This is a genomic window from Campylobacter sp. IFREMER_LSEM_CL2090 (assembly GCF_025771865.1).
Taxonomy (GTDB): domain Bacteria; phylum Campylobacterota; class Campylobacteria; order Campylobacterales; family Campylobacteraceae; genus Campylobacter_D; species Campylobacter_D lari_D.
On record NZ_JAKMRA010000003.1, the window covers coordinates 1 to 57148 of the forward strand.

Genomic DNA, 57148 nt, shown 5'->3' on the forward strand with positions numbered 1-57148 from the left:
CGACAGCGCTATAGTTGCAGACAATGTCAATCAAATAGCTAATGATATCTTAGAAGATGCTAGGAAGAAAAAGTTTTAAATAATTAAACTAAACCCTTAATGGGTTTAGTTTGAGTGATATAAGATTTTAAGTGTTAAGATGATAGCTTATAATCAAATTACCTGAAAAATCATACCCATTACAATCATAACTTCAACAAATACTTCAAAAAAATATACAAAAAATAAATATAATTAATATCATTATAAATAAAATTATTCATAAAATATCCACTATTTAGAAAATGAATATCAATACTTTATATTATTTTATATATTTTTATTAAAATTAGAAAAAATTGGAAAATTTTATGAAACTTTTATAAAAAATTGTTATATAATACCTATTAAGTTCATAAACGAAACTTAAATAAAACCCACAAGGAGTACATCATGGGAACAAGAAAAGAACACGACTTTATTGGTGAGTTAGAAATTTCTGATGAAGTTTATTATGGAGTGCAAACTTTTAGAGCACTAGAAAACTTCAATATGAGTGGTAGAAGACTGCAAGATTATCCTTATTTTGTAAAAGCTTTTGCTCAAGTTAAAAAAGCAGCTGCTCTAGCTAACAAAGAAGTTGGAGTTCTTGATGCAGATAAAGCTGATGCTATTGCTAAAGCTTGCGATAGATTGATTGCTGGTGAATTTTTAGATCAATTTGTTGTGGATATGATCCAAGGTGGTGCTGGTACTAGCACAAATATGAACACTAACGAAGTTATCACAAATATTGCTCTTGAAAGTATGGGTCATAAAAAAGGAGAATATCAATACCTTCACCCAAATGATCATACAAATTTAGGTCAATCTACAAACGATACCTATCCAAGCTCAATCAAAGTAGCAACCTATGCAAAACTTAGTGATCTTTTAAAAGCTATGGAAGACTTAAAAGCTGAATTAGAAGCTAAAGCTAAAGAATACAAAGATATCATCAAAATGGGTAGAACAGAACTTGAAGATGCGGTTCCTACAACCTTAGGAAACACTTTCAATGCTTTTGCTAGCTATATTAAAAGTGATATTGAAAAGATCACAGCAGCTCGTGAATCAATGAGCTATTTAAATTTAGGTGCTACAGCTATTGGAACAGGAATTAACTGTCACCCTGATTATAAATTTGTGGTTGAGAAAAAATTAAAAGAAATCACTGGTGTTGATTTTAAACCTGCTGAAGACTTCATTGCAGCTACTCAAGATACAGCTGATTTTGTACATGTAAGTGGCGCATTAAAAACTGCAGCTGTAAGATTATCTAAAATCGCAAATGATTTAAGGTTGATGAATTCAGGTCCAAGATGCGGTCTAGCTGAAATTAGTTTACCTGCTATGCAACCAGGTAGTTCTATTATGCCAGGTAAAGTAAACCCTGTAATTTGTGAAGCAGTTGGCGAAGCTTGCTATGAAGTTATAGGTAATGATGTTACTATTATGCTTTGCTCTGAAAGAGGTGAATTTGAACTTAATGCTTTTGAGCCAGGCATTGCTTATGGGTTATTTAACTCGATCGTATTGCTTGAAAATGCAATGAAAACTTTAGCTGAAAAAGCTATTAAAGGATTAAAAGCAAATCCTGAAAACTGCAAAAAACTTGTATTAAATTCAATCGGAATCGTGACTGCATTTAATCCTGTTTTAGGTTATGAAAAATCTGCAAGTATTGCAAAAGAAGCTCTAGAAACTGGAAAAGCAGTAGGTGATATTTGTCTTGAAAGAGGCTATTTACCAAAAGAAAAAATTGATGAGATTTTAACACCAGAAAATATGTTAAATCCACATATGACAGAAAAAAGAAAAGCTTAATAACTTAGGAGTTTAATCATGGATATTATGATTATTTTACAACTTGTTGTCTTCCTTGGGGCAATATTCATAGGTATCCGCCTTGGCGGCATAGCAATAGGCTATGCCGGAGGTTTGGGTGTTGTTATTTTAGGTCTTGTTTTAGGCATGAAGCCAGGTAATATTCCTTGGGATGTTATTTTAATCATCGCTGCTGCTATTGCTGCGATTTCTGCAATGCAACAAGCAGGTGGCTTAGACTACATGGTAAAAGTTACTGAAAGAATTTTGCGTAAACACCCAAAATTCATTAATTATCTCGCACCAGCTTGTGGTTGGCTACTTACTATTTTAGCAGGTACTGGTAATGCAGTATTTTCATTAATGCCTGTTGTTATTGATGTTGCAAAATCTCAAAATATTAAGCCATCAGCTCCACTTTCATTAATGGTTGTTGCTTCACAAATTGGTATTACAGCTTCTCCAGTTAGTGCTGCTGTTGTTTATATGACTGGTGTATTAGAGCCACTTGGTTGGAACTATCCTGCATTAATTGGAATTTGGATTGTAACTACTTTTGCTGCTTGTATGATTACAGCTTTTATTGTAAGTTTAATTACTCCAATGGATCTTAGCAAAGACCCTGTATATCAAGAACGCTTAAAAGCTGGTCTTGTAAAAAGTGCTTCAGATGTTTTACATAGTGAAGATAAACCGGGTGCAAAACTTTCAGTTGCTATATTTTTATTTACGGTATTAGCAGTTGTTCTTTATGCTACTGCAATTTCTAATAATATTAAATGGATTGATCCTGTAGTTATCCCAAGAGATGCTGCAATTATGAGCTTTTTATTAACTGCTGCAACTTTAATTACATTCTTATGTAAAGTTGAACCTGCAAAAATTTTAGATACAAGTGTATTTAAATCAGGTATGACAGCTTGTGTATGTGTATTTGGTGTTGCTTGGCTTGGAAATACTTTCGTTGCAGGCCATGAAGCAGGTATTAAAGAAGTAGCGGGTGAATGGGTTAAACAAACTCCTGCTATGCTTGCAGTTGCTTTCTTCTTTGCTAGTATGCTTTTATACTCTCAAGCAGCTACTGCAAAAGCTATTGTCCCAGTTATCGTTGCTGCATTAGGAATTTCAGCTACAAATCCTGCAGATTCTTATATGCTAGTTGCTTGTTTTGCTGCTGTTTCAGCACTTTTTGTACTTCCAACCTATCCTACTTTATTAGGTGCAGTTCAAATGGATGATACAGGTACAACAAGAATTGGAAAATTTATATTTAATCACGCATTCTTTATCCCGGGTGTATTAGCTATTGCTATTGCTGTTTCATTAGGATTTTTAGCAGTAGGAATGCTTTAATGCTCTTGCTTTCCGCTTTTAGCGGAAAGTTTTCTTCTTTTACTTATTAACTAATTTTAAGTAGAATATTTTTTTAATTTTTAAAGAAATAAAATGGCAAAATTATCTTTAGATAGAAATAATATAAGAATCTTATTTATAGGTTATATACTTATAGCTCTTTTTGGCACTTTCATCCTTATGCTACCCATTATGCACACTAAACCAATATCTTTTTTAGATGCATTTTTTACTAGTGCTTCAGCTGTAAGTATGACAGGACTCATTGTGCTAAATACTTCATTAGATTTTAGTTTTTATGGACAGCTTGTTATTTTACTACTTATCCAAATAGGTGGTTTAGGCTATATGAGTATAGCCATGGCTTTATATATTTTAGTACGAAAAAAGATGAGTTTTGGAGAAAAAAATCTTTTAAGAGAATCCTTAATTTATCCTGGTGCTGATGGACTTGTAGGTTTTTTGAAAAAGGTTTTATTTTTTGTATTTGCTATTGAAATTGTTGGTGCTGTTTTATTATTTTTAAGATTTAAATTAGATATGAATTTAACTGATGCTCTATGGGCTAGTATTTTTCACTCCATTTCTGCTTTTAATAATGCAGGTTTTAGCATATTTGAAAGTGGCTTAATGCCTTATAGGGATGATTTTTGGATTAACTTTATCATTACCTCTTTGATTATTATTGGCGGTTTGGGCTATTTTGTATTGCTAGAATTATACTTTTTTTCAAAAAAACGCTTTGCTAGTCTAAGTCTGCATACAAAGCTTGTTTTAATTTCCACTATTATACTAATCATTTTTGCAAGTTTGATTGTGTTTTTATTTGAATATCATAACCCAAAAAGCATAGGAGAATTTTCTCTTTTTGATAAAATTATGAGTGCATATTTTACAGCGGTAAATTACCGAACTGCAGGATTTAATACTCTTGATCTTAGCACCTTTAAGGATGCAAGCTTATTTTTTGGATCTTTGTTTATGATTGTAGGTGGTGCACCAGGTGGAACTGCGGGGGGCATTAAAGTAACTACTATTGCGGTACTATTAATTTATGCATATTGGAGTATCAAAGATAGTAATGCAAGAATTTTTAACTTTGAAATTCCAAGCGAAACTATTAATAAAGCTTTCATTATAGCAGTAAGTTCAATTGTTTATATTATTACCTGCGTGTTGCTTTTATCTTTGATTGAAGATGATAAAAGTTTTTTACCTTTGCTTTTTGAAACAAGTTCAGCATTTGCCACAGTAGGTGTTTCAGTTGGCGATGGTGGGACCTTATCACTTAGTGCGCTTTTTAGCTCCGAAAGCAAACTTATTGTTATTTTACTAATGCTTAGCGGTAGAGTGGGCGTGCTTGCGTTTTTATTTAGTATATTTTTTAAAGAAAAAGAAAAATATTTAAATTACCCAAAAGGAAAAATCATACTATGAAAAAAGAAACTTATGGTATTATAGGACTTGGAAGATTTGGCTCTGTTTTAGCAAAAGAACTTATTGACCAAGGCAAAAGAGTTATTGTTTCAGATATTGATGAAGAAGCTGTTAAAGAGTTGCAAGATCATGCGGATTTTGCTTATATCTTAGATTCTACTCACACCATAGCTTTGAAAGAAGCGGGCTATTCAAATGCTGATGTTGTCATACTTAGTATAGGTGAAAATCTAGAATCAAGCATACTTACCTTCATGGCCTTAAAAGAAATAGGGGTAAAAAATATCATAGCTAAAGCAAATTCTTCTACACATGGACAAATTCTTTCAAAACTTGGGGTTAATAAAGTCATCTATCCTGAAAAAGAATCTGCAAAGCGTTTGGCTAAAATTCTTATCACTAATCCAAATTTTGAAATCATAGATCTTTCAGCCAACACCATAAAGGTAGCAAAACTTTTAATCGATGAGAATTTAGCGGGGAAAACTTTGCAATCTATTGGACAAAATTTAAAAGTCATTGCACACAAACAACATGATACTTGGAGCATTATGCCAAATCTAGAAAATACCGCTTATTTAAACGATATATTAATGCTACTTGGCACTCAAGAAGAACTTAATCAATATGATTATTGAAGATTTTAAATGCTACTTTTACTTTGCACTATCAATATGATAAATCTAGAAAAGAAACTCTAGTGTACGGCTACACAGACCCGATCCATATCCTAGGTCACTAAATTTTTAATGTCCTTGTAAAATAAGGACATTACAATGAATTAAATATAATCAAAAACTATACTTATAAGTATTCTTGAAAGCTAATTTAGAAAATATAAAAAATAAATATAACATTAAAAAGATATTTTAAGTGGTGTCAAGGGGGAGACTTGAACTCCCGACCTCCGGCTTATGAGACCAGCGCTCTAGCCAGCTGAGCTACCCTGACATAAAAAGAAGTTAAAATTATACTTTATTTTGCTTAACATTTTATAAAATACTTATTTTATAAATTTTATATATTTTTTAACTTTTTTGTGCTAAAAATATGAAATTATATTTAAAAAGGATTTTAATGCAAATTAGCTCAAGTTATGGCGGTGCCTTTTATACGCAAAATCCTTATCAAAACAAAGACAAAGAACAAACAAAAGAAAATATTTCTGAAAAAGAAAACCCACAGCAAACAAAAGAAAATAAAAACGATCAAGAAAAAGATGAAAAAACTCAAAAAGTTAATGGTAAAGACTTAAGTAGTGAAGAAGTAAAACAGGTACGAGAGCTTGAAAAAATCGACAGAGAAGTAAGGGCTCATGAAGCAGCCCACCAAGCAGCAGGTGGAGCCTTAGCAGGAGCTGCAAGTTTTGGCTATACAAGAGGTCCTGATAATAAAATGTATGCAGTTGAAGGAGAAGTGCCTATAAGAATGCAAAAAGGCAATACTCCTGAAGAAACTATAGCCAATGCTATGCAAGTAATTGCTGCAGCTATGGCACCAGCTGATCCTAGCCCCCAAGATTATAAAGTAGCAGCTAATGCTATGCAAATGCAAAATGATGCGCGCACCGAGCAAGCTAAAATAAAAGCAGAAGAATCAAAAGCTCAAAACGATAAAAATAAAGACGAAGACGATAAAAAAGCAAATCCAAATTCTAAAGCCATAAAATCATACACACAAAATTCATCACAAGATTACATAGGAAGTCAGTATAATAAAAGTGCATAGTGGCAGAGAGGAAGGGATTCGAACCCTCGGTGAGTTACCCCACACACGCGTTCCAGGCGTGCTCCTTCGACCACTCGGACACCTCTCTAAAAATGAAAATTATAACTTATTTTTTTAAATTTATACTAAAAAAGGGATTTTATGAAGCTTTTTTACTCTTGTTTTTATCTTTTTATTTTACTTTTTTTAAGTGCTTGTTCAAATCATGCTAATGTTAATTTATCTTATGAAAAAGCCTTTGTAAACAAACAATGCGATGAAAATACTTTAACTTTAAAAAATGCAGACAAAGACACTATATACACAGGGTTAAATTTAGCCTCTTTAGCAAGAGTTTGTAAAGATTATGAAAAAAGTAATGCTTTTTTTGATAAAGCAGAAGAGGCTTACAAATATGATGTAGATTTACAAAACGGGCTTCAGAAAGCCACAAGAAATTTTAGCGAAATTTTACTTAATGACACCATCAATGATTATCAAGGTTATTTTTATGAAAGGATTATGCTAAATACCTACAAAGGTTTAAATTATATGAGCTTGGGAGATTTTAAAAATGCAAGAGTAGAGTTTAATAGAGCTTTATACAGACAAGATAGAATGAAAGAATATTTTTATGATTATATACAAAAAGCTCAAGAAGAATACCAAAAAGAACTTCAAAAAGATAAAAAAACATATGCGAGTTTTCAGCAAAATTTAAACCCTATCTATAAACAATATGATAATCTTCTTAGCACATTTAACGCAAATAAAAATTATACTAATATCTATGCTAGTTATCTTAGTGCTTTATTTTTCTTTTTTGATAAAGATTATATTAAAGCTTATGATCTTTTAAAAGAAGTAGCATTAAGCGATGTAAAAAACAAACAACTTCAAAAACAATTTCAAGTATTTGAAAAATTCACTCATTTAAAAACATCCTTCCCTCAACAAAAATATATTTTTATCATTTATGAAGATGGTTTTAGTGCTACAAAAGAAGAATTTGATCTTACCCTGCCATTTGTTTTTAATGATAATCTTGCAAATATTAGTGTAGCTTTTGCTTATTTAAAATCAAGAAATGCTTCTTATAAATTCTTGCAAAGTCAAGATGAAAAAACACAAAATTTAATTTATTTTGATGATATTATAGCAAGTGAATTTAAAACTCTTTTACCCTCTATGGTGATGAAAACCCTAGCCTCAAGCGCTCTTAAAACTTCAATTAATTTAGCCATAGCTAATAATGATTCTAGTGGCTTTTTATCATTTATTAGCGCTGTTAGCACTGCTTTAATCAATAAAGTAGATCTTAGAATGTGGCAAGCTTTACCAAAAAGTGCTAGTATTTTAATGCTAAAAAATGAAGGTTTAGTTAAAATTTATAATGATAAAGAAAAAATAATCTTTGAAGATGAGCTGGAAAAAGATAAAAATTATATTGTGCTTATAAGATCTTTTGTGCCAAATTCAAATATTATTTACAAAATTAAAGAAAAATAAGGAGATAAAATGAAAAAAAGTTTATTTTTTATGGTTTTTGCGCTTTTGATTTTCAGCGCTTGTTCTTCACAACCAAAATATACTGATGGTAAAGCTTCGCAAAAAGTTCAAGGAAACGCACTTACTTTAGGACTTGATAGAGAAGATTTTGAAAAAACTGCTGAAGATATGATACAAAGCTTGCTTAGTGATCCTGCTTTTGCAAATTTAAATAGCTCTAATAGAAAAGTTATTGCCATAGGAAAAATCATCAATGACACCCCGCAAAGAATAGACACAGATAAACTCACTTCAAAAATTACCATAGCATTAAGAAAATCTGGTAAATTTATACTAACAACTGCTGTAGCAGCAGGTGGAGCAAAAGATAGTTTATCTCATGATGTAAGAGATTTAAGAGACAATGAAGAATTTAATCAAAATTCCATAGCCAAAAAAGGCACACTTTTGGCCCCAAATTTCTCACTTTCTGGTAAAATCAGACAAGATACTGTTAAACTTTATAATGGCAAAATCCAAACTGAATATTTTTTCCATTTAATTCTTACAGATTTAACTAGCGGTTTAGCTTTTTGGGAAGATGAAAAAACTATTGATAAAACAGGTAAAAGCAAGAGTGTAACATGGTAAAAAAACTACTAATTCTTTTTTTCGCTCTTGTTTGTTTTTGTCAAGCACAAAGCGCTTTAAACAAAGAAAGTTATGGTGAGGGTTTTGGAAATACAAGAAGTGAAGCAATAAAAAATGCCATCAATGAAGCTCTTGGGAAAATGGAGGACTTAAAACAAGTTAAGCTTAAAAAATTCGAATTTAGCTTTAATGGAAATTTCAATATAGGATATGATGAAGAAATAGACTTAGTTAGCAATGGAGTTTTTAATAGCTATGATATTAAATCTTTAACTCAAACAAATCAAAATGAATTCCATGCAAAAGTTGTAATTTACAAAAAACTTTATAGTGAAAAAAATCTTGAAGATAAAAGTTCGCTAATTATCATCAATAAAGTTAAAGATGAACTTTCGGCTAAATTTGAACAAGAGCTTTTAAGCGTTTTGCTCCAAAGTAAAAAATTTAGAATTTTAGATAGAGCAAATCTTGATCTTTATAATCAAGAAAAATCTTTACTTATAAAAAATGCAAGCGATGATGAACTTGTTAAGCTTTATAATGTTTTAGGGGCTGATTTTTTACTTATTTTAAATCCTAAAATAACACAAACACAAAATGAAATTAACACTCAAACTTATAATATTAACATTGATTATCGTTTGATAGAATTTGCTACAACTCAAATCAAAGCTTCCAATACCCTAGAATTTAAAATGAGTTCTACAAGCAAATCAAGCAAACAAAAAGCCCTTAGAGGTATAGCTACAAAAATTACCGAAGATATTTTTAAACATTCTAAAGACAATGACAAAGAAGAAGAAATAGAACATGGTTTGGATGCAAACTATCAAATCAACAATGAAGGTGGAGTTAATTTAGGTTTTTAAAATGCAAAAAGCATGGGATATTAATGCAAAATTTTGGGATGTACAAATGGGAGATGATTCTAATGAATTTCATAAAAAAGTTGTGCGTCCTAAAGTTGAAGAATTGCTAAACATACAAGATGATGATTATATTTTAGATATTGCTTGTGGAAATGGAAATTTTTCCGCTTATATGTGCAAAAAATACAACATAAATGTTTATGCTTTTGATTATAGTGATCAAATGATAAAATTAGCAAAACAAAGATGGAAAAATTTTTTACACAAAATTCATTTTCAAACCATAGACGCTAGCGATGAATTAACTTTGCAAAATTTAGCTAAAAAACACACCTTTAGCAAAGCTGTTTCAAATATGGCTATCATGGATATGGAAAATATCCAGCCCTTATTTAAAAGTCTTTATTTTCTACTAAAAGAAAATGGAATTTTTGTTTTTGCTACTCAACATCCTTGTTTTGTAACATTAACTAAAAAATATCTTAGTCCGCATAATTATCTTGGGTATGCATTTGAAAAACAACCTGTAAAACATCACTACTACCACCGTTCTTTAGAAGAAATTTTCAACACTTGTTTTAAAAATGGTTTTATCATAGATGGATTTTTTGAAGAACCTTTTTTAGATGAAGAATTTCCTGAAATTATAATTGTCCGAGCAAGGAAAATCAGTTTTTAAATTGCAAAAACTCACATCTTTTGCAAAGATCCGCTTTTAAAATTCCTTGCTTGAAGCCTTCTTTTAATTCTATATATAAAGACGAATTTAAAAGCTCGCTAAAATCTTTTTCAAAACAATTTCCAAGTTTTATATCCCCTTTAGTATCCAAACAACAAGGCACTAAAGTTCCATCGCTTAAAATAGCAATTTGTCCATTTAAAGCATGACAACACCCATTCTCCCTAATAACCTCATCTTTCAAAGAAGGCCATTTAAAAAGCCTAGCTTGGTGTAATATAACATGCCTTTCTAGGCGATTTTTAACTTTTTGATTTTGAATTTTTATTTTAAAAATTTGTTCTAAAAAATCATAAATTTTTTCATTTTCTAAAGGTGGATTAAAATTTTTATCTAAATTCCAAAGTCTTAAGTTGATAAAAGAATTGTTTTTATTTTCCAAGTGCAAAAAAATAAGTTTTAAAACAGGCTCAAAGTATTCTTTTAAGCTCATTTTACTTTGAGATAAAAAAGCACCCAAAGAGATATTAATTTGGTGTATATTTTTAAAACTTAAAGCAAGATTGATTTTTTCTTCATCAAAATAAAACCCACTCGTAGTAAGCTCTATTTGCATATTAAATTTTAAAGCTATTTTTAAATACTCTTTTAAATTTAAAATCCTTAAAGGATCTCCAAGCACATGAAATGTAAAAAACTTGGCATGATTATGTACGCTTTTACAAATTTTTTCAAAGTCTTCAAGGCTCATTTGTTTTCTTTGGGCTTTTTGACTAGGACAAAAATCACATTTTAAACCGCAAATATCACTTAATTCTATATAAATTTTCTCAAAATACATAATCACTCTTTTTAAAAAGCTCAAATGCTTTTAAAGCAAGTTTTGAAAGCGTGATATACTCTAATTCTTTATAAGCAAAAGCTTTAGCTTTTAAATCTTCAAAATCATCATCTTTTAAAAAATACACCTTGGCATTAATTTTATATTTGGTGTAAGAGTGTTTAAATTCACCTATAAATTTTGCATTTTTTTCTTTATTGTATTCTAAAAAATTATACATATTAAAATATAGCTTTTCTTTACTTTTGATAAGCAAAAACTGCTCATTTTTTTGCACTATGAGTATATTTAAAATAATATTTTCATATTGAGTTTTTTTAGATACATGAAATTTTTCATATTCATTTTTTCCACTACAAAAACTCTCTATGGGGCAAAGCTTGCATTTTGCATTTTTAGGTAAACAAATCAAAGCCCCTATATCCAACAAAGCTTGATTATGATCAAATGCATTATCATAGTTTAAAAACTCTTTTGCTTTTTGCGTTAAAAGTTTAGAGTTTGGATTTTGCAAACTATAAAATCTACTCAAAACTCTTTTAATATTTGCATCCACAAAAGCTTTAGCTTGTAAAAAACCAAAACAAGCTATAGCACCAGCTGTATATTCTCCAATACCAGGAAGTTTTTGAAGCTCTTTTATGTCAAATGGTAATTTTGCATTAAATTCTTGCACACAAATTTTTGCACATTTATGTATATTCCTAGCTCTAGTATAATACCCAAGTCCTTGCCAAGCTTTTAAAACCTCATCTTCGCTTGCCATAGAAAGCGCTTTTAAAGAAGGAAATTTAGCTAAAAACTGAAAATAATAATTTTGCAAAACACTCTTTACTTGAGTTTGTTGTAACATAATCTCGCTAATATAAACAGCATAAGCATTGTCAATATTTTTTAGCTTTTTTAAATCATCCTCGCTACCATATTTTCTATATTCTTTATGCAAAATACGCCAAGGAAGGTTTTTTCTACCATTCTCGTTATACCATTTTAAAATACTTTCATGAATTTTTCGCATTAAAACTTTCTTTGTTTTTAAAAATTATACAATCTATTCTTAAAAGCTTTATGTTAAAATTAAAAAAATATTTTTAAAAAGGAGTAAAAATGAAAAGTTTTTTAAAAGGTTTAGGATTAGGATTACTTTGTTTAGTATTGTTTGTACTAGGAGTAGTTTTTAATACTGAATTTTTAGGTTTAAAAAATCATAATAAACAAAATGTAGAATTTTCAAGAAATATAGAAGTATCAAATGAAATCATGCCAAATGTTTTTAATGCTGTTTTAAATTTTAGCGCGAGCGAAGAACTTAGTAAAAAAACTATCATCTCTAGTGATGAAAAAAATCATATTGCTAAAACTTTCAAAGAAATTTCAGATCGTATTGCCAAAGAAGACTATTGTAAAGGTGGAAGTTATACTTTAGAGCCAAGTTATAATTATTATCAAGGAGTAAAAACACTTAATGGGTATAGATTGTATTCTAATTTCACTTGTCAAATCCCACAAAATAAAAATAAAGACTATGAAAATCTTATAAAAGATATAGAAAATATCAGCAATACTAATACTTTAATTTCTTTTAATACTAAAGCCTTGCAAGCAGGATTTGACGAAGCAACCTTAGAAGCAAACAAAGAAGATTTATACGATCTTGCGTTTAAAAAAGCTTTTGAAAAAGCTCAATATTATTCTAAAACTTTAACAAAAACTTGCATAGTAAAAAATGTTCATTTTGATAGTTGTAATATCAAATACAATTCTCCAAGTTTAGCAGCTAGTGCAGATAGTGTAGTGCTTCCTGTTATTAAAAATGAAAAGCAAAGCTTAAAAGCTAATGTGCTTTTTGTTTGTCAATAAATTTTATTTTGGCTTTATCTTGGGTTTTTATAATTTCTCATCATTAATTTAAAGGAGAAAAAATGAAAAAAATTATAGGTTTATTTATTATGGGCTCTTTAGCAGCCTCTTTAGCATTTAGTGCTGATTTTTCCAAAAAAAGCAATGATGAAATTTTAAATCTTGCAAAAAGCGTAAAAGCACAAGATCAAGCTGACTTAATTATAGAAATGAAAAAGAGAATGAATGAGATGAAATACAAAGACGCAAAAGTTTTTCATCAACAATTTAAAAGTAACTTACGCGAAAACATCTCTAAACTTTCTCCTCAAGAAAGAAGTCAAAGAAAGGCTATCGTTCAAGAAGATATGCAAAAACTAACCGATGAAATGAGTGGCAAAGAAATACGAGATTTAAATTTACATCATTATAACAAAAATGAACACAAAGCCCATAAAATGAATCATCAAGGGCATGGTGCAAATCATGGAAATTGCTCAATGAGATAAAATGGCAGCAAAAATTCTACTCTTAGAAGATGATTTAAGCTTAAATGAAATCATCAATGAAGCCTTAAGCGATGAAGGTTTTAAAGTCTCTTGTGTATATGATGCACAAGAGGCACTAGAAAAAGCTTATGAAGAAAATTTTGATCTTTGGATTTTTGATGTTAAAGTTCCAAAAGGCAATGGTTTTGAAGTATTAAAGGAATTAAGAGAAAGTGCTAAAAACACTCCTGCTATATTTTTAACTTCTTTATCCATGCTTGATGATGTAAAACAAGGATTTTTATCAGGTTGTGATGATTATATTAAAAAGCCTTTTGATGTTGATGAGTTAATTATCCGTGTAAAAAATATCATTAAAAGAAATTTTAGTCATCAAAAAGAAGACTTAATCTTACTTAGCTCTTCAAAAAATATTTCTTTTGATCCTATCAATAAAACCCTTTATCAAAATGAAGAAATTATCAACCTAACTAATAAAGAAAAAGAACTCCTAGCTTTACTTTTAAAAAAACGCCCTCATTTTGTAAATATAGAAACTATTTTTGACGAAATTTGGAGTTTAGATGAAGAGCCTGTGATTATGAGCCTTAGAGTGTATATCAAAAATTTAAGAAAAATTCTTGGTAAAGACCTTATCATCAATCAAAGAAATATAGGCTATGCCATTAGGCTAGAAAATGAAAAGTGAAAACTTTAATAATACCATTTTTAAAATCCTAGCTCTTTATATCATCACAAGTGGCATATTTTTAACGATTTTTTTTATTACTTTTTATCAAAAAGAAGCAAAATATATACGATTAAATCAAATCACACACTCATACACTCACTATAATTATATTTTACAAAATATCATCGAAGCAAGACACGATAAAAATTTATTAAACAAAGATGATTTTTCTTATATTTCTAAAAAAATAAATACTCAATTTGCTATTGTTGCAAACAATCAAATCATTTTTAGTAATTTAACTTTTGATGCTTTAAAAATATTAACACAGCTTAAAGAAAACAACTTTATTTACAACGAAAACAAAAGATTATTCATAGATTTTTCAAGGATTAGAAATCTTAATACTTATATAGATACGAGTAATTTAAGAAAGCCAAAACACCGTTCTCATTTTTTGAGACATAAAAATATCCATATCATTATAGAAACAGAAGATCTTGGCTTTAAAAAAGAACAATACCGCAAAGATAATTACAATAATTTAGATATTAACGATTATGCTAATGAACTTTGGAAACTAAAATTAAAAACTATTTTTTATACACTTATATGTATTTTACTACTTGCTATAATTGCTTATATACTCATCTTGCTTGTTTTTAAAAATATCAAAGAACAATTTAAAACACTCAATGATTTTATTAAAGATACCACGCATGAAATTAACACACCTTTGAGCGTGATTTTAGCTAGTATTAAAAAATTTGATGATACAAATTTAAATCCAAATAACACTAAAAAACTAAATCATATCAAACTAGCAAGTAAAAATTTAAATCATATCTATCAAAACCTCATAGCCTTAAATTTTTTCTTACAAAAAGAAAATACAAAAGAAGATATAAATTTAAAAGAGCTTTTAGAACAAAGATTAGAATATTTTGACACTTTAATCTCTCAAAAAAATCTCATCATTGAAAAAGAGCTTTTAGAGCAAAATTTCTATGCAAATAAAGAAGAAATGCAAATTTTACTTGACAATCTTTTAAGCAATGCCATAAAATACACCAATACTAATAAAAAAATCTTTATTTGTCTAAAAGAAAAAACACTTAGTATTAAAGATGAAGGTCAAGGTATGAGCACTAAAGAAATTACTCAAATTTTTACACGCTACAAACGCTTTAATCAAGACCAAGGTGGTTTTGGCATAGGCTTAAATTTAGTCAAACAAATAGCCGATAAAAACAATATCAACATAAAAGTTTTGAGTAAAAAAGATAAAGGAAGTGAATTTATACTTTCTTGGTAGGGATAAAAATGGAAATTTGCTTAGAAAAAATTAAAATAGATAACGCTTGGAAGGAATTTTTAAAAGAAGAGTTTTTAAAGCCTTATTTTTTAGAAATAAAAACTCATTATATCAATGCTTTAAATGAAAGAAAAACTATATATCCACCCACGAATTTAATCTTTAATGCTTTTAATCTAACCCCTTTACAAGATTTAAAAATCATACTTTTAGGACAAGATCCTTACCACAACCCTCATCAAGCCATGGGTTTGAGCTTTAGCGTGCCAATGGGTGTTAAAATTCCCCCATCTTTGCTTAATATCTATAAAGAATTGCAAGATGATTTAAACATTCCTATAGCAAAACATGGTGATTTAAGTAAATGGGCTAAACAAGGAATTTTACTTTTAAATTCTATTTTAAGTGTAGAAGCAAATAAACCTGCTTCACATGCACATTTTGGTTGGCAAAAATTTACCGATGCGGTTATATCAAAACTTAGCAATGAAAAAGAAGGATTGATATTTTTACTTTGGGGAAATTATGCTAAAAATAAAAAAAATTTAATCAACCCTCAAAAACACTTTATCCTAGAAGCAGCACATCCTTCGCCTTTAGCGAGAAATGCTTTTTTAGGTTGCAAGCATTTTTCAAAAAGTAATGAAATTTTATCAAAACTTGGTAAAAGTCTTATTGATTGGAATTTAAACCCTTAATTTACTTAAAACTTATATACTTTCAAAAATTTTCAAAAAAAGGAATACAATGACTTGTCCAGTTTGTGTAAATACTGACTTATTGATGAGCGAAAGAAATGGAGTTGAAATTGATTATTGTCCAAAATGCCGTGGTGTTTGGCTTGATCGTGGTGAGCTTGATAAAATCATAGAAAGAAATTCTTCTCAAAGTACGCAACAACCTCAACAACAAAATTATAACCAACAAGCAAACTACCATCATAATAACGGCTATAAATACAAGAAAAAAGAAAGTTGGCTTGGGGAATTATTTGACTTTTAAGCCCAAAGGCTTAAAAGTTTTTATATTTTTACTTTAATTAAAGCATTTTCTGCCATTTTTGGCACCCATAAATACTCACCATCAAAAAACATATCTGCAGGACCTTTTATAGAAGCCAAATCAAGTTTTATTTCTTTATTGTCTTTTAGAGTATAAATATATCCTTGAAGATTTTTACCCCAACTTGACACTAAAAGATTTTTATTTTTATCATACACAATGCCATCAAATTGTTCTATTTTTTTGTTTAATTCTTGAATTTTCTTTGAATTTAAATCAATACTAATGATTTTCCCGCCTGCTTTATCACTTGGATCATAACCTGCTACAAATAAAGTATTTTTATCTATTAACAATCCATTTGGGCCACCATATTTTGAATCTAAATGGATAAAGTTTTCATATTTTTTATCCTTTAAAAATACTTTGTGGATGTATCCTGTACCTGTGTCACTAACTAATAATGTGTCATTATTTAACACAGCAATATCATTTAAAAATACCGCATTTTTTATAGGAAGTTTGAAAATTTCTTTTTTATTTTTTATATCAAAGCCATATAAAATATCAATATCAACCACATATAAAACATCACCTATTTTAGACATACCTTTTGGAGTATTAAGACCTTTTATAAATTCTAATTCCAAAATTTTTCCATCTTTATCTAATTTTGAAATAAAACCATCATTATCTTTATTTAACGGAGTTAGATCTTTTCCTACATTAGATACATAAACTGCATTTTTATCTACATATACACTTTCAGGATGTGCAAAACCTTTAAATTCTTGAACCTCTAAAGCATTTACGCTGCAAAATGCAAATAAGGCCAAAGTTAAAATACTTTTTTTCATAATTGTTACCTTTCTTAAATTTTATTAACAAATTCTAATAAAAAACCAAAATAAAATCTATCATTTTTAAGATAAAAAATATAAGTTTTTTGACTTTTGTTCTTGTTTTGGGGTAATGCCATATCTTTTTTTATATCTTGCTATAAACCAAGCAGGAGAATTAAATCCAAGTTCATAACAAATTTGAGTGATATTTTTTGTAGAAAATTCAAGTAAAAATTTAGCTCTTTCAAAACGCTTATTATCAAGCCATTCTTTAGGAGTAATACCAAAACTTTGTTTAAAATTACGACTAAAACTTGCTATATCCATTTTACTAAATTTGGCCATAGAAGCTACGCTTTCAAAGTCATTTTGACAATATGCAAACATCTTATAAAGCTCTAATTTAAAACCACTTAAAATGGCTTTTAAAAAAGCTAAAAACTCTGCATTATCTTCACTATATAATAAAGACAAAAATAATTCTTCAAATTTTAATCTAAGCAGATATTTATTTTTCTCATTAAATTCATTTATACAAGGTAAGAAAGACTCGAAAATACCTTTAGTTATCAGATTAGTTTTTAAACTAAATAAACTTTTAGCATATTTTGGAGAATCTAATTTACAAATTAATTCTTGATATTTAAAAATAAGTTCTATTAAAATACTTTCCTTAAAACACAAAATAATAGATTCATATATATTTTCATCATTTAAATAATCTCTAATGGAAAAAGAATTTTTTGTAAAAAACACAAGCTCATCTTTTTTTACATTAAACTGATTATCCATAGTATAAATACTTTTAGAACCTTTTAAAATAAATACTAAAGCATAATCTTTAAATACAACTTCTTGATTTTTATCATTTGAAAAATCTTTTTGATACCAACATAAAGAAAAAAAAGTATTTTTCAAAACATTTTGACTGATTTTTTCAAGATCTTTTGGAAAAATTAACATATATACCTTTTTATAAGTTTTTTGATTATTTATATAATACAATAAAAAATATTTTTTATTAAGAATTTATGTTACAATATAATTAATTTCAATTAAAAAAGGAGAAAAAATGAAAAAAATCATTCTAGGTTCTTTACTAGCATCAAGCTTTTTATTTGGAGCAAATTTAGAAAATTTTAATCCAAAAGCACAAAAAGATCATTTAGTTATCAAAATGGAAATTCTTGATAAAAAAGCTAATAAAGATGCAGGCGAAGTTGTAGCAGTACAAACTCCTTATGGGGTAGCATTTTATCCAAATCTTAAAGGTTTAGAAAGTGGAATTCATGGCTTTCATGTTCATGCAAATGCTGATTGTGGAGCAACTGATAAAGGTTTAGGTATGAAAGCAGGTGGACACTGGGATCCTGAAAAAACAGATGCTCACTCAAGCCCATGGGATGATAAAGGTCACAAAGGGGATTTACCACCACTTTATGTAGAAAAAGATGGTAAAGCAACTAACCCTGTATTAGCACCAAAAATCAAAACTCTTGATGAGCTTAAAAATCATGCTCTAATGATACATTTTGGAGGAGACAATCACAGCGATCATCCTGCAGCACTTGGCGGTGGCGGTGCTAGAATGGCATGTGGTGTTATAAAATAAAAATCTAAAGGCTTTTTAGCCTTTAGTGTTATTTAAAAAGCTTAGTAAAATCAAAATCACCCATAAAATCATGGCTTGATCCGCCAAAACTTTGACTAGGACTATAAGTAGCAATAGCCACTGCAAGCTCACTAAGCATAGAAGCTATTTCTTCTCTTTTATCGACTATATAAGCTTTCATACCTTCATAATCACTAGTTTCTAAAATTTTTAAAGGATTATAAATTTCAAAAGCAAATGCCTTTGAACCAACATTTACATTATAATTATTATCAAATAAAGCATTACCTAAAAATGAGCAATTATCTACTATTTTCAAACTTTCACTAGCAATTAAAACTTTATCTTGCACATCTTCATAGTTTTTATCTTCTAGAAGTTTTGAAATTTTTTTCAATGAAGAATCTAAAATTTGCAAAGCACCTATAAAGTCATTAGCATCAGTAATATCTTCACTAAATTTTTGCGTTTGATGTTTTAAATTCGCACCATCTATACTTGAACCTACTTGTCCTAAATGTTTTTGTAAGATTTCTAATTCATCTCTCATAATACACCTTCCTTGTTATTGCTATAACAAGAAAAGCATTTTTTATTCCAAATTTTGATCTATCCAAACTCTAAAATCTTTAGCAAAAAGCAAAAAAATCTCATCATAGTTTTGGATTAAAATTTGAGGATTATTATCATTTAATTCTTTTTCATAGTAAAAGTACTTACTCGCTATAAGTTTTTTAGTGTTTATTTGCACTAAATTTAAATTAATACCAAACTTTATTTTAGAATGCAACTCATCACTAAAATCTTGCTCTAAAATATCCACTTTACTTTCTAAAACATAATCAGCACTAGCTAGACTATCTTGATTTAAAACTGCTTTAAATACCCCTAAATCTTGCAAATGAAATTCCAAAAAAGATTTTATCATTAAAGCAGGATTTTCTTTCCAAAAATGATAAGCATAGGTATTGATAGTATAATCTTTTTTATAAAAAATTTCATTAGTATAAGCTAAGCCTTTAGGTAAGGAAACTATAATAGTTGCATTTTTTTTATTTTGACTTTGCTCTAGCTTTTCTAAATTAATACTAAAATATTTATTTGCAGGTAAAGTTTGACTTGGATTAATCAAAGAGCAAGCGCTAAAAAAAATAGCTATTAAACTAATATATAAATATCTCATTTTATTCTCCTGGAGCATATTGAGTAGCCTTATCTTTATAAATTATATCTGAAGGATTTTGCTTTAAAATATTTAATAATTGCGTAAAATCTAAAAACAAAACTCTTAAAATATCCAAATTTTCATTTAAGAGCATTCTACTTTTATTAAGCTCATTAAGTTGGCCATTAGCATTGTTTAAAAAATTTGAAAATTCATCTGCACTTTTGCCAAGTTTAGAGCTTGTTTTATTTAAATTTGCTAAAAATGCTGGTACATTAGCATTTAAATGTGCAGAAAATTCTGATGAATTTTGCAAAATTTGCTCTATGTTTTTTAAATTTTTATCACTTAAGAGTTTTTCTAATTTTATTTTTGAACTTGTGATTAGTTCTAATAAATTTGAAGTTTGCTTATCTATGCTTGCAAAAAAACTTTCTTTTGATTTTATAATAGGATAAACATCATCGCCTGCTCTCAAAACACTAGCTTCCTCACTACCTCCTGCAAGCTGAATAAATTTAAATCCTGTTATGCCTTGAATTTGCAAACTTGCATAAGTATCTGTTTTAACAACCAAACTAGAATCAAGCTTAACTAAAATTTTTACTCTTAGTTGCTTACTTGAGCTATCTATACTGATGTTTTCAACACTTCCAACATCTACTCCTAAAAATTTAACTGGAGCTTTTACACTAAGTCCTGCAACTGATTCTTCCATATAAATTTCATAATATTTGAATGATTTTTCATCTTTTAAATTTCCATACCACACTATAAAAAACAAACTGATAAAAAATAACACACAAACAAAAATTCCAATCAAAATATAATTTGCTTTGTTTTCCATTATTGCATAAACCTCTCATAAAGTCTTGGATTTTGCTCTTGCAAAGCCTCGACATTTCCCAAAAAACCAACTTTTTTTTCTTCTATAATCAAAAAGCGGTTTAAAACATTTTTCATACTCTCTTTATCATGAGTAATTAAGACTACACATAATTTAAAGCTTTGTTTTAAACTCAAAAGTAACTCATCAAATTCTCTTGAGCTATAAGGATCAAGCCCTGAAGTTGGCTCATCTAAAAAAAGTAATTTAGAATCAAGTGCCAAAGCTCTAGCCATGGCCACTCTTTTTTTCATACCCCCACTTAACTCACTAGGATAAAGCTTTGCCACGCTCTCATCAAGCCCTACCATCTTAAGCTTCATCATAGCTATTTCTTTAATGTCGTTTTTACTAAGTTTTGTGTATTCAACCAAAGGTATGCTAATGTTTTCAAGTATATTAAAAAAGCTAAATAATGCTCCATATTGAAAAACAACACCCCATTGTTTTTGCAAAAACAAAGCATCTTCATCGCTTATATTTTGTAATCTCTTACCTAAAATTTCATACTCTCCCTTATCAAAATGCTCAAGCATTAACATTTGTCTTAAAAGCACAGATTTACCACTACCACTACCACCTAAAATGCCAAAAATTTCATTATCTTGCACTTCAAAGCTAATATCTTCATGTACACATTTACTTCCAAAATAAGTGCTGATATTTTTAGCCTTTATAATCAAAATCCAGCCTTTGTCAAAAATACAGAGAAAATCGCATCAAAAGCTATCACCCAAAAAATAGCATTTACCACACTTTTTGTCGTATAAACACCTATGCTTTCGGTAGTTTTTTGTACAAAAAATCCTCTAAAACAAGCAATAGAAGCAATCAAAAATCCAAAAATAGGTGCTTTTATAAGTCCTATGATAATATGTTTTAGCTCCACTGCTTCTTTAAAACGACTCATAAACTCACTCGCACTAATTTCTAAACTAAACCAAGCAACTACAATTCCACCTATAATACTTAAAATATCAGCTACTATTACTACCAAAGGCATAGCAAGCGCTAAAGCTAAAACTCTAGGTAAAATGATAAATTCACTTTCTTTAAAACCCATAGTTTTCATCGCATCAATTTCATCAGTAAGTTTCATTACTCCAATTTGAGCTGTATAAGAACTTGCACTCCTGCCTGCAATAACAATAGCACTAATTAATGGTGCAAGCTCTCTAGTGGCAGAAATTCCCATTAAATCGACAATATAAATATTAGCTCCAAATTGTGCAAGTTGATACGCAGCTTGATAAGCAAGCACCACACCCACAAGCAATGAAGTTAGCATAATAATAGGTAAAGCATTAATAGCGCTATTTTCTACATGATATAAAAATGCCTTAAAGCGAAGTTTTTTAGGGTTTAAAAGTGTTTTAAAACAAGTATAAATAATAAGTCCTATGAAATTTAAAAACTGCACTAAAATTGTAAAAGAATTTGCAACTTTCTTTCCTAAATTTTCAAAAAAATCTTTGATTGTTTTTTTATCTTCATAAGAATCACAAAAGCTTTTGTAGTGTTTTTGACAAAGTTCAAAAAGCTTAGCATGCTCACTTTTAAGATTTATCCTACTAAGTTCAAAACCTTTTTGCTTAAATTCATTTTCTAAAGCTAGAAAATACCTAATTCCGGCAGTATCTATAAAATCTAAATTTGCAAAATCAAAAATAATATTTTTTTGAGTAGGAAAATCTAATTTTTCCAATTTTCCTACGCTTGTTTTATCCCATATACCAAAGACGCTAAAAATGCATTCTTGATTTTTAACATCTTTGATTATTTTATTTTTCATTACATAGACTTAAAATATATGAGCTTAATTTCTCCTCACTAAATCCAAAATGCTCAAATACATCTTTATCTTTACCACTCTCACCAAAACTTTCTATACCATAAAGCTCATCACAAATTCTATAAAGCTCGTTTGAATTTGCAGCTTCCACGCCTATAACCTTACCTTGTAAAATTCTTTCTTTATAAGATTTTTCTTGAGCAATAAATAACTCATAACAAGGCATAGAAACCACATTAGCAATCACACCTTTTTCTTTTAAAATCTTAGCTGTTTTTACACATAATGACACTTCACTACCACTTGCTAAAAGTGTAAATTGTGCATTTGCGTTTTCTTCTAATAAATAAGCCCCATTTTCAACATCTCCAAAAACAGGCTCGCTTAAAGCACTTAACTTTTGACGCGATAAAACAAAAACACTTGGCATATTAGTTTTAAGTGCAATCTGCCATGCTTTTACATTTTCAACCCCATCAGCTACTCTAAATGTCAATGAATTTGGCATAGCTCTAAAAGTGCTAAGCTGCTCTATAGGTTGGTGTGTTGGGCCATCTTCACCTACACCTATACTATCGTGAGTAAAGATGAAAAAGTGTTTAGCCCTCATCAAAGCTGCTATTCTTGCAGCAGGTTTTAAATACTCACTAAATATAAAAAAAGTAGCACAATAAGGCAAAAACAAACCATATCTTGCAAAAGCATTTGATATAGCAGCCATTGCATGCTCTCTTATACCATAGTGGATATTTTTTCCATTTGGAAAATCGCCCATATCTTTGAGTTCAGTTTTATTTGATGGACCTAAATCTGCACTACCACCTAAAAATCCCGGTAAGGCTTTAGCGATAGCATTTAAAATCACACCATTACTATCTCTAGTAGCTAAATCTTGTCCTTTAAAATCAGGAAATTGTATTTTTGAAAAATCAGGTTCTAAAAGCTCTTTTAGCAATGCTTGCTTCTCTGCATTTAAATTTTGTACTTTTTGATTCCATTTAGCTTGTGCTAAATCCCCAAGTTCTATTGCCCCACTAAAGCGAATTTTAACTTCTTCTGGGATTTCAAAAGTTTTTTGTGGATCAAAACCTAAAGCCTCTTTTGCCTTTTTTATAAGCTCTTCACCCAAAGGTGCTCCGTGAGAATGATGACTTCCCTCAAGATCTAAAGCTCCTTTAGCTATGGTAGTATGAGCGATAATTAAACAAGGCTTTTTGCTTTCTTTAGCAGTTTTTAATGCTAAATCAATTTGCTCAAAATCATGCCCATCTATCTCAAGTACTTCAAAATTTTGCGCTCTAAAACGCTCTTTTACATTTTCATTAAAAGCAATGGCCACATCACCTTCAATTGAAATATTATTGCTATCATAAATGATGATTAAATTATCAAGATTATGCACACCTGCTAAAGAACAAGCCTCATAAGAAATTCCTTCTTGTAAATCTCCATCACCGCATAAACAATATACTTTATGATTGATAATATCCTCACCCAAAAGCAAACTTGCTTTTTTAGCTGCCATAGCAAAACCAACCGCATTTGCAATGCCTTGTCCTAAAGGTCCTGTGGCGATTTCAACACCTGGAGTGAAAATTTCAGGATGACCTGGGGTTTTAGAGTGTAATTGACGGAAATTTTTTAAATCTTCTAAACTTACATCATAACCGCTCAAATGTAAAAAGCTATAAAGCAAAGCACTAGCATGACCACCTGAAAAGACTAATCTATCGCGGTTTAACCATGTAGGATCTTTTGGATTATGCACTAAATGAGTACTTAAAACACTTATAATATCTGCTAAACCCATTGGAGCACCTGGGTGGCCTGAATTTGCTTTTTGCACCATATCCGCACATAAAAATCTTATAGTGTTGGCTTGTTTTTGTAACATTGTTTAACCTTTTAAATATTTATCAATCAAAATTTGAAGCTCATTAGCAAGCTTAGAGTCTAAATTTTTCATTTTTTCTTCACATAAAGCAATTTTATCATCTTTTGCCTTTTTAGCACCTTCTAAACCTAAAAGTTTAACAAAAGAATTTTTATGCAAATCATTATGAGTTGGCTTTCCTGCTTCTTGAGTATCTAAAGTCGCATCGATAATATCATCTTTGATTTGAAAAACTAATCCTATCAAAAGCCCTATTTCATAAATTTGCTCGCATTCTTTTTCATCTAACTCACAAATTTCACAACCCATTTTTAAAGCCGCTGCAATCAATCTTGCAGTTTTATGAATGTGCAAAAACTCAACTTGCTCTAAATTTAAAGGCATATCTTCAAAATAACAATCAATAGCTTGCCCGATAATCATACCACCAAGCCCTGCATTAAAGGCTAGAGTTTCTATGAGTTTTAATCTAACATTTTCTTTTAAATCAAGCTTAGAAAGAAGTAAAAAAGCTTGAGTATTTAAAGCATCGCCCACTAAAATAGCCGTAGTTTCATCATATTTTTTGTGTAAAGTTTGCTTTCCTCTACGCAAAGAAGCATCATCCATAGCAGGTAAATCATCGTGTATTAAAGAGTAAGTGTGGATAAATTCCAAAGCCAAAGCTGCATTTAAAGCCTTTTCAAACAAAGCAGGATTTTTAGCATTAACTATACCCAAAAGCAGTTGGGCTCTAAAATGCTTCCCACCAGCTTCTAACATCCATTTTAAAGCTTCATTAAAAAATGGATGAAAGCTTTGAGTTTTAGGAAAATTTTGCTCTAAATGCTGTTTGAATTTTTCTAAAATCACTTATTTAGCCTTATAAAAAAGTCAAAGTATCCTTTATTAAAATGCTCAAAGTCATTATTTTTCGCTGAAGGGATATTGCTTGCTTGTCTTGAGACTAGAATATCAAAAGTATTAGCTTGAGCTAAAACAGCTTGAAGTTCATTAAAATTGTTGATTTTTTGATTATTAATTCTTAAAATTTTATCCCCTTTTAAAAATCCAGCCATTTGCGCTTTAGAATTTGGAGTAACTTCTGTAATATTCATTTTCATATCTACGCGCAATCCTAGATTGCTATAAAAAGAACTTGGCTTAGCTTGAACCACTTTTTTAGGCTTAGCAAATGCACCCAAGTCTTTATCAAAAACCATAGTGGAGATATTAACATCTTTATTATCTCTTAATACATTAAAGTATAAAGTTGCACCGCGATCAGCAAATAAAATTTTTTCATTTAGTTTTCTTAAATCATCATAAGCTTGTCCATCAACACTCACAAGCTCATCATTAAGTAAAAATTGTCCATTTTTACGCACATTTTTAACATAAATTTTGCCATCACGCATATCAAAATCCACACCTATATCACCCCAATAAGCATCAGGATATTTTGCAAAGTGTTTTAAATAACGATTACCTATAAGTTTGCCATCTTCTAAACTTATACCAAGCATTTTACAACACGGCGAGTTAAGTTCTCCGATTTTAGAAGCAAAGTCAAGTTGATCACGCTCTGTCAAACTTTGCCCAAAATACTTCAAATGTCCTATATAGCTTTTATTGCTATCTAAAATTCCCACCCAACTATTGCGTGTTAAATCTTCTTCATTTCCCATAGGTGCAGGAATTAAACTAAAATCTGTTTTTACTAAATACAAATTTAAAAAGGGATCATATTTAGTATAGCTGTTTAATTTCGCGTTTTTAGTTTTAACTACTGCTAAAGTATTTTCATTTAAAGCAAAGGCAGGTAAGCCCTCATAAATCAACATACTAGCTTTATTTTTTTCATAACAACCCAAAAAATCATTAAAAGTCGGTCTTGGCACAGCAAAAAGTGTGCAAACTACACCCAAAATACAAAGTAAAATTCTCATAGCATTCCCATTCCGCTAAATAAATTACTAGCCATTGATTTTTTATTTTGTTCTACCATTTTCATCACATCATTAATCGCTGCTATTAGTAAAATTTGCATAGACTCTTTATCTTCTAACAAAGAATCATCAATGTTTATATCGATGATTTCACCTTTTCCATTAGCACTAACTTTTACTAAACCACCACCACTTTTTGCACTAAATTCTTTTTTTAAAGCTTCTTGCTCTAATTCATTTGCTTTTTCTTGAGCCTTAGTTAAAAGCTCGCCCATTTTAGAAAAATCCATATTTTCAAACATTTATTTTCCTTCTTTTAATATCTCTAATACTACTTCTTTATCGTTAAAAGGATATTTTACACCCTTGATTTCTTGATAAGTCTCATCGCCCTTACCTAAAATCACTACAAAATCATCTTTTGTTTTAAGCTCTAATGCTTTTTTGATCGCTTCTTTTCTATCACATTCTACAAAAATACTCTCATCTTTTTCTATACCATTTAAAATATCATTAATTATATCCATTGGCTCTTCTGAACGCGGATTATCACTTGTGATGATGAGTTTTTTAGCATAGTGTTTGGCAACTTTAGCCATTAACGGACGCTTAGTTTTATCTCTATCTCCCCCTGCTCCAAAAACTACAATCAAATCACGATATTTTAAAGCATCTAAAACTTTTTCTATGCCATCGGGCGTATGAGCAAAATCTACAATCACATCTTTTGCAACCACTTGCATTCTACCCTCAATGCCACCAAAATTACTAATAGCCTTTTCAAGCTCTTTTAAATTTGGCTTAACAAGTTCATTTACACAAGCACTTGCAGCCAAAAGATTATAAAGATTAAAAAGCCCCACCAAAGAAGAATCAATCATAAAAGTTTCTTTACCAAAATTTACCACAGCTTCAATGCCATTTTTTAAAGCATAAGCTTTAATGTGGTAATAACTTGGATTTTCCACTCCATAAGTAAAAGCACCTTTGACATTAAAATTTATAGCTTTTGCATCTTTGTTGATAAATTTCATACACTCATCGGTAAAAAAACTTTCTTTTGCCGCTTGGTAGTTTTGAAAATCCCCATGAAAATCTAAATGATCTTGAGTGATATTAGTAAAAATTTTAGCCTTAAACTCAAGCCCTTCAATGCGATTTTGCACCAAAGCATGCGAGCTTACTTCCATAATCAAAAATTCACATTTTTCCTTACTTGCTAAAGATAAAAGCTCTAAGGTTTGTAAAATAGGAGCAGTAGTTAAGCCTTTTGGAGTGATATTTTTATCATTTATAAAACTACCCCTAGTTCCCATTAAAGCACATTTATAACCTAAATCAAGCAAGATAGAGTAAATAGCCCCTGCAGTAGTTGTCTTGCCATTTGTGCCTGTAATGCCTATGATTTTAATATTTTCATCTATATTTAAAAGCTTCTTGCATTCGCCAATGCCAATAACTTTTGCTTGTTTTTCTAAAGCTTGATGAAGAAATTTTTCATTTTGAGTAGTTTTTAAGAAAAAACAATCTTTTTCGCATTCATTAGAATTATCACAAATGAAAGTATTTTCAATCTTTACTATCATAATTTAATTCCTTGATTTTCTCACTAAGCTTAATAAATCTATAATTAGAATAAAAATGCGCTGAAACATCTTCCATATAAGCTACGAGCATATCTTTATAACCATGTTCTAAAAGCTTTTCTAAAAAATCCACAAAATCTTCTTTATCGTTAATAATAAGTTTATTAGATATTATAACATTTTCTAAGGCTTGTTTAAACCCAACTTTTGCTTCGCTAAGTAAAAAATCTTGATAACTCAAGCCCTCAAAATCTTCGCTATCTTCTTCAAACTGCACACTTTGGCTAAGATTAATGAGTTTTTCTAAGTCTTTATCTACTTTAGTATTTTTATAATTTTGCATAAAAAATTCAAAAAAAACAAAAGCTTCTTCAGGGCTTCTTAAAGCCAAATCACAAATATTAATAAAAGTTAAAAGTCTCTTATTTTTACGCTTTTCATAAGCAAGAGAAAAATACATCTTAGCATTTTTAAAATCTTTTTTGTAAAAACATTCTATGGCTATTTTTTTATAATTTTGCAAATTCGCTTTCCCCACCTGCTAAATTTACTATAGTAATATCTGGATGTATATCGATTTTAAGTTGTTTTTCCAAGCCATATTTCAAAGTCGTCCCACTAGCTGGGCAGCCATGACAAGCTCCGGTTAGCTTCACATAAACTACACCATTTTTCACACCCAAAAAATCAAGCCCTCCGCCATCATTTTCTAAAATATGCATAGTTTTAGCTAGACTGGCTTTTACAGGTTCGATTAATTCCTCATCACTAAAAGGCATATTCATAATTTTTCCTTGATTATTTTTAGTTTAATTTTATCTTATTTGCCTTTAAAAAATGTAAATTATTGTTTATTTTAGACTTTTTGCTATACAATGGTAAAAAGACTTTAGGAAATTTTATGCAAAAACACACCCAAATAAAAGGTTTTGAAAAACTCAAACTCATTATCATACTAGGCTTTTTATCTGCCATAGCACCACTTTCAACTGATATGTATTTACCTGCTTTAAATGAAGTAGAAAAAAGCTTTCAAACAAATTCTTTTTACACTCAACTTTCTCTTGCAAGTTTTTTCATCGCCTTTTCTTTAGGTCAGCTTTTATATGGACCATTAAGTGATGTGTATGGAAGAAAAAAACCTTTATATATAGGACTTTTTATTTTTATTTCTTCAAGTATTGCTTGTGTTTTAGTTGATTCCATTCATGCTTTTATAGCTTTGCGTTTTTTTGAAGCTTTAGGGGGTTGCGTGGGTGTAGTCGTAGCAAGAGCTATAGTAAATGATGTTTTTGAGCTTAAAGAAGCAGCAGGAGTTTATGCTTTAATGATGGTTTTTACTTCTTTAGCACCTATGCTTTCTCCTACTTTTGGTGGAATTTTACTTGAATTTTTTTCTTGGCGTAGTATATTTTTAACATTGTTTATCTTAGGCTTTATTTTATTTTTGCTTGTTATTTTTGTTCTAAAAGAAAGCAATCACAACACCCAAGGAAAAAAAATCAATCACAAAGAGGTTACAAAAAGTTACAAAAAAGTTTTAAAAGATCGCCGTTTTGTAGTGTATTTGCTTTGTGGAAATTTAATATTTGCAGGTTTTTTTGCTTATTTAACCGGCTCATCTTTTGTTTTTACACGCGTTTTTGGATTAAGCGAGCAACAATACGCAGCCCTTTTTGGAGCTCATGCTCTAAGCTTTGTTATATGTGCAAATATCAATGCAAGATTAGTCCTTAGATTTTCTCCTTATTATATACTCCCTAGAGCGCTTATGGTGATTACTTTTTTAACTTTTTTACTCATTTTGGGTGCAACTTTTGAGCTAGGTTTTTGGGCTTTTGAAATTCCTTTGTGTTTTATCATAGCAAGTTTGGGTTTTATCCTGCCAAATACCACAACCTTAGCCATGGCAAGATCAAAACAAAATGCAGGCAGTGCTTCAGCACTCTTAGGTGCAGCACAATTTGCTATGGCAGGAGTAATGGCATTTTTAGTAAGTCTTTTAAATGCTAATACACCTATATTTTTATCACTTATTTTAGGAACTTGCACATTTTTATCTTTGATTTCTTATCTAAGTTTGATTAATAAAAGAAAGTTAAATAAAATCAAAAAGAAGTTAAGCGTGATTTCTCACGCTTAATTAAGCAATATTTTTGAAAAGATTCACTGACTATATCGAACCTTTTTCAAAAAACTTTATATCAATAAACAATATTTATATTTTTCTTGATAATTTTAGTGTTTTTAATCATAATAGCAAAACAAAATATTTTAAATTTGCAATGATCAAAACTATTAATAGATGATTAGCTTTATAAATTTTTATTTTAACTTGTCGATATGCAAATCATGCTACTCACTCCTTAAGGCAAGAAAGAAGTGAGTTAGCAATAGATTGAAGGCTTCAAGGCTATCAAGTATTACAAGGCTACCTCGATAACCTTGTAAAGCTTGATCCCAAGGTTTTTAAAACCTTGGGTTAAGATTATTGTTTTAATTGAAGCAAAGTATTTAAAAGCTGATCACTTGTGGTAATCGTTTTTGAGTTTGCTTGATAACCCCTTTGGATTACGATAAGCTCTGTTAATGCACGACTTAAATCCACATTCGACATTTCTATGGCTGAACCTTTTAAGCCCCCTCTACCACCTTCGCCTGCATGGCCTATGGTAGCTGTTCCTGAGTTTGCTGTCGCTTTATAAAGGTTATTACCCATTTCTTCAAGACCCATATTATTTGGGAAAGTAGCTAGAGCAACCTTAGCTAGCGCTAGAGTTTTACCATTTGTAAATTCTCCATAGATATAACCATTCTCATCAGTTCTTAATGCATCTGGCTTTAGATTACCCCCTGTGTAACCATCTGTTTCTTGTTTAGTAGTAGATGAGTCTTTATCATAGCTTGTTAAACCATCAAAACCACCTGTTGTTCCAAAGTCAAGTTTTATAACTTGATCAGGTTTTGAGCCGTTGTTTCCGGTGAAATTTAATACATTTGGTGTATAGCTTTGAAGCGAACCATCATTACCAAATCTTAAATTTCCTACTACTATATTTCCCGGAGCTCCATCACCACTAAAATTAATCTCTGCAGGTTCAGGCACTGAGATGATGATAGACCATTCAGCCCCACCATCTGCTGTTTTAGTTTGTTTGGTAAATTGCACAGTTAGCTCATGTCTAGTTCCTAATGAGTCAAAGATTTCTATACTAGCAGTATGAGCTGATAAGTACATATCTTGAGAATACTTTTCATTATTACCTGCGTTGAAATTTCCATCTAAGGCACTAAACATAGCTGTGAATTTATCATTGGTAGCGATTTTATTTACCTCATCTGAAAAACCTGTAACTTTAAAAGTCATGTCTTTTGAATTTTCACTTTTAGGATTAGTTATTTTAAATCTACCATCACTTTCTACTACTACTTCTACACCAGGATTAGCATCAGCTCCAACGCCACCATTTTGCCAATTAACTATACTTCCGCTTCCATCATAATCTACTGCATATCTTGCATCTCTTTGTAAAAGCTCTCTTAAATCCTCAGTAGTATGGAAGGTTCTTTGTCCTGTAGGATTTGGCATATTAGCATTTTGCTGATCATTAGCTCCAGGAACAGGATTTGGACCTATATCTACATTATTTGGACTATAAATATATTCATGTGCTGTAATAACTTGAACTGTAGTTTTAGCACCACCGTCTGGTTGCCCATTTGTAGTTCCTAACCAAGCTCTTCTAGGTGTTCCTCGAACTTGTATATTATCTTGCGTTACATTAGCTCCTTCTCCTGGAAGTTGTGGTATAGTAACTTGTCCACCTGCCGTAGTTGCAGCATTTATAGTGATATCTAAGTTTTTAGATTTTGCCGTAGTTCCAGTGCTATTATCATTGGTAAAAGTGATTTGACCATTTACTACCGAAGCCACTACACCAGTTTCAGCTGTTTTAGCATTGATAGCATTGATAAAAGTTTCTTGCCCTACACCTTCAGCTCTTATATTTACACCATTAATGTTAATATCTAAAACTGCATTTACCATTGTTCCATCTGGTTGTTTAAAACCCCAAAATGTATAGTTAGAATCTCGCTGCCATTTAGTAGGATCTTGTGGTAGATCAGGATCCATTTTGATATTTGAAGTATGTTTGGCATCTGCAAAACTTACCCACATACCTTGCCCACTTCTTAGATTCAAACCCTCACCTTGAGCGTTAAACACTACACCCATATCCACACCTTTTTCAGTTACTTGGGCTCCACTTTTAGAAGTAGTATAAAACTCAGTATGGCCAGTATCGTTTTCATCTATTGCTGTTCCTGTATCATTTCTCATACCATGAGTAGAATCTAGTGCATAGATAGGACGCTTAGCAGAAGCATTCATACCTAAAGTATTACCACTATCTAAATTTGCTGTAAGGCTTACTGAAGTACTTGCTCTAGCAGGCATACTCATACCAGGTGGGATAACTATATCTTGCACTGAAGTTGAGGAGTCAATTTGACCCGTTTCTTGATTATAATTCCAGCCTTGAACCGTGTAGCCGTTATTATCTACAAAATTTCCTACTGCGTCTGTTTTAAAGTCCCCTGCACGGGTGAAAAACTGCGTAGTGCCACCATCATTTGAAACGATGAAAAATCCATCACCATTGATAGCCATATCGGTATTTTTATCTGTAGTTTGGATATTACCTTGAGAGTGAATTCTAGTAGTAGAATTTACACCTGCACCAAGTCCAACTTGCATAGGGTTTTTACCACCTAGGTTGCCATCTGGAGCTGTAGCTATCTTAGAAGTTTGACTCATAAGCGTTGAGAAATCCGCACGAGAATATTTAAAACCAAATGTATTAACATTGGCTATGTTATTACCTTCTACATCCATTGCGTATTGGTGTGCTTGGAGTCCTGAAACCCCAGCCCAAAGAGATCTCATCATAATTAAATCCTTTAAAAAATATTGCTTTGTGATTACTTCACAATCTACTATTGCTTAGCCAAGACAAAGCAATAAGTGTTCCAAAAATACAAATAAAATGAAATTAAAAAGTAGAAAATAAATCAAAAATTAGATTTTAATGTGTAAAGTTTTTTTTAAATTACTCGATATAGCTAGTGAATCTTTTCAAAAATATTGCTTAATTAAGCGTGAGAAATCACGCTTAACTTTTATTTCTTTCTTTTAATTTAGCAATCACATCATTTAAACTCAAATCCGCATCAGCTAATAACACTTCTAAATGATAAAGTAAATCAGCTGCTTCATTTATCAACTCATCTTTATCTTTAATAGTAGCAGCCAAAGCGGTTTCAACGCCTTCTTCACCTACTTTTTGTGCTATGCGTTTAGTGCCTTTTGAAAAAAGTTCAGCCGTGTAAGAAGAGCTTGCACAAGTGTTTTTGCGTGAGTTGATAAGTCTTTCAAGACGCGATAAAAATACAAAATCAGCTTTTTTAGAAAGCGTTTCAAAACAAGAAGTATCGCCTGTATGACAAGTAGCGCCTTGAGCTTTTACAAGGATTAAAATACAATCTCTATCACAATCAAGTCCCATATCTATGATATGCAAGAAATTCCCACTTTGCTCACCTTTCATCCACAAACGCTCTTTAGTGCGTGAGTAAAATACAACCTTTTGGTGCTTAAAACTCTCTCTTAGAGCTTCTTCATTCATAAAACCTTGCATTAAAACTTCACAAGAATGATAATCTTGGATTATCACAGGGATAAGGTTATTTACCTTTTGCCAGTTAATGCTTTTTATGAATTCTTCTTCATTTATACCCATAGTTTTTCCTTTTAAATACGAATTTGTATGCCTTGATCTTTTAAAAATAGTTTTAATTCTTTAATATCTATAAGTTTTTTATGAAACACTGAAGCTGCTAAAGCTCCATCAACACCAAGTTTAAAAGCGTCCAAAAAATGCTCTTTAGCTCCTGCGCCACCGCTTGCCACTAAAGGCACAGGACAAATTTGTCTAACCTTGGTAAGTTGATCAAGATCATAACCCTTTCTCATGCCATCTTGATTCATCATATTTAGCACGATTTCGCCAGCTCCTAGCTCGCATGCTTGCTTTACCCACTCTAGTGTTTTTTTACCACTATGATGAGATTTGTTCTCATCTCCGGTATATTTATATACTAAAAGCTCGTTGTTTTCATCTTTAAAAGTATCTATGCCTACGACTACACATTGAACTCCAAAGCTTTTTGCAAGGCGTGAGATTAAATCAGGATCATTTAAAGCAGGGGAATTAATAGAAATTTTATCAGCACCATTTGCTAAAAGTTCTTTTGCGTCACCTTCGCTTTTTATACCTCCTGCAACGCAAAATGGTATAGAGATATTTTGTGCTACTTTGCTTACCCAAGCTCTATTGATACGCTCATTCTTGGCTGAAGCTGTAATATCATAAAACACAAGTTCATCAATGCCATTTTGTGAGTAAAATTTAGCAAGTTCTATAACATCTCCCATATCTTCATGATTTTTAAACTGCACCCCTTTAACTACTCTACCATCTTTTACATCTAAACATGCAATTATGCGTTTTGTAAGCATTCTTGAGCCTCCTTTATGCTAAATTCTTTATCAAGCAAGGCTTTACCTACGATGATACCACTTACTATGCCATTTAGCTTTTTAAAATCTTCTAAGCTCGCCACGCCTCCACTTGCTTGGGTTTGCAAATGTGGAAATTTCTCATGCAAAGCTTTGTATAAAGTGATGTTTGCTCCACTCATCGTGCCATCTTTAGAAATATCTGTGCATAAGATATGTTTTACATCTTTATAAAAATTTAAAAGCCCAAACAAACTCTCATCGCTTGTTTTACTCCATGCATCAACAGCCACAAAAAACTCATCTTTAACGCAAATACTATCAAGCGCTAAGACTATACTTTCTACGCCAAATTCATTTAAAAGCTCTTGTGTAAGGGGCTTATTTTTAACCGCTAAAGAGCCTATAACTACGCGTTTAACACCGCTATCAAACAAAGCTTTAACTTCATCTTTAGTGCGAATTCCTCCACCTACTTGAAGATTTACTCTAATCTTAGAAGCTAGGTTTTCTATAAGTTTTAGTTGTCTTTTGCTAGGATCTTTTGCACCACTTAAATCCACCAAATGAAGCCAAGCAACACCTTGAGCCTCATACTCTTGAAATTTAGCTAAAGGATCAAAGCTGTATTCTTGCTTTTTAGCATAATTTCCTTTATAAAGCCTTACTACTTTACCATCTATTAAGTCTAATGCCGGAATGATTTGAGTTTGCATTTTTACCTACATATTTATGAAATTTTTTAATAATACTTCGCCCGCTTCGCCGCTTCTTTCAGGGTGAAACTGCACACCATAAAAATTGTCTTTATTTAAACTTGCACTAAATTTGGTAGAATACTCACACTCTGCGATGGTGTATTCATTTAGCCCCACACAATAACTATGCACAAAATAAAAATAAGCTCCATCTAAGCCTTTAAAAAGCTCATGAGGGCTAAAGACTTGATTCCACCCCATATGTGGGAAAGTAAAATTTGTTTTTTCTTGGAATTTTTGTGTTTCAAAAGACATAATACCAAGTGTTTTTTGGTGTAATTCTTCTGAAAATTTACCCAAAATTTGCATACCAAGACAAATGCCTAAAAGTGGTTTTGTGGTAGTTTGGATAAAATTTTCTAAATTAAGTGCTTGTAGATTAGCCATTGCTTTAGCTGCGGTGCCAACCCCAGGAAGCAAAAGCTTATCTGCTTGCGAGAGTTCTTTTAAATCATGCGTGATAATACTTTTTTGTCCTAAACGCTCGAGTGCAAAAGCAAGTGAAGCTAAATTCGCACAACCTGTATCTATAATAGCTAGTTTCATGATAAACACTTTCTTGAAAAATTAAATTCCCATTTCATATTTTACACTCTCTTTCTCATATTGCTTAGCAATACTCTCATAATCTGCAAAATATACAATATCTTTTATTTTTTCATAAATAGAATTCGAAATTATATTTTGAAATTCTCTATATCTATTTTTATGCGCAACAATAAAAAATTTTGCTCTAAAATCCTGAAGCTCATAAAAACGGTTAATAGAATTTTTTATATTAGTAGAATGCTCTACCTCATAAAAAGCATGAGGCATTTTTCGTTCATTAAACCAAATACAATCGCTAAATTTAGCTTTTTGTGTCAATTCATCATATGTAAAACTATAAAGAGAATCTAAAGTAGCCAAGTCGCCTAACCTAGTATCCATAAAATATTTATTCTTATCTTGACTAGGAACAAAAGTTTGAAAGCCTCTTAAATTTCCAATTGAGACAATAAGCCCTTGATAATAAGAATGACTAAACTGACATTCGTTATTTATCAAATTTAATTTTTTTTCAATCTCATGCTTTTTCTCTGTTAAACCCCAAAGTCCTGCTGTGATTTTATAAAATTCTTTATTTGTTTGTAATATTCTTCTAATACTTGCAAAAGGTGTTTTTGTTTCCCATTTACTAACATCTGTCAGCATATAAAGCTGACTTAAAGTTGCAAAGTTATTATTATTTTTAAAAGCTTCTATAACATTATCTTTTTGTTTCATTGTTAAGTCTCATATAACATAATAAGTGATCATATTTTACAAACACTTGCATTATAAAAAAAATTTTCATATCACTCCTTTAGAGCTTGCTAGGTTTTCATTTTCTATTTTTATAGCCATTTTTAAAGCTCTTGCAAAGGCTTTAAAAAGTCCTTCGGCTTTGTGATGATCGTTTTTGCCTTTAACTTTTAAATGCAAACTCGCACCCATAGCATAGCTTAGTGAGTAGAAAAAATGCTCTATCATTTCTGTGCTTAATTCTCCAAGCTTTTCTTTTTTAAACTTAGCCTTATAAACTAAATGCGGTCTATTACAAAAGTCAATTGCACAACTTGCCAAGCACTCATCCATAGGTAAAACAAAGCCATATCTTGCAATACCTATTTTTTGATCTAGTGCATTTTTAATAGCCTCGCCCAAAGCAAGTGCGACATCTTCTACGCTGTGATGTTCATCAACTTCTAAATCCCCTTTGCATCTTATCTCTAAAGATATATTTGCATGCGTAGCAATTTGCTCTAACATATGATCAAAAAATGCGATATTTGTTTTTATATTAGCTTTTGCTTTTTCATTAAAAGCCATTTTAACTTGAATTTGGGTTTCTTTGGTATTACGCTCTATACAGGCACTGCGGTAATTTTGCAAAATAAAATCAGCGATTTGCTCCCAGTTAAAATCGTTTTTATCGTATTTTAAACCTTGAATTTCAAGATTTTGCGCTAAAAGCATATCGCTGTCTCTATCGCCTATAACAAAACTTTTGGTTTTATCATAAAGTTTATTTTTGATATAGTTTTCAAGCATGGCAGTTTTTGGCTTCCTGCAGGCGCAATTTTCATGCTCAAAATGCGGACATATAAAAATATCTTCAAATTCTATGCCACAACTTTGAAAAACACTTAGCATTTTTTCATGAGCCTTGTCAAAATTTTCCCTAGGAAAAGAATTTGTGCCTAGACCATCTTGATTACTTACCATAACAAATTTAAAATCAAAATTTTTTAACTTTAAAAGCGCATTGATAGCACCTTTTTCAAACTCAAGTTTTTCTAAAGAATCGATTTGAAAATCATCTTTTGGCTCATCAATGAGTGTACCATCTCTATCGATAAATAAAATTTTTGCACTCATTTTAGACTTTCTAATCTTAAACTCACGGCATTTTTATGCCCATCAAGCCCTTCAGCTGCTGCTAAAATTTCCACCACAGGACCAAGCTTTTTAAAGCCTTCTTTGCTAAGTTCTTGTACAGTCATTCTTTTCATAAAATCAGCAAGCCCTAGTGAAGAATAAGACTTGGTAAAACCATAAGTTGGTAATACGTGATTTGTTCCACTTGCATAATCTCCCATAGATTCTGGAGAATACTCACCTAAAAATACCGAACCTGCATGCATAATATCATCAAGTAAGCTAGATGGATTTTGTGTATGAATGATCAAATGCTCGGGTGCATAGTCATTTGAAATACTTATGGCATGTTTTATATCTTTTGCAAGAATGATTTTAGAGTGTGCTAAAGATTTTGAAGCAATTTCTTTACGCGAGAGTTTTTCAAGCTGTAAAGCAACTTCATTATCTACTTCTTTGGCTAATTTTTCACTTGTACAAACTAAAATCGCTTGAGAATCTGCTCCATGTTCAGCTTGAGAGAGTAAATCTGAAGCTATAAATTTAGTATTAGCAAACTCATCTGCTAAAACTAACACTTCAGAAGGCCCTGCTTGCATATCAATAGCTACTCCATGATTATTAACTTGCTTTTTGGCTTCAGTTACAAAGGCATTTCCTGGGCCAAAAATTTTATCCACTTTTTGCACACTTTGCGTTCCATAAGCAAGCGCTGCTATGGCTCCTGCTCCACCTATTTGATACACTGCATCAACTTCGCAAAGTTTTGCCACAAAAGCAATGGCAGGATGTAATGGCGCTGGGGAAGCTAAGGCTATGAATTTACATTTTGCAATTTTAGCAGGGATAGCTAGCATAAGTGCGGTTGAAAAAAGTGGTGCTAAGCCTCCTGGTATATAAAGCCCTACTTTTTCAATGGCTCTTGTTAGCACCTTGCAAGTTACCCCTTCAAAGGTTTGAACCTCTATGGTTTGACTTTCTTGAGCTTTGTGGAATTTATAGATATTTTCATAAGCTATTTTGATAGCTTGTTTTAACTCATCATCAATTTGCTCTGCTAAATTACTAAGCTCTTCATCACTTAGTTTGATGGAATTTAACTCTACTTTATCAAATTTTATAGCCATTTGTTTTAAAGCTTCATCGCCATTTATTTTAACATCTTCAATAATTTGTTCTACTATGGTTTTAACCTGCGCATTAGCACTCATAGCAGGACGCTTGAGTGCTAATTCTTGTTCGTTTTGGTTTAATTTTTCAAAATCAAGTATTTGCATTTTTATCCTTTAAGAGAGCATTTTTTCAATAGGTAAAACTAAAATCGCACTTGCACCTTCTTTTTTCAAAGCTTCCATAGTTTCCCAAAATAAATTTTCTTGACTTACCATATGTAATGCCACTCTAGCTTTATCATTTTCTAAAGGTAAAATTGTAGGTTTTTCAACACCTGGTAACAAGGCTGTGATTTTTTCTAGCTTTTCAATAGGAGCATGCAACATGATGTATTTTGACTCTCTTGCTTGCATAACTCCATGAATTCTAATGAGTAATTTATCGATTAATTCTTGTTTGTGTGAAGCTAAACTTTCTTTTCTTTGGATAATGCAAGCTTTTGACTTATAAATTACCATAACTTCTTTAAGTCCGTTTGCTTTTAAAGTAGCTCCACTTGAAACTAAATCACAAATTCCATCAGCTAAATTTGCACTTGGTGCTACTTCAACTGAGCCTGTTAACATACAAGTTTTATAGGGGATATTATTTTCTTCCATAAAACGCTTTAAAAGCTGTGGATAAGATGTTGCTATGCGTAAATTTTTAAAACTTTCTATACCTTTATACTCACTATTTTCTGGTAATGCTAAAGACAAGCGGCACCCACCAAAATCAAGCTTTTTAAGCATTATAAAATCTGCATTTTCGTTTTTTGATTTTCTTTCTAACTCATTTTCTTCTAAAACATTTTCCCCAACTATGCCAAGATCTACCACTCCATCAAAAATTAACCCTGGTATATCATCATCTCTTACTCTAAGTAAATCAATAGGTAAATTTGTAGAAAAAGCAATTAAACTTTGATCATGTATGCGAAGTTTTACGCCTATGGACTCAAGCAAGGCAATAGAATCTTTACTTAAACGACCTGATTTTTGTATAGCTATGCGTAATCTTGAATTTTCTTGCATTTTTTTCCTTTTTTGTAGTTAAAAAGATTAATAGTAGCAAAAAATGGATAAAAATACAAAAAATAGTAAGTAAATAAATAAAAATAAGAAGTTTTTAGCCTTTAAAAAGGCTAAAAATTAAGCTACGAATTCGATGAAAGCCATTTCTGCAGCATCGCCACGGCGGATTCTTGTTTTGATAATTCTTGTATAACCACCATTTCTATCTGCGAATTTAGGTGCAATTTCTGTTACAAGTTTATTTGTAGCTTCTTTATCCTGCAAGCTAGCAAAAACTGCTCTGTGAGCATTGAAATCACCTTTTCTTGCACGAGTGATCAATCTTTCAACATAACCTCTTAATTCTTTTGCTTTAGGTAATGTTGTTTCTATTTTACCTGCTTTAATAATAGCAATGGTAAGGTTTTTTAATAAGGCTGCACGATGAGTTGAAGTGCGACCTAACTTTCTATATCCATGTCTATGTCTCATTGATTATCCTTCATTTTGTGCTTTTAATTCTGTAATTTTTTTCTTTAGCGTTTCTTTTGCACTATCACTGAGTTTTGAATTTCCTATAGGGAAACCTATAGATTCCATTACACTTTTAATCTCATCTAAAGATTTTTTACCAAGATTTTTTAAATCTGCAAGTTCGCTAACACTCATTAAAGCAAGTTCACCAATATAAACTACATTTGCTTTTTCTAAGCAGTTAAAACTTCTTGCACTTAAATTTAACTCAGTTATATTTTGAAGTAATTTTACATGTTCTACTTCATTATTTGGTGTTTGACTTCTTACAACGCTTTGTGCATTAGTGATTTTATCAAACACTGATAATTGTTTATACATTGCTTCTAAAGCATTTTTAAAAGCGTCACTTGGTGAAATTTGACCATCAGTTGTGATTGTAAAAACAACTTTTTCATAATCTGGATTATCTTCAAAAAGCACTTTTTCTATATCATAAACCGCATGTTTTACCGGAGTAAAGAACGCATCAAGTGCTATAAATTCAGGATCTAAGAAATTTTGAATTTCTTCAGAAGGCACATAACCTATACCTTTTTCAATGATTAAAGTAAATTCTAAATCTGCATCTTCATTAATCGTTGCAAGGTAGCTATCTGCATTCACAACTTCAACAACTTCATTGTCTAAGTCTTTTCCGCAAATTTCTTTTGGTCCTTTAAAACTAAAAGTTACGATTTCTTTTTCAGAATCTGTTTTTAGTTTAAATCTTAATTTTTTTAGATTGATAATAAACAATGCTACATCTTCAAGCATACCACGCATACTATCAAATTCATGTGCTACGCCTTTGATTTTAACTCCTGTTGGAGCAAAACCTACTGTGCTTGAATAAAGCAAACGACGCAAAGGATGCGCCAAAGTAATAGCATAACCGATTTCAAAAGGCCATGCACTTACTTTTGCTACTGTATCACTGATATTTTCAATACTAAACTCTGTTGGTGTATAAGCAGAAGTTGTAATATGTCTCATATCAAAAACCTTTATTATTTAGAGTACAACTCAACGATATATCTTTCCTCAACTGGAATGATAACTTCTTCTCTTTCAGGTTTTCTTGTAAAAATTCCAAATCTTTTATCTTTTTCTACATCAACCCAAGCAACTATACCAGTTTGAGCAGTAAGTTCGATCGCTCTTGAAATTTGAGGATTGTTTTTGCTTTTTTCAATCACTTCAACTTTTTGACCTGCTTCTACTCTATAACTAGGAATATCTACTCTTTTACCATTTACTAAAATGTGCCCATGAGTTACAAGTTGTCTAGCAAAACGGCGTGTTGTAGCAAAACCCATTCTATAAACAACATTATCAAGTCTTTGTTCTAAAAGCTGGATCAAAAGCGCACCGGTATTGCCATCTTTTCTAGCAGCTTCACTAAATAATCTTCTAAATTGTTTTTCACTAACACCATACATAAATTTAGCTTTTTGTTTTTCTCTTAATTGAAGTCCATATTCACTAATTTTAGCTTTTCTTTGTCCATGCTGACCTGGTGCGTAAGGGCGTTTATCTAAAGCACTTTTACCTGCTAATCTTCTTTCGCCTTTCATTGCCAAGCTTACGCCAAGTCGTCTTTCTAATTTTTCTACTGGTCCTCTATATCTTGCCATTATAATTCTCCTAAATCTTATATCTTATTCTTAGACACGACGACGTTTTGGTGGTCTACAACCATTATGAGCTAATGGGGTAATATCTTTTAAGAAAGTTACTTTGATACCTTCCATAGCACCTACACTTTTAACTGCTGTTTCACGACCACTTCCTGGCCCTTGTACTTTAATGCCTACTTCTTTAATACCATGTTCTTTTGCTTTATTTAAAGCATCTTCTACTGCTTGTTGTGCCGCATAAGGAGTTGATTTTTTAGAACCTTTAAATCCTAAACCACCTGCACTACTCCATGCAATAGCATTTCCCATTTCATCAGTTACAGTAACCATAGTATTATTAAATGTTGCACTGATATAAACTATACCTTTAGCTATATTTTTTTTAACTATTTTTTTCTTAACAACTTTTCTTTTTGCCATTTTCTATCCTTATGATTTTGCACCAACGGTTTTTCTCTTACCTTTTCTAGTTCTGGCATTTGTTTTTGTTTTTTGACCACGAACCGGTAAGCCTTTTCTATGTCTTAAGCCTCTAAAGCTTCCTAGATCCATTAATGCTTTGATATCCATAGCAACTTGTTTTCTAAGATCACCCTCAACCATATAGTTTTCTTGAATTTCTTTACGGATAGCCGCTGCTTCGTCCTCACTTAACTCATGAACTCTTTTATCATAAGAAATTCCGGTTTTATCTAAGATTTTTCTTGAAGTATGCAAACCTATACCATAAATATAAGTCAAACCATATTCAATTCTTTTTTTCTTTGGTAAATCTACACCTGCAATACGAGCCATAAATTATCCTTGTCTTTGTTTGTGTTTTGGATTTTCGCAAATAATGCGAACTACGCCTTTACGACGAACTACTTTGCATTTGTCACACATCTTTTTAACAGATGGTCTAACTTTCATGCTTTACTCCTGTTATTGTAAATTCCACTTTTTTACAACTGCACCAGGTTTTTAGAGCAACCAACTATTTTCAAAATAAGTGGTGATTTTGAAAATACTTCTTCATACAGTTTTATTGCAATTTCTGCAAAAGTGCTAATTATACTTTACTTTTGCTTTTAAACAACTTAGACTTATTTGTATCTAAATGTAATACGACCCTTATCAAGACTATAAGGCGTTAGCTCTACTTTAACTCTATCGCCAGGCATAATTCTAATATAATGCATACGCATTTTACCTGCAATATGACAAAGTATCACATGTTTATTATCTAATTCAACTTTAAAAGTCGCATTAGGTAAAGCTTCGATTACATTACCATCGATTTCGATAATATCATCTTTTGCCAATATTTCTCTCCTTTCTATAAAATACAAAGCTATTATTTTATCACAATTTTTCTTTTTAAATTTTTAATATTTTTTTACAAACTATAATATTTTTACTATAATTACAAAATTACTACAAAAAGAAAGTATTTATAGATGTCAAAAACTTTAAAAAGAGGTGATTTTAAAACTCTTTCCTTATCTTCTTTGGGTGGAGCTTTAGAATTTTATGATTTTGTTATTTTTGTATTTTTTGCTAATTATATTTCAAGAAATTTTTTTCCTAGTGATTTAAGTGATTTTTGGAAACTTTTAAACACTTATGGAGCTTTTGCAGCAGGATATTTAGCTAGACCAATCGGTGGTATAATTATGGCACATTTTGGAGATAAAATGGGTCGCAAAAAGATGTTTATGTTTAGTATATTACTCATGGTGCTTCCAACTTTCTCTCTAGCTTTTATACCTACTTTTGAAACTATAGGATATTTTGCTCCTATTTTTTTACTACTTGTTAGAATAGCTCAAGGTATAGCTATAGGCGGAGAACTCCCTGGCGCTTGGGTATTTGTAAAAGAACATGCACCCGATGGAAGAGATAGTTTTTATATTAGCGCTATTAATGCTTCTATGGCTTTTGGAATTCTTTTAGGTTGTATTGTTGCCTTAGCGATTAATCATTACTTTGATCAAGAAGCAATTTATGAATATGCTTGGCGCATTCCATTTGCCATAGGTGGATTTTTTGGTATCATTTCTATATATCTTAGAAAATTTTTAGAAGAAACACCTGTTTTTCAAAAAATGCGACAAGAAAATGATTTAGAAAAATTTCCTTTAAAAACACTTTTTAAAGAAAAAAATATTTATTTAGACATCATTGCTTCTATGCTTTTAACTTGGATGCTCACAGCCTGCGTGATAATACTTATTTTACTTATGCCCAATTTTATATCAGAAGTTTTGATTCTTGATAAAACAGATGCGATTTTAATCCAAATGTTTGCAATAGTGATTTTATCTTGTGGAACTTTACTTGCTGGAATTTGGGTTGATAAATTTGGTTTTTTAGCTACCGCTTTAATTTTTACCATAGGATTTAGTTTATCGTGCTTTTTTTATTTTTATTTTTTCTATGCTCAAATTTTGCATTTGAGCATATATTTTTATTTTATAGCGTGTTTTTTTGGTGGTATTAATGCTTTAGCACCTATTTTAATGTGTAAAATTTTTAAGCCAAGTATTCGTTTTAGTGGAATTTCTTTTTCTTATAATATAGCTTATGCAATAGCGGGTGGCTTCACTCCTCAACTTGTATTTGCATTACATTCTTTGGCTATAAAACCTGAAAATCCTTTCGTGTATGGAATTTTTATTTATATTTTGTTTTTATCCCTGATAACACTGATAACTACCATATTTACTTATAAGAGGTTAAGATTTTAATGTTATAATTAAAAAAAATTATTAATTAAAAATTTATAAAATTAAAGGAAAATGATTATGAAAATTTTTATTGTTTTAATACTTTCTTTGTTACCACTTTTAGCATTTGAAATGATTACACCTATACCAGAAAGCATTCCTTATAATAAAGAAAAAGCTATTTTAGGAAAAAAACTCTATATGGATACAAGTTTATCAAAAGATAAAAAAGTATCTTGCAATAGTTGTCATGATATTGCAAATTTTGGAGTAGATAATAAAACTTTTTCAACAGGTATTAATGGCATAATAGATGAGCCATTCCATACTCCTACAAATTTTAATGCCGTTTTTAGCCTGGCACAATTTTGGAGAGGCAATGCAAAAGATTTACAAGAACAAGCCAAACATCCTTTGTTAAACCCTAAAGAAATGGGGTTAAAAGATGCAGATGAAGTGGTGCAAATAGTAAAAACTAACGCAATTTATGAAAAAGAATTTAAAAGACTTTACGGAGAAGTTACCTTTGATAATATAGCAGATGCTTTAGCTGAATTTCAAAAAACCTTACTTACGCCAAATTCCCCATTTGACCGCTACTTAAAGGGAGATAAAAATGCTATAAGCGAACAAGCAAAAAGAGGCTATAATGCCTTTTTATCAAATGGTTGTATAGCGTGCCATCAAGGACAAAATATAGGTGGAAATATGTATCAAAAAATGGGGGTATTTGTTCCTTATGATAATGGAACAAATTGGAAAGGACGCTATGAGATCACTCAAGATCCTCACGATCAATTTGTAGTAAAAGTGCCAAGTCTTAGAAACATAGCCAAAACTGCTCCTTATTTTCATGATGGTTCTATGCCAACACTTGATGCTTGCGTACAATTTATGGCGTATTATCAGCTTGGTAAATTTTTAGAGCAAGATGTAGTTGATGATATAGTTGCATTTTTAAATTCTTTAACAGGAGAATACCATGATCCACTCAAATAAAAAAAACTTTCTCTTTTTTAAAACAATTCATCACTTTATCCATAGTGGTTTTGGTATTGCTTTTAACTTTGACTTTATTTATTTTTAATACTTACAATACCACCAAAAGAAATTCACTTATTATGGATTCTTTTCAAAAATTAGAAATTCTAGATACTAAAATAGATGAAATTTTTAAAAATAAACTAAATCTACAAAACTATGACATTAGCGTCAAACTAGTAAGAGATTTTGAAAATACTTTAGCTATTTTAAAAGCTAATGAAATAGATACTAAAAAGCTAGAAGCAATTTTTCAGAAAAAAAATACACAACTACAACATTTTAAATCAGCCAATTCTATTGCTATAAATTCAAAGCTTTATCTTTATGAAATTCAACAAGAAATCATCAAACAAACAAATCAATTAGCACTCACTACTCAAGAGGCTAAACAAATAGAATATATAGGAAATATTTTAAGCATTATAGGAACTATGGATATATTAGAACCTTTAGCACAAAATAGATTACAAAATCTTGTCACAAATTTAAACGCAAAAGATTCTCAATTACCACAAGAGTTATTTGAGCTTTTTAATACACATTGTAAGATGATATTAAGTCAAATTAAAATATTAAAAGATAATTCTCAAAGTTTTCTTGATCAAGAACTGCAAAAACAAATTCTAGCACACCAAAATTTAATTGCTAAAAATATCAATCTACAAAATAAATATAATCTTTATACAGCTATAGGAATTTTCCTATTTACCTTAGTTGTATTGATTTTTTTCATACTTTTAACATTAAAAAAAGTAATCATACCTATATCTTTACTTGAAAAACTAAGTGCAAATCTAGCAGGAGAACATGCGAATTTAAGTGCAAGATTAGACATTGATAAAAAAAGTGAATTAGCTACAAGTGCTGGCTATATTAATTCTTTCATACAGATAGTGCAAAATTCAATCTTAGAAGCCATACAAACTGCAAATTCAAGTCACAAAAGCTCACAAAAACTTTCCCAAAATGCTGAAATTTTACAGCAAAGTTCACTTTTACAGCATGAGCAAATTTCTAATGTCCATGAAATAAGTTCTGTTTTAGAAAGTCATATAGACTTAACTCAAAATCTAGCTAAAAATACTATAAAAGATATGCATGATATGCAAGAAGTTATGGGAGAAGTTGAAAAAACACTTAAAGAGTTAGTAGAGCTTATATTACTAAGTGGAGAAAAAGAACAAAGTGTTTTAAGTGCTATGGATATACTAGTACAAAGTGCTGATAGTATTGTAGAAGTTACAGCAGCTATCAAAGATATAGCCGATTAAACTAACTTACTAGCTTTAAATGCAGCTATTGAAGCAGCTCGTGCAGGAGAACATGGTAGAGGCTTTGCTGTTGTTGCTGATGAAGTTAGAAACTTAGCTGATAAAACTACAAAATCTTTAGTCGCTATAGAAACTACTGTAAGAACTATAGTACAACAAATCAATGACAACAAAAGTTTGATGGATGGAATTCATCAATCCATGAGTGATACTTCCAACAAAGCTAATATCTTACAAGGTGAAGTCGGTGCTTCTATAGAAAAATTAAAAACAAGTATCCATTCTACTAAAATTATGGAAGAAAAAAGTGATGAGTCAAAAGCTAAAATGAATGAGTTAGAACAAAATGTAGAAAAAGTGACTGAGCTTGCAAATTGTGTTAAAAACTACTCCTTTGATTTAACGCAAATTTCACAAGATGTTTTAGAAAATGCTTCTAAACTTTCAGAAAAACTAAAAACATTCGAGTAAGAAAGATTAAACTTTCTTACTTAGATAAAATATCTGCTTTGCCATTTATAATCGCAACACAATGCTCATAATGAGCTGCATTTAAACCATCTTTGCTTCCTGCTTCCCAATTGCCTTTTAAATGTACTGGTGTGCCATCTTTTTGACATACCATAGGCTCTATGCAAAATACCATGCCATTTTTGATTTTAGGGCCACTTTTTGCACTAGCTCCTGGTTCTAAATAATTTGGAATTTCAGGCTCACCGTGTGGCTTTTTACCTATACCATGGCCACAATAACCTTTCAAAGGTACAAAACCTCTTTTAGTAATAAACTCACCAAGCTCATAAGAAAGTTCTTTAAAACGCATGCCCTCTTTGATAATATCTATAGCATAATACAAAGCATCTTTAGCACAAGCAATCAAAGCCTCATCAGTAGCTGAAATTTTACCTATAGGTATAGTCCTTGCTGCATCTCCATAATATCCATCTATGCAAGTACCCACATCAAGCCCTAAAATATCACCTTCTTTTAAAATACGCTCATCCCCTACACCATGAATGCAAGCTTGATTAAGCGAGATACAAATACTGCCTGGAAAACCATATAAGCCTTTAAAAGATGGTTTTGCACCATGATCAAGTATAAATTCTTCTGCTTTAATGTCAATTTCTTTTAAACTCATACCCGGAACTATAATACCCTCTAGATAGTCAAGCGTTCTAGCTACAAGTTCATTTGCCTTGCGTAGTTTTTCTATTTCTGCTGGTTTTTTGATTTCTATCATTTATATTTTCCTTAAAATTTTTAAAAATTTAGCATTTATGCGCTTTTAAAAGCTTTAAGGAAAAACCTTAAGTTTTAAAACTTAAGGTTTTAACATACACTTGTAAGATTAGTAGCTAGGCCACCTAAAGAAGTTTCTTTGTATTTTGAGTTCATGTCTTTGCCGGTTTCATACATAGTTTTTATAACCTCATCAAGACTTACTTTTGGAGTTGATTTTCTACTCATTGCCATTCTAGCAGCTGAAATTGCTTTAATCGCTCCAAAGGCATTTCTTTCTATACAAGGAATTTGCACTAAACCACTTACTGGATCACAAGTTAAACCTAAATGATGCTCCATTGCAATTTCAGCAGCATTACAAGCTATCTTTGCATCAAAACCCATTACAGTAGCCATAGCTCCTGCTGCCATAGAACTTGCACTACCAATTTCAGCTTGACAGCCAGCTTCAGCACCACTTATACTTGCATTTTTCTTATAAAAAGAGCCTATTAACATAGCAGTAAGTAAAAAATTAATGGCTTTTTCATCGTTAAAACCAATAGTATGATTTTTAAGATAAAGCATTACAGCAGGCACAACAGCACATGCACCATTAGTTGGTGCAGTTACCACTCTAGCTCCACTTGCATTTTCCTCTGCAATAGCAATAGCATATAAAGAAATAAAATCAATAATTCCTAAAGGATCACTTGTCATAGCCAAACGCTCATTAAGTCCTTTGGCGCGGCGTTTTAAATGTAAATTCCCTGGAAGAAAATCTGAGCTTGGATGAATACCATTATAATAAACTTCTTGCATTACTTCCCAAATTTCTAAACAATAAGCTCTAATTTCTTCTTTAGTGTGAAATTGAAGCTCATATTCATAAGAGAGTTTTGCTAGATCCCATGAATTTTCTTCGCAAATTCTTAAAGCATCGCTTGCGTTATTAATATCAAGTTCTAATTTAGTATGTTTTTGCTCACAAGCTCCGTCTTTGTGTTTTTGAAGTTCAGCTTCACTCATAACAAAACCACCACCTACTGAATAATAAATTTCTTCAGCAATGATTTCTCCATTTTCATTATAAGCACTTATTTTCAATCCATTTTCATGCAAAGGTAAAAAGTCTTTTTCAAAAATCAAATCTTTATCATAATCAAAATTTAATTCTTTTTGAGCATCTAAAACCAAAATTTTATCTTGCAAAATTTTATTAAACACACGATCTTGCAAAGCAACATTTAATTCTTTTGCTCTTAAGCCACTCAACCCCCATATAATAGCTTTATCACTTAAATGGCCTTTACCAGTAAGCGATAAAGAGCCATAAAGTTTGATTTGAATTTTTGTAATTTGTGTGATTTTATCTTTGATTTTTTCACAAAACATATTCCCTGCTAGCATTGGTCCTAAAGTATGAGAAGATGAAGGACCAACACCAACTTTAAATATACTTAAATTACTACTCATTCATCAGCACCTTAAAAAGTATAAATTACAGTGATGATTGTCAAAATACCTGTGATAAACACAAATGCATCTAAAGCTTTGTTTTGGAATTTTTTCATTTTAGATACAGTGTAAATTGCAATCATAGGCATTAAAAATAAGATTGCGGCAATGATTGGACCACCTAAGCTTTCAATAAAACCTAAAATACTTGGATTTACATAAGCAGTAATTAACATAACAATATACATTACCAAAGTTGAATAAACTGCGATTTTTTTCAAATCCGGATTATCATTACCTGCTAATTTACAACATTTTCTAACTATACCATAAGCACCCTCCCTAGCACCAAAATAATGCCCAAAGAATGAACTAGAAATTGCTAAAAATGCGATTAGTGGACCACCATAAGAAATAAATGGATTATCAAGTTTATTAGCAAAATAAGAAAGTACAGGTATGTTTTGTGCTCTAGCTTCAGCAAGTTCTGCAGGAGTTAAAGAAAGCACACAAGATACCACAAAAAACATTACAAAAGCAAGTAACATTACAGAAGTTCTAAATAACACTTGATTTGCTTTTTGTACTGAATTTTCAGGATATTGTCTTTTTACACTTAAAGAAAAAGTAGAAATCGCTGGTGAGTGATTAAATGAAAACACTAAAACCGGTAAAGTTAGCCATACTATAGTAATAAACTCTTTTGTTCCAGGAATAGCACTAAAACTTTCAAACGACCATTGCGGGATAAGATATAAAGAAAATAAAAATAAAATAGCACATAAAGGATATACAAGCCACTCACATACTTTGGTAATTAATTCTTCACTAAAAAGCATAATAAGCATAAAAATACTTACTAAAACAAAAGCAAAAAGCGCTCTATAAAAAGGAAGTAAATTAGCTATAGTTTTTCCTTGCTCATTTACACTTGTTTGATACATAGCACTAATTGCGTTTGCGAAAGAACCATTTGGATCTAAAAGTGGTAAGAATTGATTATAAATAAAACTCTCAAAAGTATTAGTTATACCTACACAATATGCTAAACAAATTGGGAAAATTGCAAAGAAATAAAGCACAGAAATAAAAATACTTACTTTTCTACCAAAATACTCTTCAGCCGCATGAGTAATATCTTTATCATTACCATTTGCTTGACATACAAAACGACTTAAGGCTCTATGGCTTAAATACACCATTGGAAAAATAATCAAAGCCATTACAACAACTGGCCAAAAACCACCAACACCTGCTTTAATAGGTAAAAATAAAATCCCCGCACCAACTGCAGTCCCAAAAAGAGAAAGCATCCAACGCGTATCAAAAGAATTCCACTTAAGATTATCCACATTTTCTCCTTGTAAAAAATAATAAAAAAAGCTTTTACCTAAAAACTTTTTGTATTATTTTACAAATATGCTCTTGAGTAGTTTGGCGTGATTTTTTCCCTTTCATTTAAAGCAACTGCGGCTTCATTTGCAAAATTTGGATTTCTTAATAATTTTCTACCATAACAAACTAAATCACACACCTCACCCAAAAGCAAAGCCTCACCTTCGCTAGCACTATTTATAAGACCCACACAAGATATAGGAATTTTAACAACTTCTTTTAAAGCCTTAGCATAAGGAGCTTGATAAAGTGGTGCTATATTTGGCACTAAAGAAGGTTTGTTGATATTTCCTCCTGCTGAAATATCTAACATATCAACGCCTAAATTTTCTAAAATCAAGGCAAGTTTTTTACTATCTTCCAAATTCCAACCACCCTCTTGCCACTCTGTAGCTGAAATTCTTACAAATAAAGTAATATCAACTTCTTTTTTTATACGCTTAATGATATCACACAAAAGACGCGCTCTATTTTCAAAACTACCACCATATTCATCATCTCTTTGATTTGATAAAGGAGATAAAAATGAACTAAGCAAATACCCATGAGCACTATGAAGCTCTATCGCATCATAGCCTGCTTCTTTAGCTCTTTTAGCACTTTGGATAAATTCTTGTTCAATTTGTAAAATTTCATCTTTACTTAAAACATGAAGTTTAGAAAATTTTTCACTAAAAGCGATATTACTTGGGGCTTTTGATATAGCTTGTTTGCATGAATTTTTACGACCACTATGATTTAGTTGGATAGCAACTTTAGCACCAAAATGATGACAAAGATCGACAAGCTCCTTATGTCCTCGAATTTGAAAATCTCCCCAAAGGCCTATATCATTATCAGCAATTTTTGCATTTTCATTAATCGCACAAGCTTGAACTATGATAAGCCCAACACCACCCAAAGCTCTAGCTCCATAATGTATCAAGTGAAATTGATTAATCTTACCATCTAAAACTTGTGTTTCATACATATCCATAGGAGGCATTACGATACGATTTTTTACATAAAAATTTCCAATCTTTAGCTCACTTAAAAGTAAAGACATAATACCCCTTAAAATATTTTTATATTACTATAATAGAAAAAAATTAATTTTTCTTAAAACATAGAGTATTTTAGACCAATATTATAATTTTTAATAGATTATTATTAAAAAAATAGTTTTTAATTATATTTTTTCATTATTAAAACTACAAAACACAATCTAATCAAATAAGCTTTTCTCAAAACACTTTAACATAAAACTTTTGCGATGCAAAGGTGAATAACCAAATACTTTAATCTTTTCTATATGAGCTTTTGTACCATAACCTTTGTGTTTATCAAAATCATAATTATTATATATTTTAGAAAAATAACACATTTTTTGATCACGACTTACCTTAGCTAATATACTAGCAGCTGAAACTTCTTGCACTTTCATATCAGCTTTAATCATAGTATTAATACCCAAAACACCATAATTTAAATTTCCATCATATAAAATCTCATCTTGGTTAAAATGTTTTTTTATTATCTTTAAACCCAAATTTAAACACTGACTAAGTCCTAAAATATCAATTTGCAAAGGTGAAAAAGCAAGGATTAAAAAATTTGAATTAGAAAGAATTTGCTCATATAATTCTTCTCTTTTTTTTGCACTTAATTTTTTAGAATCAGCTAAACCATCAATATTTTTTAAAAGCTTGCAAGCTGCCAAGTGCATATCTCCAGCTAAAGCCCCACGCCCAGCCTCATCTACTCCGACTAAAGCCACTATTTTTCCTTTATAATAGTGTATTTTTCTACTAAATTTTCTAAAGAATAATTTATATTGGCAGGTGAGCTTGAAGGAAGTTCAAAAAATTCTTGTTCAGGATAAAATTTAGCAAAATATTTACTTGCAACTTTACCTAATACACAAATTTTTTCTATATTTGCCTTATCTAAAATAATACTTATATCATTTGCTTTGGCATAAGAAATAGTTTTATCATCTGAATTTTTTATCTTACAACTTGCTATAACATCCCAAAGTGCTATATGATTTGCTTTTAAAAAAGCCTTTTGCTCTTGTACTGTTTTTAACTCACACTCAAATAATATTTCAAAGATACACCAAAAGCGATTTTTACTATGTTGATAATAAAAATTTTCTTCTCTTGATTTAATAGATGGAAAAGAACCTAGTATTAAAACTTTTGAGTGTTCATCAAAGAAAGGTTCAAAAGGATGAGTTAAAATTTGCATATTAGGCCTTGATAAAAATAAAATATTTTATCATTTTTATCAAGATTTTTAAAATTATCCTAAAAATTCTCGTTTGAAGTATTCTTTTGGAGCTTTACACAAAGGACAGGCATTTGGTGCTTTTTTACCACGGTGTATATGCCCACAAACTTCACAAACCCATAATTCTTCTACCTCTGAATTAAAGAAATCTTCTTCTTCAAGCATTTTTTTAAGCGCTAGATATTCTCTTTCATGCTCAATTTCTACTTTACCAATAGCAGTAAATAATCTTGCTATGTTTTTCTTGCCTTCATCTTCTGCAATTTGTGCAAAATTTGGATACATGGTAGTATGCTCGTAATTTTCACCCTCTGCTGCACAGATTAAATTTTTAGCAGTTTCTTCTAAAGCTTTACCATCTACTAATTCATGATATGCTTTAAATTCAGCTCTTGCATGCCATTTTTCATTTTCTGCAGCTTCTCTAAAATGCTTTGCAATAGCATGCCAACCTTCTTCTTGAGCAATATCTGCAAATAAATCATATTTGTTTCTTGCCATAGATTCACCTGCGAAAGCTTTCATCAAATTTATGGCTGTTAAATCTTTAGTAATGCACTCCATTTCTTGACCACAGCAACTAAGCTTTCCACCACCTACATTTTGCACTTCTACTTCATTGCCGCATTTTTGGCATTTATAGCTTTCATATTGTCTCATTTAATATCCTTGTGATTAATTTAAGTAAGATTTTGATTGAAAAACTCACCCAAATGTTATTGTAGCATTTGGGTGTTAAAAGATTTTAGTATTTTAAGAAATATTCTTGAATTTTCTTAGGATCACTTGTTTTAGTTAAAGCAAGCATTAACAATACTCTAGCTTTTTGAGGACTCATATCACCTGTATCAATAAAACCAATTTTTGCATCAGCATCACTTACTGCAACTCTACCAGCTACTACGCGTGAACTTACCGCTACATTAAGACCTTTTTTAAGCAATTCTTTTAATATATCTTTTTGATAATCATGAATACTGCCAGCACCTGTTCCAGCTACAACTATACCTTTAGTTCCATTTTCAAACAAAGCTTTTGCTGCAACACCGCTACCATCATTTGCATAACTATAAAGAATATCTACTTTTGGTAATTCTTTTAGCTTGCTAACATCAAATGGAGATTTTTTGGTATGTAATTTTGTATTAGTATTGTAGAAGAATGCTTTTCCATCTACTATATAACCCATATCACCCATATCCGGTGAACTAAATGCATTTACATTTAAACTATGAGTTTTCATAACGCCTCTAGCACTTTGAATTCTATCATTCATAGCCACCATTACACCTTTATTTTTTGCTTGTGGATCTGCTGCTAACGCTACAGCATTGTAAAGATTTTTAGGACCATCTGCACTAATTGCAGTTGATGGGCGCATTGCACCAACTAAAACAACAGGTTTATCGCTTTTTACTGTTAAATTTAGGAAATATGCAGTTTCTTCCATGGTATCAGTACCATGAGTAATCACAACTCCATCTACATCAGATTTTAAAAGCCTATTGACTTCTTTAGCAAGTTTTAGCCAAATTTCATTTGTCATATCTTTACTATCAATATTTGCAATTTGATCCCCGCTAATTACTGCTAAATCTTGAATTTGAGGCACTGCTTTAATCAAAGCATCAACCCCTAAAACACCCGCTGTATAACCTGTTGTAGCTACCGAACTATCAATCGAGCCTGCAATAGTTCCACCTGTAGCTAAAATTGCAACTTTTGGTTTTGCTTCCAAAATTCCTGCTCCTAAACTTAGTGCCATAGTTGCGCACATTAACATTTTTTTCATGTTAGTCCTTTCATTAGAAATGATAAAAATTATAATGCAACTATGTTTAAATAAAAATAAATTATTAATATAAAAAATACTTTAGTAAATATTCATTAATTAAAGCCATAAATTTGCAATTTTTTTTAGTTTTTCCACATCGCTTGAAGCATAAAATTGAATGTTAGCTTCTTCTTGGATTGATGTTAAGTTAAATTCTTGTTGCAATTGCAAAGCTATAGCCTCGCCTGAATGAATAAGTTTTGTATTTTTGCCAAAATACTCTTGCAAAGAATGGGCGATTAAAGGAAAATGCGTGCATGCTAAGATTAGAGCATTAGGATGAAATTTAAGCTTATTAAAATAATACTCAAAAGCAGCTTTTAAAAAATCTCCTTGAAAAATCCCTTCTTCAACCATAGGTACAAAAAGCCCAGTTGCTTTTTCTTCCACTTTTAAAAAACCTTCTTTGATTAAAGCTTGCTTATAAGCGTGAGAATCCACGGTAGCTTGTGTTGCAATAACTAATATATTAGAGTTTTTATCTTCTAAAGAGTTTTTAACCGCTAAAACCCCTGCTTCTATAACTCCAAGAACCGGAAATGGTGCATTTGCTTTTAGAATTTCTAAAGCATGCGCGCTAACTGTATTACACGCAATAATAAGCATATCGACTTTTTTTTCTTTGAAAAACTCTAAAGCTTCTAGGGAAAATTTAATGATAGTTTTTTTATCTTTAACCCCATAAGGTACCCTTGCGGTATCTCCATAGTAAATATATTCTTTAAAAAGTTTTGCTTGAAGTAAAGATTTTAAAACACTAAGCCCACCTACACCGCTATCAAAAACGCCTAGTCTCATCAAAATCCTTAAAAAGAGAAGAAAGTAGAAAATCTACTTTCTTATAAGCCTACTGCACTTAAGGTTTGGTATTTATTCATATAAATTTGAGCTTCGATTTTTCTCATTGTATCAAGCGCTACTTGAACTACGATCAAAACAGAAGTTCCACCAAAATAAAAAGGCACACCAAACAACTTCACAATAAGCCATGGTAATGTAGCTACAAGCCCTAAATAAATAGAACCTGACAAGGTAAGTCTTGATGCTACTTCATTAAGATAATTTGCAGTTCCTTCACCTGGTCTAATACCTGGTATGAAACCGCCTTGTCTTTTAAGATTTTCAGCTATATCTTTTGCATTAAATACAATTGATGCATAAAAATACGCAAAGAAAATAACAAGTAAGAATGTTAAAAAATGAAAGAAAAATCCATTTGGATTTAAAAAGTCATAAATTTTTAACACATACTCATTTGTACTTGTTTGCAAAATAGTGCTTGGAAACATCAAAATCGCACTTGCAAAAATAGGAGGAATTACTCCACTTAAATTTATTTTAATAGGTATGTAATTCATAATGCGTTTGTTTTGATTTTGCATGATTACTTTTCTTGAGTAAGAAATAGGAATTCTTCTTTCTCCAAGCTCTACTACTATAATAGCCCAAATAGTAAGTAAAATTACAACTAAAATAGCAATGATAGTCAAGAAATTCATCTCACCTGTATTTACCAAATTTACTGTTCCACTAATTGCACCTGGAATTGTAGAAACAATACCGCCAAAGATGATCAAAGAAATACCATTTCCTATACCGCGTTGAGTGATTTGCTCACCTATCCACATTAAAAGCATGGTACCTGCAAGCATAGAAATAGCAGAAAGTGCAATAAAAGTATTCATATCAATCATAATAGCTGACTGACCTGCTTTCCCATGAAGACTTTGCAAGCCTATAGAAACGCCTATACTTTGTATCAAAGTGATAGCTATAGTAGCATAACGGATAATTTGCATATATTTTTGCATACCATCGCGTTCTTTTTTCATCTTTCCTATGTTAGGAAAAGTTGCCGCTAAAAGCTCCATAATAATCGAAGCAGTAATATAAGGCATAATGCCTAGAGAGATGATGCTAAGTCTTTCAGCAGCACCCCCACTAAACATATTAAACAAGCCTAATGCATTAGATGCA

General features: G+C 30.9%; 61 protein-coding genes, 2 tRNA genes and 2 pseudogenes (1 of these 65 cut by a window edge). 21 read left to right on the forward strand and 44 right to left on the reverse strand.

What is annotated here, in order from left to right:
• Positions 1-432: 432 nt before the first annotated feature.
• From L8V85_RS02060 to L8V85_RS02075, 4 genes are all read left to right on the forward strand, one after another.
• Positions 433-1845, forward strand: a complete 1413-nt coding sequence (locus L8V85_RS02060; protein WP_258108252.1) for an aspartate ammonia-lyase — start codon at positions 433-435, stop codon at positions 1843-1845.
• 18 nt (positions 1846-1863) lie between these two features.
• Positions 1864-3198 (forward strand): anaerobic C4-dicarboxylate transporter, encoded by a 1335-nt coding sequence (locus L8V85_RS02065; protein ID WP_133319185.1) that lies wholly within the window; start codon positions 1864-1866, stop codon positions 3196-3198.
• 93 nt (positions 3199-3291) lie between these two features.
• A complete protein-coding gene (locus tag L8V85_RS02070; protein WP_133319184.1) occupies positions 3292-4635 on the forward strand; it encodes a TrkH family potassium uptake protein in 1344 nt (447 codons plus the stop codon).
• On the forward strand, positions 4632-5273 hold the full coding sequence (locus tag L8V85_RS02075) for a potassium channel family protein (protein ID WP_133319183.1): 642 nt from the start codon (positions 4632-4634) through the stop codon (positions 5271-5273). Before L8V85_RS02070 ends, L8V85_RS02075 begins: the two co-directional genes overlap by 4 nt.
• A gap of 236 nt (positions 5274-5509) precedes the next feature.
• On the opposite strand, the gene L8V85_RS02080 is transcribed toward L8V85_RS02075, so the two are convergent.
• Positions 5510-5586 (reverse strand) — tRNA-Met (locus L8V85_RS02080).
• A gap of 126 nt (positions 5587-5712) precedes the next feature.
• On the opposite strand from L8V85_RS02080, the gene L8V85_RS02085 reads away from it, so the two are divergent.
• Entirely contained in the window at positions 5713-6363 is a 651-nt protein-coding gene (locus L8V85_RS02085; RefSeq protein WP_220567041.1) for a putative metalloprotease CJM1_0395 family protein, read from the forward strand.
• On the opposite strand, the gene L8V85_RS02090 is transcribed toward L8V85_RS02085, so the two are convergent.
• Positions 6364-6451, reverse strand: a tRNA-Ser gene (locus L8V85_RS02090).
• A gap of 53 nt (positions 6452-6504) precedes the next feature.
• Here L8V85_RS02090 and L8V85_RS02095 point away from each other — a divergent pair.
• From L8V85_RS02095 to L8V85_RS02110, 4 genes are read left to right on the forward strand one after another with little or no spacing between them, the layout of a single operon-like run.
• Complete coding sequence (locus L8V85_RS02095) at positions 6505-7851, forward strand: hypothetical protein (RefSeq protein ID WP_263737380.1); 1347 nt, start codon at positions 6505-6507, stop codon at positions 7849-7851.
• A gap of 9 nt (positions 7852-7860) precedes the next feature.
• Complete coding sequence (gene lpoB, locus L8V85_RS02100; protein ID WP_133319180.1) at positions 7861-8481, forward strand: penicillin-binding protein activator LpoB; 621 nt, start codon at positions 7861-7863, stop codon at positions 8479-8481.
• Positions 8475-9350, forward strand: a complete 876-nt coding sequence (locus L8V85_RS02105) for a CsgG/HfaB family protein (RefSeq protein WP_263737381.1) — start codon at positions 8475-8477, stop codon at positions 9348-9350. The genes lpoB and L8V85_RS02105 overlap by 7 nt, the downstream gene beginning before the upstream one ends.
• A 1-nt stretch (position 9351) precedes the next feature.
• Positions 9352-10029, forward strand: coding sequence for a class I SAM-dependent methyltransferase (locus L8V85_RS02110; RefSeq protein WP_259443360.1), 678 nt, complete (start codon positions 9352-9354; stop codon positions 10027-10029).
• Here L8V85_RS02110 and L8V85_RS02115 read toward each other — a convergent pair.
• Both L8V85_RS02115 and mutY read right to left on the reverse strand, forming a co-directional pair.
• Positions 10019-10870, reverse strand: coding sequence for a radical SAM/SPASM domain-containing protein (locus tag L8V85_RS02115; protein ID WP_263659147.1), 852 nt, complete (start codon positions 10868-10870; stop codon positions 10019-10021). The two genes, L8V85_RS02110 and L8V85_RS02115, sit on opposite strands and share 11 nt — an antisense overlap.
• Positions 10860-11888, reverse strand: a complete 1029-nt coding sequence (mutY, locus tag L8V85_RS02120) for an A/G-specific adenine glycosylase (protein ID WP_263737382.1) — start codon at positions 11886-11888, stop codon at positions 10860-10862. The genes L8V85_RS02115 and mutY overlap by 11 nt, the downstream gene beginning before the upstream one ends.
• Before the next feature lie 89 nt (positions 11889-11977).
• Here mutY and L8V85_RS02125 point away from each other — a divergent pair, with 89 nt between their 5' ends.
• The 6 genes from L8V85_RS02125 (at position 11978) to L8V85_RS02150 (ending at position 16205) form a co-directional block, all read left to right on the forward strand.
• Entirely contained in the window at positions 11978-12730 is a 753-nt protein-coding gene (locus L8V85_RS02125) for an SIMPL domain-containing protein (protein WP_133319177.1), read from the forward strand.
• A gap of 62 nt (positions 12731-12792) precedes the next feature.
• Positions 12793-13218, forward strand: a complete 426-nt coding sequence (locus L8V85_RS02130; RefSeq protein WP_258108242.1) for a DUF1104 domain-containing protein — start codon at positions 12793-12795, stop codon at positions 13216-13218.
• A 1-nt stretch (position 13219) separates the two neighbouring features.
• On the forward strand, positions 13220-13906 hold the full coding sequence (locus tag L8V85_RS02135) for a response regulator transcription factor (protein WP_263661454.1): 687 nt from the start codon (positions 13220-13222) through the stop codon (positions 13904-13906).
• Positions 13896-15203, forward strand: coding sequence for a sensor histidine kinase (locus L8V85_RS02140; protein ID WP_263737383.1), 1308 nt, complete (start codon positions 13896-13898; stop codon positions 15201-15203). Before L8V85_RS02135 ends, L8V85_RS02140 begins: the two co-directional genes overlap by 11 nt.
• Positions 15204-15211: 8 nt before the next feature.
• Positions 15212-15901: a uracil-DNA glycosylase gene (ung, locus tag L8V85_RS02145; RefSeq protein ID WP_263737384.1), complete on the forward strand. Its 690-nt coding sequence runs from the start codon at positions 15212-15214 to the stop codon at positions 15899-15901.
• Between the two features lie 49 nt (positions 15902-15950).
• Positions 15951-16205, forward strand: coding sequence for a zf-TFIIB domain-containing protein (locus L8V85_RS02150; RefSeq protein WP_133319172.1), 255 nt, complete (start codon positions 15951-15953; stop codon positions 16203-16205).
• Positions 16206-16225: 20 nt separating this feature from the next.
• Here L8V85_RS02150 and L8V85_RS02155 read toward each other — a convergent pair whose 3' ends face one another.
• Positions 16226-17062, reverse strand: coding sequence for an ATP-binding protein (locus L8V85_RS02155; protein WP_263737385.1), 837 nt, complete (start codon positions 17060-17062; stop codon positions 16226-16228).
• A 66-nt stretch (positions 17063-17128) separates the two neighbouring features.
• Entirely contained in the window at positions 17129-18010 is an 882-nt protein-coding gene (locus tag L8V85_RS02160; RefSeq protein ID WP_220567031.1) for a helix-turn-helix domain-containing protein, read from the reverse strand.
• A gap of 109 nt (positions 18011-18119) precedes the next feature.
• On the opposite strand from L8V85_RS02160, the gene L8V85_RS02165 reads away from it, so the two are divergent.
• Positions 18120-18659 (forward strand): superoxide dismutase family protein, encoded by a 540-nt coding sequence (locus L8V85_RS02165; RefSeq protein WP_133319169.1) that lies wholly within the window; start codon positions 18120-18122, stop codon positions 18657-18659.
• Between the two features lie 28 nt (positions 18660-18687).
• On the opposite strand, the gene L8V85_RS02170 is transcribed toward L8V85_RS02165, so the two are convergent.
• Genes L8V85_RS02170 through L8V85_RS02225 form a run of 12 tightly spaced genes read right to left on the reverse strand, consistent with a single transcriptional unit; the run spans position 18688 to position 28689 of the window.
• The gene (locus tag L8V85_RS02170) at positions 18688-19209 is read right to left on the reverse strand and encodes a flagellar FLiS export co-chaperone (protein WP_133319168.1); all 522 of its coding nucleotides are present in this window, start codon (positions 19207-19209) and stop codon (positions 18688-18690) included.
• Positions 19210-19251: 42 nt separating this feature from the next.
• Positions 19252-19842, reverse strand: a complete 591-nt coding sequence (locus tag L8V85_RS02175; RefSeq protein ID WP_263737386.1) for a hypothetical protein — start codon at positions 19840-19842, stop codon at positions 19252-19254.
• Position 19843: 1 nt separating this feature from the next.
• Positions 19844-20671 (reverse strand): MlaD family protein, encoded by an 828-nt coding sequence (locus tag L8V85_RS02180; RefSeq protein ID WP_133319166.1) that lies wholly within the window; start codon positions 20669-20671, stop codon positions 19844-19846.
• A complete protein-coding gene (locus L8V85_RS02185) occupies positions 20671-21393 on the reverse strand; it encodes an ABC transporter ATP-binding protein (protein WP_263737387.1) in 723 nt (240 codons plus the stop codon). Before L8V85_RS02185 ends, L8V85_RS02180 begins: the two co-directional genes overlap by 1 nt.
• A complete protein-coding gene (locus tag L8V85_RS02190; RefSeq protein ID WP_393921358.1) occupies positions 21390-22490 on the reverse strand; it encodes an MlaE family lipid ABC transporter permease subunit in 1101 nt (366 codons plus the stop codon). Before L8V85_RS02190 ends, L8V85_RS02185 begins: the two co-directional genes overlap by 4 nt.
• A 1-nt stretch (position 22491) precedes the next feature.
• Positions 22492-24396, reverse strand: coding sequence for a transketolase (gene tkt / locus L8V85_RS02195; protein ID WP_263737388.1), 1905 nt, complete (start codon positions 24394-24396; stop codon positions 22492-22494).
• 3 nt (positions 24397-24399) lie between these two features.
• Entirely contained in the window at positions 24400-25245 is an 846-nt protein-coding gene (locus L8V85_RS02200; RefSeq protein ID WP_220567046.1) for a polyprenyl synthetase family protein, read from the reverse strand.
• A complete protein-coding gene (locus L8V85_RS02205) occupies positions 25245-26324 on the reverse strand; it encodes a PDZ domain-containing protein (protein WP_220567026.1) in 1080 nt (359 codons plus the stop codon). Before L8V85_RS02205 ends, L8V85_RS02200 begins: the two co-directional genes overlap by 1 nt.
• The gene (locus L8V85_RS02210; protein ID WP_039667857.1) at positions 26321-26626 is read right to left on the reverse strand and encodes a YbaB/EbfC family nucleoid-associated protein; all 306 of its coding nucleotides are present in this window, start codon (positions 26624-26626) and stop codon (positions 26321-26323) included. The genes L8V85_RS02205 and L8V85_RS02210 overlap by 4 nt, the downstream gene beginning before the upstream one ends.
• Positions 26627-27910: a UDP-N-acetylmuramoyl-L-alanyl-D-glutamate--2,6-diaminopimelate ligase gene (locus tag L8V85_RS02215; protein WP_263737389.1), complete on the reverse strand. Its 1284-nt coding sequence runs from the start codon at positions 27908-27910 to the stop codon at positions 26627-26629.
• On the reverse strand, positions 27894-28433 hold the full coding sequence (locus tag L8V85_RS02220; protein WP_263662675.1) for a histidine kinase: 540 nt from the start codon (positions 28431-28433) through the stop codon (positions 27894-27896). The genes L8V85_RS02215 and L8V85_RS02220 overlap by 17 nt, the downstream gene beginning before the upstream one ends.
• On the reverse strand, positions 28420-28689 hold the full coding sequence (locus tag L8V85_RS02225; RefSeq protein ID WP_039619526.1) for an iron-sulfur cluster biogenesis protein NfuA: 270 nt from the start codon (positions 28687-28689) through the stop codon (positions 28420-28422). The genes L8V85_RS02220 and L8V85_RS02225 overlap by 14 nt, the downstream gene beginning before the upstream one ends.
• 122 nt (positions 28690-28811) lie before the next feature.
• Here L8V85_RS02225 and L8V85_RS02230 point away from each other — a divergent pair, with 122 nt between their 5' ends.
• Positions 28812-30053, forward strand: a complete 1242-nt coding sequence (locus tag L8V85_RS02230) for a multidrug effflux MFS transporter (RefSeq protein ID WP_263737390.1) — start codon at positions 28812-28814, stop codon at positions 30051-30053.
• Between the two features lie 345 nt (positions 30054-30398).
• Here the strand turns inward: L8V85_RS02230 and flgE are convergent, their stop codons facing one another.
• The 16 genes from flgE to infA form a co-directional block, all read right to left on the reverse strand.
• Positions 30399-32861: a flagellar hook protein FlgE gene (flgE, locus tag L8V85_RS02235; protein ID WP_263737391.1), complete on the reverse strand. Its 2463-nt coding sequence runs from the start codon at positions 32859-32861 to the stop codon at positions 30399-30401.
• 223 nt (positions 32862-33084) lie between these two features.
• Positions 33085-33711, reverse strand: coding sequence for a bifunctional phosphoribosyl-AMP cyclohydrolase/phosphoribosyl-ATP diphosphatase HisIE (hisIE, locus tag L8V85_RS02240; RefSeq protein ID WP_263737392.1), 627 nt, complete (start codon positions 33709-33711; stop codon positions 33085-33087).
• A gap of 11 nt (positions 33712-33722) precedes the next feature.
• On the reverse strand, positions 33723-34490 hold the full coding sequence (hisF, locus tag L8V85_RS02245; RefSeq protein WP_263737393.1) for an imidazole glycerol phosphate synthase subunit HisF: 768 nt from the start codon (positions 34488-34490) through the stop codon (positions 33723-33725).
• Complete coding sequence (locus L8V85_RS02250) at positions 34472-35206, reverse strand: 1-(5-phosphoribosyl)-5-[(5-phosphoribosylamino)methylideneamino] imidazole-4-carboxamide isomerase (protein WP_263737394.1); 735 nt, start codon at positions 35204-35206, stop codon at positions 34472-34474. Before L8V85_RS02250 ends, hisF begins: the two co-directional genes overlap by 19 nt.
• Positions 35207-35212: 6 nt before the next feature.
• Complete coding sequence (hisH, locus tag L8V85_RS02255; protein WP_263737395.1) at positions 35213-35794, reverse strand: imidazole glycerol phosphate synthase subunit HisH; 582 nt, start codon at positions 35792-35794, stop codon at positions 35213-35215.
• A 21-nt stretch (positions 35795-35815) separates the two neighbouring features.
• Positions 35816-36514, reverse strand: coding sequence for a hypothetical protein (locus L8V85_RS02260; RefSeq protein WP_041570259.1), 699 nt, complete (start codon positions 36512-36514; stop codon positions 35816-35818).
• Positions 36515-36580: 66 nt separating this feature from the next.
• Positions 36581-37648 (reverse strand): bifunctional histidinol-phosphatase/imidazoleglycerol-phosphate dehydratase HisB, encoded by a 1068-nt coding sequence (hisB, locus tag L8V85_RS02265; protein ID WP_263737396.1) that lies wholly within the window; start codon positions 37646-37648, stop codon positions 36581-36583.
• Positions 37645-38925, reverse strand: a complete 1281-nt coding sequence (hisD, locus tag L8V85_RS02270) for a histidinol dehydrogenase (protein ID WP_263737397.1) — start codon at positions 38923-38925, stop codon at positions 37645-37647. The genes hisB and hisD overlap by 4 nt, the downstream gene beginning before the upstream one ends.
• 9 nt (positions 38926-38934) lie before the next feature.
• Positions 38935-39834: an ATP phosphoribosyltransferase gene (gene hisG, locus L8V85_RS02275; protein WP_133319147.1), complete on the reverse strand. Its 900-nt coding sequence runs from the start codon at positions 39832-39834 to the stop codon at positions 38935-38937.
• A 117-nt stretch (positions 39835-39951) separates the two neighbouring features.
• Positions 39952-40305 carry a 50S ribosomal protein L17 gene (rplQ, locus tag L8V85_RS02280; RefSeq protein WP_012660847.1) on the reverse strand — a complete coding sequence of 118 codons (354 nt, stop codon included), beginning with the start codon at positions 40303-40305 and terminating at the stop codon, positions 39952-39954.
• Positions 40306-40308: 3 nt separating this feature from the next.
• Positions 40309-41322, reverse strand: coding sequence for a DNA-directed RNA polymerase subunit alpha (locus tag L8V85_RS02285; protein WP_039627711.1), 1014 nt, complete (start codon positions 41320-41322; stop codon positions 40309-40311).
• 14 nt (positions 41323-41336) lie between these two features.
• Complete coding sequence (gene rpsD, locus L8V85_RS02290; protein ID WP_263659172.1) at positions 41337-41963, reverse strand: 30S ribosomal protein S4; 627 nt, start codon at positions 41961-41963, stop codon at positions 41337-41339.
• 30 nt (positions 41964-41993) lie between these two features.
• Complete coding sequence (rpsK, locus tag L8V85_RS02295; RefSeq protein ID WP_133319145.1) at positions 41994-42386, reverse strand: 30S ribosomal protein S11; 393 nt, start codon at positions 42384-42386, stop codon at positions 41994-41996.
• A 9-nt stretch (positions 42387-42395) separates the two neighbouring features.
• Positions 42396-42761 carry a 30S ribosomal protein S13 gene (gene rpsM, locus L8V85_RS02300; RefSeq protein WP_012660843.1) on the reverse strand — a complete coding sequence of 122 codons (366 nt, stop codon included), beginning with the start codon at positions 42759-42761 and terminating at the stop codon, positions 42396-42398.
• A gap of 3 nt (positions 42762-42764) precedes the next feature.
• The gene (rpmJ, locus tag L8V85_RS02305) at positions 42765-42878 is read right to left on the reverse strand and encodes a 50S ribosomal protein L36 (RefSeq protein ID WP_002781429.1); all 114 of its coding nucleotides are present in this window, start codon (positions 42876-42878) and stop codon (positions 42765-42767) included.
• Between the two features lie 173 nt (positions 42879-43051).
• On the reverse strand, positions 43052-43270 hold the full coding sequence (gene infA / locus L8V85_RS02310; protein WP_012660842.1) for a translation initiation factor IF-1: 219 nt from the start codon (positions 43268-43270) through the stop codon (positions 43052-43054).
• 135 nt (positions 43271-43405) lie between these two features.
• Here infA and L8V85_RS02315 point away from each other — a divergent pair, with 135 nt between their 5' ends.
• The 4 genes and pseudogenes from L8V85_RS02315 to L8V85_RS08360 form a co-directional block, all read left to right on the forward strand.
• The gene (locus L8V85_RS02315) at positions 43406-44695 is read left to right on the forward strand and encodes an MFS transporter (RefSeq protein ID WP_263737398.1); all 1290 of its coding nucleotides are present in this window, start codon (positions 43406-43408) and stop codon (positions 44693-44695) included.
• Positions 44696-44749: 54 nt separating this feature from the next.
• Complete coding sequence (locus L8V85_RS02320) at positions 44750-45673, forward strand: cytochrome-c peroxidase (RefSeq protein ID WP_243705637.1); 924 nt, start codon at positions 44750-44752, stop codon at positions 45671-45673.
• A 44-nt stretch (positions 45674-45717) separates the two neighbouring features.
• Positions 45718-46332 (forward strand): annotated as a pseudogene (locus L8V85_RS08405) (DAHL domain-containing protein); the annotation flags it as partial.
• Positions 46333-46965: 633 nt separating this feature from the next.
• Positions 46966-47460: pseudogene (locus tag L8V85_RS08360) on the forward strand (methyl-accepting chemotaxis protein); the annotation flags it as partial.
• 16 nt (positions 47461-47476) lie between these two features.
• Here the strand turns inward: L8V85_RS08360 and map are convergent.
• The 10 genes from map to secY form a co-directional block, all read right to left on the reverse strand.
• On the reverse strand, positions 47477-48232 hold the full coding sequence (map, locus tag L8V85_RS02330) for a type I methionyl aminopeptidase (RefSeq protein WP_263706953.1): 756 nt from the start codon (positions 48230-48232) through the stop codon (positions 47477-47479).
• 89 nt (positions 48233-48321) lie between these two features.
• Positions 48322-49689 (reverse strand): L-serine ammonia-lyase, encoded by a 1368-nt coding sequence (locus L8V85_RS02335; protein ID WP_263664497.1) that lies wholly within the window; start codon positions 49687-49689, stop codon positions 48322-48324.
• Between the two features lie 11 nt (positions 49690-49700).
• Complete coding sequence (locus L8V85_RS02340) at positions 49701-50984, reverse strand: aromatic amino acid transport family protein (RefSeq protein ID WP_133319191.1); 1284 nt, start codon at positions 50982-50984, stop codon at positions 49701-49703.
• Between the two features lie 98 nt (positions 50985-51082).
• Entirely contained in the window at positions 51083-52111 is a 1029-nt protein-coding gene (locus tag L8V85_RS02345; RefSeq protein ID WP_220567006.1) for a tRNA-dihydrouridine synthase, read from the reverse strand.
• Between the two features lie 159 nt (positions 52112-52270).
• A complete protein-coding gene (locus tag L8V85_RS02350) occupies positions 52271-52822 on the reverse strand; it encodes a ribonuclease HII (RefSeq protein ID WP_220567005.1) in 552 nt (183 codons plus the stop codon).
• Positions 52822-53295 carry a DNA-deoxyinosine glycosylase gene (locus tag L8V85_RS02355; protein WP_263737399.1) on the reverse strand — a complete coding sequence of 158 codons (474 nt, stop codon included), beginning with the start codon at positions 53293-53295 and terminating at the stop codon, positions 52822-52824. Before L8V85_RS02355 ends, L8V85_RS02350 begins: the two co-directional genes overlap by 1 nt.
• Positions 53296-53349: 54 nt before the next feature.
• On the reverse strand, positions 53350-53997 hold the full coding sequence (locus tag L8V85_RS02360; RefSeq protein WP_220567003.1) for a ferritin family protein: 648 nt from the start codon (positions 53995-53997) through the stop codon (positions 53350-53352).
• An 85-nt stretch (positions 53998-54082) separates the two neighbouring features.
• Positions 54083-55102 carry a type II asparaginase gene (locus L8V85_RS02365; RefSeq protein ID WP_263737448.1) on the reverse strand — a complete coding sequence of 340 codons (1020 nt, stop codon included), beginning with the start codon at positions 55100-55102 and terminating at the stop codon, positions 54083-54085.
• A 126-nt stretch (positions 55103-55228) separates the two neighbouring features.
• Entirely contained in the window at positions 55229-55969 is a 741-nt protein-coding gene (gene murI, locus L8V85_RS02370) for a glutamate racemase (RefSeq protein ID WP_263737400.1), read from the reverse strand.
• Positions 55970-56010: 41 nt separating this feature from the next.
• Positions 56011-57148 carry the 3' portion of a preprotein translocase subunit SecY gene (gene secY, locus L8V85_RS02375; RefSeq protein WP_133319135.1) on the reverse strand. 125 nt of this gene lie beyond the right edge of the window, so 1138 of the gene's 1263 nt are visible here — the last part of the coding sequence; its start codon lies off the right edge, out of view; the stop codon is at positions 56011-56013.

Coding starts and splice junctions, on each gene's coding strand:
- L8V85_RS02060 (WP_258108252.1), top strand. CDS start 433: ATGGGAACAAGAAAAGAACACGACTTTATTGGTGAGTTAGAAATTTCT.
- L8V85_RS02065 (WP_133319185.1), top strand. CDS start 1,864: ATGGATATTATGATTATTTTACAACTTGTTGTCTTCCTTGGGGCAATA.
- L8V85_RS02070 (WP_133319184.1), top strand. CDS start 3,292: ATGGCAAAATTATCTTTAGATAGAAATAATATAAGAATCTTATTTATA.
- L8V85_RS02075 (WP_133319183.1), top strand. CDS start 4,632: ATGAAAAAAGAAACTTATGGTATTATAGGACTTGGAAGATTTGGCTCT.
- L8V85_RS02085 (WP_220567041.1), top strand. CDS start 5,713: ATGCAAATTAGCTCAAGTTATGGCGGTGCCTTTTATACGCAAAATCCT.
- L8V85_RS02095 (WP_263737380.1), top strand. CDS start 6,505: ATGAAGCTTTTTTACTCTTGTTTTTATCTTTTTATTTTACTTTTTTTA.
- lpoB (WP_133319180.1), top strand. CDS start 7,861: ATGAAAAAAAGTTTATTTTTTATGGTTTTTGCGCTTTTGATTTTCAGC.
- L8V85_RS02105 (WP_263737381.1), top strand. CDS start 8,475: ATGGTAAAAAAACTACTAATTCTTTTTTTCGCTCTTGTTTGTTTTTGT.
- L8V85_RS02110 (WP_259443360.1), top strand. CDS start 9,352: ATGCAAAAAGCATGGGATATTAATGCAAAATTTTGGGATGTACAAATG.
- L8V85_RS02115 (WP_263659147.1), bottom strand. CDS start 10,870: ATGTATTTTGAGAAAATTTATATAGAATTAAGTGATATTTGCGGTTTA.
- mutY (WP_263737382.1), bottom strand. CDS start 11,888: ATGCGAAAAATTCATGAAAGTATTTTAAAATGGTATAACGAGAATGGT.
- L8V85_RS02125 (WP_133319177.1), top strand. CDS start 11,978: ATGAAAAGTTTTTTAAAAGGTTTAGGATTAGGATTACTTTGTTTAGTA.
- L8V85_RS02130 (WP_258108242.1), top strand. CDS start 12,793: ATGAAAAAAATTATAGGTTTATTTATTATGGGCTCTTTAGCAGCCTCT.
- L8V85_RS02135 (WP_263661454.1), top strand. CDS start 13,220: ATGGCAGCAAAAATTCTACTCTTAGAAGATGATTTAAGCTTAAATGAA.
- L8V85_RS02140 (WP_263737383.1), top strand. CDS start 13,896: ATGAAAAGTGAAAACTTTAATAATACCATTTTTAAAATCCTAGCTCTT.
- ung (WP_263737384.1), top strand. CDS start 15,212: ATGGAAATTTGCTTAGAAAAAATTAAAATAGATAACGCTTGGAAGGAA.
- L8V85_RS02150 (WP_133319172.1), top strand. CDS start 15,951: ATGACTTGTCCAGTTTGTGTAAATACTGACTTATTGATGAGCGAAAGA.
- L8V85_RS02155 (WP_263737385.1), bottom strand. CDS start 17,062: ATGAAAAAAAGTATTTTAACTTTGGCCTTATTTGCATTTTGCAGCGTA.
- L8V85_RS02160 (WP_220567031.1), bottom strand. CDS start 18,010: ATGTTAATTTTTCCAAAAGATCTTGAAAAAATCAGTCAAAATGTTTTG.
- L8V85_RS02165 (WP_133319169.1), top strand. CDS start 18,120: ATGAAAAAAATCATTCTAGGTTCTTTACTAGCATCAAGCTTTTTATTT.
- L8V85_RS02170 (WP_133319168.1), bottom strand. CDS start 19,209: ATGAGAGATGAATTAGAAATCTTACAAAAACATTTAGGACAAGTAGGT.
- L8V85_RS02175 (WP_263737386.1), bottom strand. CDS start 19,842: ATGAGATATTTATATATTAGTTTAATAGCTATTTTTTTTAGCGCTTGC.
- L8V85_RS02180 (WP_133319166.1), bottom strand. CDS start 20,671: ATGGAAAACAAAGCAAATTATATTTTGATTGGAATTTTTGTTTGTGTG.
- tkt (WP_263737388.1), bottom strand. CDS start 24,396: ATGTTACAAAAACAAGCCAACACTATAAGATTTTTATGTGCGGATATG.
- L8V85_RS02205 (WP_220567026.1), bottom strand. CDS start 26,324: ATGAGAATTTTACTTTGTATTTTGGGTGTAGTTTGCACACTTTTTGCT.
- L8V85_RS02210 (WP_039667857.1), bottom strand. CDS start 26,626: ATGTTTGAAAATATGGATTTTTCTAAAATGGGCGAGCTTTTAACTAAG.
- L8V85_RS02215 (WP_263737389.1), bottom strand. CDS start 27,910: ATGATAGTAAAGATTGAAAATACTTTCATTTGTGATAATTCTAATGAA.
- L8V85_RS02225 (WP_039619526.1), bottom strand. CDS start 28,689: ATGCCTTTTAGTGATGAGGAATTAATCGAACCTGTAAAAGCCAGTCTA.
- L8V85_RS02230 (WP_263737390.1), top strand. CDS start 28,812: ATGCAAAAACACACCCAAATAAAAGGTTTTGAAAAACTCAAACTCATT.
- flgE (WP_263737391.1), bottom strand. CDS start 32,861: ATGATGAGATCTCTTTGGGCTGGGGTTTCAGGACTCCAAGCACACCAA.
- hisIE (WP_263737392.1), bottom strand. CDS start 33,711: ATGGGTATAAATGAAGAAGAATTCATAAAAAGCATTAACTGGCAAAAG.
- hisF (WP_263737393.1), bottom strand. CDS start 34,490: ATGCTTACAAAACGCATAATTGCATGTTTAGATGTAAAAGATGGTAGA.
- L8V85_RS02250 (WP_263737394.1), bottom strand. CDS start 35,206: ATGCAAACTCAAATCATTCCGGCATTAGACTTAATAGATGGTAAAGTA.
- hisH (WP_263737395.1), bottom strand. CDS start 35,794: ATGAAACTAGCTATTATAGATACAGGTTGTGCGAATTTAGCTTCACTT.
- L8V85_RS02260 (WP_041570259.1), bottom strand. CDS start 36,514: ATGAAACAAAAAGATAATGTTATAGAAGCTTTTAAAAATAATAATAAC.
- hisB (WP_263737396.1), bottom strand. CDS start 37,648: ATGAGTGCAAAAATTTTATTTATCGATAGAGATGGTACACTCATTGAT.
- hisD (WP_263737397.1), bottom strand. CDS start 38,925: ATGCAAATACTTGATTTTGAAAAATTAAACCAAAACGAACAAGAATTA.
- hisG (WP_133319147.1), bottom strand. CDS start 39,834: ATGCAAGAAAATTCAAGATTACGCATAGCTATACAAAAATCAGGTCGT.
- rplQ (WP_012660847.1), bottom strand. CDS start 40,305: ATGAGACATAGACATGGATATAGAAAGTTAGGTCGCACTTCAACTCAT.
- L8V85_RS02285 (WP_039627711.1), bottom strand. CDS start 41,322: ATGAGACATATTACAACTTCTGCTTATACACCAACAGAGTTTAGTATT.
- rpsD (WP_263659172.1), bottom strand. CDS start 41,963: ATGGCAAGATATAGAGGACCAGTAGAAAAATTAGAAAGACGACTTGGC.
- rpsK (WP_133319145.1), bottom strand. CDS start 42,386: ATGGCAAAAAGAAAAGTTGTTAAGAAAAAAATAGTTAAAAAAAATATA.
- rpsM (WP_012660843.1), bottom strand. CDS start 42,761: ATGGCTCGTATTGCAGGTGTAGATTTACCAAAGAAAAAAAGAATTGAA.
- rpmJ (WP_002781429.1), bottom strand. CDS start 42,878: ATGAAAGTTAGACCATCTGTTAAAAAGATGTGTGACAAATGCAAAGTA.
- L8V85_RS02315 (WP_263737398.1), top strand. CDS start 43,406: ATGTCAAAAACTTTAAAAAGAGGTGATTTTAAAACTCTTTCCTTATCT.
- map (WP_263706953.1), bottom strand. CDS start 48,232: ATGATAGAAATCAAAAAACCAGCAGAAATAGAAAAACTACGCAAGGCA.
- L8V85_RS02335 (WP_263664497.1), bottom strand. CDS start 49,689: ATGAGTAGTAATTTAAGTATATTTAAAGTTGGTGTTGGTCCTTCATCT.
- L8V85_RS02340 (WP_133319191.1), bottom strand. CDS start 50,984: ATGCTTTCTCTTTTTGGGACTGCAGTTGGTGCGGGGATTTTATTTTTA.
- L8V85_RS02345 (WP_220567006.1), bottom strand. CDS start 52,111: ATGTCTTTACTTTTAAGTGAGCTAAAGATTGGAAATTTTTATGTAAAA.
- L8V85_RS02355 (WP_263737399.1), bottom strand. CDS start 53,295: ATGCAAATTTTAACTCATCCTTTTGAACCTTTCTTTGATGAACACTCA.
- L8V85_RS02360 (WP_220567003.1), bottom strand. CDS start 53,997: ATGAGACAATATGAAAGCTATAAATGCCAAAAATGCGGCAATGAAGTA.
- L8V85_RS02365 (WP_263737448.1), bottom strand. CDS start 55,102: ATGGCACTAAGTTTAGGAGCAGGAATTTTGGAAGCAAAACCAAAAGTT.
- murI (WP_263737400.1), bottom strand. CDS start 55,969: ATGAGACTAGGCGTTTTTGATAGCGGTGTAGGTGGGCTTAGTGTTTTA.